Genomic DNA, 57,671 nt, shown 5'->3' on the forward strand with positions numbered 1-57,671 from the left:
GTTACATTCCGAACCCGGAAGCTAAGCCTTACAGCGCCGATGGTACTGCAGGGGGGACCCTGTGGGAGAGTAGGACGCCGCCGAACAATCATTCAAAGGGTTGGATCCTGAACTTCGGTTCAGGGTCCAACCCTTTTTTGTTGTGCGTCACTTGAAGTTCACGTTGCGCTACCACGATCGCCGACATGGGTACTGCTGCAATGCTCAGGGCCGCCGGCGTCGGAGTCGGTGACGAGGTCGTCGTCCCGGCCTTCGGGAACGTGGAAGTGGCCGAGGCCGTGGTCCTCGCCGGGGCGCTTCCGGTGTTCGCCGACATAGATCCGCTCACGTACTGCCTCGACTCGTCCGCTGTCGAGGTGGCCGTAACTCCGCGGACGGCGGCCATCGTTGTCGTACACCGCTTTGGCCGGCCGGCTGACATGGTGCGGCTGCTGGGAGTGGGGGAGCGGCATGGGCTGCTCGTGCTCCAGGAGGGGGAGTCCGAGGCGCCGTACGACGAGACCGCTCAGCGCAGGCAGCGGGCTGCCTATCTCGATACGAAGTTGAGGGGCGTGCGTACGCCTGACGGTGGGGACGGGCACACCTATCAGCAGTACGTCGTGCGGGTGCCGGGTAATGGGCGGCCGGACCGGGACGCCTTCGCTCGGGCCGTGCGGGCCAGGGGTGTTGAGTGCCGGGTGCCGGTGAAGACGCCTGTGCATCGGCTGCCCGAGTACCGTCGGTGCGTGTCCCTGCCGGAGACCGAGCGGGCCGCGGACGAGACGCTGGCACTGCCGGTGGATGCCGTGTTGGCCAAGCGGGACATGCAGCGGATCGTGGGTGCGTGCAATGCCCTCGGCGGGTTGCTGCAGCCCGCCTTCTGAGGCCTGTGAGGGTGGTTGGGAGTACGGGTCTGTTCGGGGTATGATCTATTCCGTTGCCGCCGGGGGAACCCCCGAAATGGTGACTGGCCCCTATAGCTCAGTCGGTAGAGCGTCTCCATGGTAAGGAGAAGGTCAACGGTTCGATTCCGTTTGGGGGCTCCATAAGAAAAGGCCCCCGTCCTTTTGGGCGGGGGCCTTTTCTTATGCCCTCTTCGATTCGGTCAGTCCTTGTGGAGGCCGGGAACTCGCATCGCGAGGATGGCCATGTCGTCGGACGGGGCGTCCTGGGCGAAGCGTTCGACCGCGCGCATGATGCGGGCGGCGACCGCGCCTGCGGTGAGGCCCGTGCAGGTCGTGAGGACGTCGGCGAGGCCGTCGTCGCCCAGCATGCGGGTGCCCTCGCGGCGTTCCGTGACGCCGTCGGTGACGCAGAGGAGAACGTCGCCCGGGTCGAGCGTGACCGACTGCTCGTAGAGCTCCAGGTCCTCCATGACGCCGAGGAGCGGCTGGGGTTCGGCCGCCGGTTCGACCGTGCCGTCCTGGCGCAGGCGGAGCGGGAGGGGGTGGCCGGCGCAGACCACCTTCAGCTGGGCGCTGCCGTCCGCCTGGGGCCACAACTCGCCGTACAGGAGCGTGAGGAAGCGGCTGCGGGCTCCCTCGTCGAGGATGGCGGAGTTCAGGCGCTCCAGAACGGCGGGTCCGCTGAGGCCTTCGCGTGCCAGGAGCCTGAGGGCGTGGCGGGCCAGGCCCGTGACCGCGGCCGCGTTCGGGCCCGTGCCGCAGACATCGCCGATGGCGAAGCCGTACGCGCCGTCGCGGATCGGGAAGACGTCGTAGAAGTCGCCGCCGACCTCGTTGCCCTCGCCGGCCGCGCGGTAGATGACCTCGACCTCGACGCCGTCGATCTCGGGGAGCTCCGGCGGCAGGAGGCTGCGCTGCAGGGACTGGCTGATGGCCGTGCGCTCGGAGTAGAGGCGGGCGTTGTCGAGGGCGAGGGCGGCCCGGCGGGACAAGTCCTCGGCCAGTTCCAGGATTTCCTGGCGGAAGTGTTCGTCGGTGGGCTTGCCGAGGGTGAGCATGCCGATGACTCGGTTGCGGGCCACCAGAGGGAGCACCACGGTTTCGCCGCCGACGGCGGAGGCCGTGGCGAGGGTGGGGCCGATGCCCGAGGTGACCTGCTGCGGCGGGCCGCCGCTCATGCCGAGGCTGCGCATGGAGCTGCGCAGGGCCGCCTGGTGGGCAGCCGCGCCGGGGGCCGACCAGACGCGGGCGCCGGGGGTGGGGACCGGGTCGGGCGGGGAGATCTTCGACAGCAGGGACTTGATGCCGTCGATCAGTTCCTCGTCCTCGTGCAGGACGTACGACAGATACGGCTCGGAGGCCTGGTCGGCGATCGTGTAGACGGCGCACCAGGTGGCCAGCGTCGGGACCGTCATCTGGGCCATCAGGGCCAGCGTCTGGTCGCGGTCCAGGGTGCCGGCGAGGAGGTCGGAGGCCTCGACGAGGAAGCTCAGAGAGCCTCGGCGCAGGCGTTCGAGTTCACCGAGGCGGGCGGACTCGACCGCCAACGCGATGCGGTCGGCCGCGAACTGGAGGCGAAGCGCCTCCTCGTTCGAGTATCTGCCGGGGGACTCGGCGGCGACGCCGAGTGAGCCGGTGAGGCGGCCCTCCACCTTCAGGGGGACCGTGACGACCGAGCGCATGCCGGTGCCGCTCAGCAGCGGTACGGCGCCCGGTACGGCCGTGAGGTCGTCGTGGACGGCCGGCATGCGGGCCGAGCTGTAGCGGCCGGGGCCGGCTTCGACGGGGACGCGGGCGAAGCGCTGGCGGGCGGAGGGCAGGCCGGTGGAGGCGCGCACCTCCAACTCCGTCTCGTCGTCGGTCGCGAGGAGGAGGAAGGCGGAGTCGCCGTCGAGCATGTCGCGGGCGCGTTCGACCGTGCGCTGGAGGAGTCCGTCGAGGTCGTCCGGGGCCGGGGAGCCGATGAACACCTCGAAGGGGTCGGTGCCCTGGCCGTCGGAGGCGGATCCGGTGTCGGAGGCGGGAACGCGCAACGGCGTCTGCAGCACGGCCCGTTCGTGGTCGCGGACCAGGAGGCAGACCGTGGAGGGCTCGCCGCCCGTGTCGCGGACGCGGAGGTGGGAGGCGTACACCGAGCTGACGCGGCCATTGGCGGCACGGATGCCGTAACTGCCCTCCCAGCGGGAGAGTTGGAGGGCCTCCGCGATGCCGGTGCCGGTGCCCGGGGTGTGCGGCCAGGCGGCGAGGTCGGTCAGCGGTTTGCCGATGACCTGCTCGGCGGCGTAGCCGAAGAGTTCCTCGGCGTCCTCGTTCCACGAGGTGAGGGCGCCCGTGCGGTCGATCTGGACGACGGCGACGCGGACGCGGCCGTCGGCGAGCGGGAGGAGGTCGACGGGGAGGGCCGGTCCAGCCGCTCGCGCGCCCACCGGGCGTTCGGGGAGGTCGAGGTGGAACCAGACCTGCTTGTGCGTGGGTGTGTACTCCACGCCCCAGCGGCCGGACAGTGCCGCGCACAGCTGGAGGCCGCGGCCGCCCTCGCTGTCGGGGCTGCCCATGTTGACGGCCTGACCCTGGAGCGGGATCTCGCGCTCCGGATAGCGGTCGGCGACCTCGATCCGTACGCCGTCGTCGCTTCGCAGACACAGCACGTCCGCGGAGGTACCCGCGTGCACCACGGCGTTGGTCACCAGTTCGCTGGTCAGGACCACCGCGTCGTCGACGATGTCGGCGAAGCCCCAGCCCTGGAGGGTGTCGCGGACGAAGGAGCGGGCGCTCGCGACCGATCGCCCGACGGGCTCGAAGCAGGCGGCCGCGCGCGCGGTGATCACAGAACTCCTCGACCGGTTGTCGACGTGCAGGTCTCCCTGGCCGGCAAGCTCGTGCCGCTGATGCGGCAGGTCACTGGTCGGCCTGGGGTCCGGGGGCTGTTCCCCAGGGATCAGTCCGGTGGTCATGTGTGCGGCCGCCCCTCCGATGCCCGCTCGTACTCGTGCCACCGCCCAGGCCGGACGGACCGGCGTGGCTGGACAGCCGCATGCAAGGTTACTTACCTTCCCCGTCCGAGCGGATGCCGGTCTGCAGTGTTTCCGTCCGGAGGGTGTGCGGACGATGTGCGAAGCTGCCGAACTGTTATGGCCTGGTTCGGCCGGGGTGAAACACTGGGCAAGCTTCTGGTGAAGGTACCGGCAGGCTGAGTGTGGTTTGCACATGGTGGGCAGCAGCCCGGGTGCGACCTGGCAGAGCGGGCATGGATACGCAGCAGTAACCGGCAAGCCCGGCAGTAATACCTGAGCACAGCAGTAACGGTCGACCCCTGCGGGAGGGACACAGTGGAGTCTGGCGCAGCGACGCGGAGCACTAAAACGCGCGCGAAAGGCGGACAGTCCCCGACCAACCAGCGCAAACCGCGCAACGGGACCACCGCGGTGGACACAGCCGCACTGAACAGACTGCTGACGGCTCTCGTGTCGATGCGCGAGGGAAACTTCCGCAAGCGGCTCACGGTGTCCGGCGACGGCGTGATGTCGGAGATCGCGGCCGTCTTCAATGAGGTGGCCGACCGTAATCTCCATTTGACGGGTGAATTGTCTCGCGTCCGGCGCATGGTGGGGCGTGAGGGAAAGCTCACGGAACGGCTGGAAACAGGTGCCTCCGAGGGCTCCTGGGCGGCAGCCATCGACGCTTCGAACGCGCTGGTCGACGATCTCGTACGGCCTGTCTCCGAGGTCAGCCGGGTGCTGTCCGCGGTGGCGGAGGGTGATCTGTCGCCGCGTATGGAGTTGCGGACGCAGGCGCCGGACGGGACCGGGCATCCGCTGCGCGGGGAGTTCCTCAAGGTCGGGCGGACTGTCAACAACCTGGTCGACCAGCTGTCGACGTTCACCGACGAGGTCACGCGGGTGGCCAGCGAGGTGGGTACCGAGGGCAAGCTGGGCGGCCAGGCCCGGGTGCGCGGTATGTCGGGTTCATGGAAGGACCTGACCGAGTCCGTCAACACGATGGCGTACCGGCTGACGGCCCAGGTCCGGGACATCGCGCTGGTGACGACGGCGGTCGCCAAGGGTGACCTGTCGCGGAAGGTCACGGTTCATGTCGAAGGCGAGATGCTGGAGCTGAAGAACACCGTCAACACGATGGTGGATCAGCTGTCGTCGTTCTCCTCCGAGGTGACGCGCGTCGCACGCGAGGTGGGTGTCGAGGGTGAGCTGGGGGGTCAGGCGCAGGTGCCCGGCGTGGCCGGGGTGTGGAAGGACCTCACCGATTCGGTGAACCTGATGGCCGGCAACCTGACGGCCCAGGTCCGCGGCATCTCCCAGGTGACGACCGCGGTCGCCAGCGGTGACCTGTCGCAGAAGGTGACGGTCTCGGCGCGCGGCGAGGTCGCGCAGCTGGCCGACACGATCAACCAGATGACCGAGACACTGCGGATCTTCGCGGACGAGGTCACGCGCGTGGCCAACGAGGTCGGAGCCGAGGGACAGCTCGGCGGGCAGGCGAACGTGCCAGGTGCGGCGGGGACGTGGAAGGACCTCACCGACTCGGTGAACACGGTCTTCCGGAACCTCACCACGCAGGTGCGGGACATCGCGGCCGTGACGACGGCCGTGGCCAACGGTGACCTCTCGCAGAAGGTCACCGTGGACGTGGCCGGCGAGATGCTGGAGCTGAAGAACACCGTCAACGGGATGGTGGACCAGCTGTCGGCGTTCGGTGCCGAGGTCACGCGTGTGGCGCGTGAGGTCGGGGTCGAGGGTGAGCTGGGCGGTCAGGCGCAGGTGCCCGGGGCCGCCGGTACGTGGAAGGACCTGACCGACTCGGTCAACACCGCGTTCCGGAATCTCACCGGACAGGTGAGGAACATCGCCCAGGTGACGACGGCCGTGGCCAACGGTGACCTGTCCCAGAAGGTCACCGTGGACGTCTCCGGCGAGATGCTCCAGCTGAAGAACACCGTGAACACGATGGTCGACCAGCTGTCGGCCTTCGCCGACCAGGTGACGCGGATGGCCCGCGACGTGGGCACCGAGGGACGGCTGGGCGGTCAGGCCGTGGTGCCGGGCGTGTCCGGCACCTGGAAGGAGCTCACCGACTCCGTCAACTTCATGGGCGGCAACCTCACTTCGCAGGTACGGCAGATCGCCCAGGTGACGACGGCGGTGGCGCGGGGTGACCTGTCCCAGAAGATCGACGTCGACGCGCGCGGCGAGATCCTGGAGCTGAAGAACACCATCAACACGATGGTCGACCAGCTGTCGGCCTTCGCCGACCAGGTCACGCGCGTCGCCCGCGAGGTGGGTACGGAGGGCCGGCTCGGCGGTCAGGCACAGGTGCCCGGCGTCGCCGGTGTGTGGCGGGACCTGACCGATTCCGTGAACGGCATGGCGGGCAACCTCACCGCCCAGGTGCGCAACATCGCGCAGGTCGCCACCGCGGTCGCCCGCGGTGACCTCTCCCAGAAGATCACCGTGGACGCGCGCGGCGAGATCCTGGAGCTCAAGAACACCCTGAACACGATGGTGGACCAGCTGTCGTCGTTCGCCGAGGAGGTCACTCGGGTGGCCCGTGAGGTGGGTACGGAGGGCATTCTCGGCGGTCAGGCGGAGGTGCAGGGTGTCTCCGGGACCTGGAAGGACCTCACGCAGTCCGTGAACTTCATGGCGAACAACCTGACCATCCAGGTGCGCCAGATCGCCGAGGTCACGACCGCGGTCGCCAAGGGTGACCTGTCGAAGAAGATCACTGTGGACGCGAAGGGCGAGATCCTCGAGCTCGTCAGTACCGTGAACACGATGGTGGACCAGCTGTCGTCCTTCGCCGAGCAGGTGACCCGGGTGGCCCGTGAGGTGGGCACCGAGGGCATCCTGGGCGGCCAGGCCCATGTGCCCGGCGTCGTGGGCATCTGGAAGGACCTGAGCGACAACGTCAACCTGATGGCCAACAACCTGACCGTGCAGGTGCGCAACATCTCCCAGGTCGCGTCGGCGGTCGCCAACGGTGACCTGACGCGGACGGTGACCATCGAGGCGCGCGGCGAGGTCGCGCAGCTCGCGGACACCTTCAACACCATGGTGAAGACGCTGAGTTCGTTCGCCGACCAGGTCACCAAGGTGGCCCGTGAGGTGGGCACGGACGGCATCCTGGGCGGTCAGGCGCGGGTGCCGGGTGTGGCGGGTACCTGGAAGGACCTCACCGAGTCGGTGAACCAGATGGCGTCCAACCTGACCGGTCAGGTGCGGAACATCGCCATGGTGACCACGGCCATCGCCAAGGGCGACCTGACCAAGAAGATCGACATCGACGCGCGCGGAGAGATCCTCGAGCTCAAGACGACGATCAACACGATGGTGGACCAGCTGTCGTCCTTCGCCGAGGAGGTCACCCGGGTCGCCCGCGAGGTGGGCACGGAGGGCCAGCTGGGTGGTCAGGCACGCGTGCGTGACGTCGACGGGACCTGGCGCGACCTCACCGAGTCGGTGAACGAGATGGCCGGGAACCTGACCCGGCAGGTGCGCGCCATCGCGCGCGTGGCGACCGCGGTGACCCGCGGTGACCTGAACCTGAAGATCGACGTGGACGCGTCCGGGGAGATCCAGGAGCTCCAGGACTACATCAACAAGATGATCGCCAACCTGCGCGACACCACGATCGCCAACAAGGAGCAGGACTGGCTCAAGGGCAACCTGGCCCGTATCTCCGCGCTGATGCAGGGGCGCCGGGACCTGGCCGACGTGGCCTCGCTGATCATGAGCGAGCTGACGCCGGTGGTGACCGCGCAGCACGGCGCGTTCTTCGTCGCCATGCCGCTCCTCGACGGCAAGGACCTCAGTGCCGAGGCGGAGGACCAGTACGAGCTGCGGATGCTCGGGTCGTACGGCTACTCGATGGGCTCCATGCCGACGTCGTTCAGGCCCGGTGAGGCGCTGATCGGGACGGCCGCCGAGGAGAAGCGCACGATCCTTGTGGAGAACGCGCCCAGCGGGTATCTGAAGATCTCCTCCGGTCTCGGAGAGGCGCCGCCCGCGCAAGTGATCGTCCTCCCGGTGCTGTTCGAGGGCAAGGTGCTCGGTGTCATCGAGCTGGCCTCCTTCACTCCCTTTACGCACATCCAGAAGGACTTCCTCAACCAGATCGCCGAGATGATCGCCACCAGCGTCAACACCATCTCCGTCAACACCAAGACGGAGGTGCTGCTGAAGCAGTCGCAGGAGCTGACCGAGCAACTGCGCGAGCGGTCGGCCGAGTTGGAGAACCGGCAGAAGGCCCTCCAGGCGTCCAACGCCGAACTCGAGGAGAAGGCGGAGCTGCTGGCCCAGCAGAACCGCGACATCGAGGTGAAGAACACCGAGATCGAGGAGGCGCGGCAGGTCCTGGAGGAGCGTGCCGAGCAGCTCGCCGTGTCGATGCGCTACAAGAGCGAGTTCCTCGCCAACATGTCGCACGAACTGCGTACGCCGCTCAACTCGCTGCTGATCCTGGCCAAGCTGCTCGCCGACAACGCGGAGGGGAACCTCTCGCCGAAGCAGGTCGAGTTCGCCGAGACGATCCACGGGGCCGGCTCCGACCTGCTCCAGCTGATCAACGACATCCTCGACCTGTCGAAGGTCGAGGCGGGGAAGATGGACGTCTCCCCGACGCGCATTGCGCTCGTCCAGCTCGTCGACTACGTGGAGGCCACCTTCCGGCCGTTGACCGCGGAGAAGGGGCTGGACCTGTCCGTACGGGTGTCGCCGGAGCTGCCGGCCACCCTGCACACCGACGAACAGCGGCTCCTTCAGGTGCTGCGCAACCTGCTGTCCAACGCGGTGAAGTTCACCGACTCGGGAGCCGTCGAGCTGGTCATCCGGCCCGCGGGCCGGGATGTGCCGGTGGCGATCCGGGAGCAGCTCCTGGAGGCGGGCTCGCTGCGTGACGTGGATGCCAACCTGATCGCGTTCTCCGTGACGGACACGGGGATCGGGATCGCGGCCAGCAAGATGCGGGTGATCTTCGAGGCGTTCAAGCAGGCGGACGGTACGACGAGTCGCAAGTACGGCGGTACGGGGCTCGGGCTGTCGATCTCGAGGGAGATCGCCCAGTTGCTGGGCGGTGAGATCCACGCGCAGAGCGAACCCGGGCGTGGATCGACGTTCACGCTGTATTTGCCGCTGCACCCGAGCGAACTGCCGCCGCAGGGCTATCAGCAGCTCGCGCCCCCAGCCCTGGAGGCCGGTGACCTGGTGACGTCCTCGGGGCGGCACGAGCCGGCCGAGCTGTCCGATGCGGAGGCCGAGACGCCGGCCGAGGTGAGGTCGTACCAGGAGACGCAGAACGGTGCCGCGGCGCTCTTCAGGCGCCGCAGGCGGCCCGTGCCGGAGATCGAGCAGCGTCTCGCGCAGCAGGAGCAGTGGCCCGTGGCGGCCGAGCCGCAGACGGCCCCGAAGTCGCGTCGCGGCATCCGGTTCGGCGGGGAGAAGGTGCTCATCGTCGACGACGACATCCGCAACGTCTTCGCGCTGACCAGCGTCCTCGAACAGCACGGGCTGTCCGTGCTGTACGCCGAGAACGGCCGCGAGGGCATCGAGGTCCTGGAGCAGCACGAAGACGTGGCGGTCGTCCTGATGGACATCATGATGCCCGAGATGGACGGCTATGCGACGACGACGGCGATCCGCAGGATGCCGCAGTTCGCCGGGCTGCCGATCATCGCGCTGACCGCGAAGGCGATGAAGGGCGACCGGGAGAAGGCGATCGAGTCGGGCGCCTCCGACTACGTCACCAAGCCGGTCGACCCCGATCACCTGCTGACGGTGATGGACCAGTGGATGCGTGGCGAGTGACGGGATCCGTCGGGCTTTGCGTGGGCTTCGTGTGGATGTGGCGGGAAGCTTCGGTGAGGACGCGCAGTCGTTGACTCTGGGTGGCGGCAGCCGTGTAGAAGTACGGGATTCGGGGAACCTTCTGGTCTCCCGCCGCGTTTCTGCTACGTGCACAGTGACATCACGGTGACAGGGTGTGGCGACGGGCGGGGTGCGGCTACGATGACCGGCACAAGGACGGGCGGCGCAAGGGAGTCGTCCCCTGGGGCGGCGCCGGTCGGCGTCACCCCAAGTCCTGCGGACAGGGGAGGCCCCACGCCGGGGCGAGGAGGGCGGGCCATGGTGCAGAAGGCCAAGATCCTCCTGGTCGATGACCGGCCGGAGAATCTGCTCGCGCTGGAGGCCATCCTCTCCGCGCTCGATCAGACACTGGTGCGGGCATCGTCCGGGGAGGAAGCGCTCAAGGCGCTGCTGACGGACGACTTCGCGGTCATTCTGCTGGACGTCCAGATGCCGGGCATGGACGGATTCGAAACGGCCGCGCACATCAAGCGCCGAGAACGGACCCGGGACATCCCGATCATCTTCCTCACCGCGATCAACCACGGACCGCACCACACCTTCCGTGGGTACGCGGCGGGCGCGGTCGACTACATCTCCAAGCCGTTCGACCCCTGGGTGCTGCGCGCCAAGGTCTCCGTCTTCGTCGAGCTGTACATGAAGAACTGCCAGCTGAGGGAGCAGGCGGCGCTGCTGCGGCTCCAGTTGGAGGGCGGCGGCAAGGCGTCGGCCGGGGACGCGAAGGAGCCTGCGGGGCTGCTCGCCGAGCTGTCGGCGCGGCTGGCGGCGGTGGAGGAGCAGGCCGAGGCACTGTCGAAGCAGCTGGACGACGAGTCCGCGGACGCGGCCGCTGTGGCCACCGCGGCTCATCTCGAACGCAAACTCACGGGTTTGCGGCGGGCGCTGGACGCGCTGGAGCCGGGCACGGGGAGTTCGCCCTCGGTGCCGTCGCAGAACTGACCCCTGCCGCAGGCGCCGTTGCGCGTGAGCCTGCGTCAGTTCAGCGCCCTCTGCAGGGCGACACGAACGGGTGAAGCATCGGGCACACGTGTCCACTGCCGTCTCCACCGGTAACCTCACACCTATGGCCTCACGTCCCTCCGCAGCCAAGAAGCCCGCCAAGAAGGCGGCCGCTCCGGCGAAGGCTCCGGTGAAGAAGGCCGCTGCGAAAAAGGCCCCTGCCAAAAAGGCGCCCGCCAAGAAGGCCGCGGCGAAGAGAGCCGCGCCGCCGAAGCCGGCGCCCAGCCCGACCGGGGGCATCTACCGGCTCGTGCGCGCCCTGTGGCTAGGCGTCGCGCACGCCGTCGGCGCGGTGTTCCGCGGAATAGGGCAGGGCGCGAAGAACCTCGACCCGGCCCACCGCAAGGACGGCGTCGGGCTGCTGCTGCTCGGCCTCGGACTGATCGTCGCCGCCGGTACCTGGTCGAACCTGCGCGGTCCGGTCGGCGACCTCGTCGAGATGCTGGTGACCGGCGCCTTCGGCCGGCTGGACCTGCTCGTGCCGATACTGCTCGCGGTCATCGCCGTACGGTTCATCCGGCACCCCGAGCAGCCCGAGGCCAACGGCCGCATCGTGATCGGTCTGTCCGCGCTCGCCATCGGCGTGCTCGGCCAGGTCCACATCGCCTGCGGCTCGCCCGCCCGCGGTGACGGCATGCAGGCGATAAGGGACGCCGGCGGCCTCATCGGCTGGGGAGCGGCGACCCCGCTGACGCACACCATGGGCGACGTCCTCGCCGTACCGCTGCTCGTGCTGCTGACGGTCTTCGGGCTGCTGGTCGTCACGGCCACCCCGGTCAACGCCATCCCGCAGCGGCTGCGGCTGCTCGGGGTGCGGCTGGGAATCGTGCACGACCCCGCCGAGGACGAGTTCGGCGAGGACGACGAGCGCTACGACGACCAGTGGCGCGAGGCGCTGCCCGCGCGGCCCCGCAAGCGCGGCCCGGCCCCCGCGGCGTACGACCCCGACGGAGCGGAGCAGGAGGCCCTTACGCGGCGTCGTGGCCGCCCCCGGCGCTCCGCGGTGCCGCAGCCCGACCTGGACCGTCCCCTGGACGCGGTGGATGTCGCCGCGGCGGCCGCTGCCGCCCTCGACGGCGCCGTGATGCACGGCATGCCGCCCTCGCCGATCGTCGCCGACCTCACCCACGGTGTGAGCGTCGGGGAGCGCGAGGAGACGACACCGACACCGACGCCGGCTCCCGTGCCGGCTCCGGCCGCGCGGCCCAGGCAGAAGAAGCTCGACACAGGGGTCGCGGACCTCACCAAGGCGGCGCCCGAAGTACCCCGGGACCTGCCGGCACGCGCGGAGCAGCTCCAGCTGTCCGGCGACGTCACCTATGCGCTGCCCTCGCTCGACCTCCTCACGCGCGGCGGGCCCGGCAAGACCCGCAGCGCCGCGAACGACGCGGTCGTAGCCTCGCTCACGACCGTCTTCTCCGAGTTCAAGGTCGACGCCGCCGTCACCGGCTTCACGCGCGGGCCGACTGTCACGCGGTACGAGGTCGAGCTCGGGCCCGCCGTCAAGGTCGAGCGGATCACCGCGCTGACCAAGAACATCGCGTACGCCGTCGCCAGTCCGGACGTACGGATCATCAGCCCGATCCCCGGCAAGTCGGCGGTCGGCATCGAGATCCCGAACACCGACCGGGAGATGGTCAACCTCGGTGACGTCCTCCGGCTCGCGGCGGCGGCCGAGGACGACCACCCGATGCTGGTGGCGCTCGGCAAGGACGTCGAGGGCGGCTATGTGATGGCCAACCTCGCGAAGATGCCGCACGTGCTGGTCGCCGGAGCCACCGGTTCCGGTAAGTCGTCGTGCATCAACTGTCTGATCACGTCGGTCATGGTCCGGGCGACCCCCGAGGACGTCCGCATGGTCCTCGTCGACCCCAAGCGCGTCGAGCTCACCGCGTACGAGGGGATCCCGCACCTGATCACGCCCATCATCACCAACCCGAAGCGGGCCGCCGAGGCGCTCCAGTGGGTGGTACGGGAGATGGACCTGCGGTACGACGACCTGGCGGCGTACGGCTACCGGCACATCGACGACTTCAACGAAGCCGTGCGCAACGGCAAGGCGAAGTCGCCGGAGGGCAGTGAGCGGGAGCTCCAGCCGTATCCGTACCTGCTGGTGATCGTGGACGAACTCGCCGACCTGATGATGGTCGCTCCGCGCGACGTCGAGGACTCGATCGTGCGGATCACGCAGCTCGCGCGCGCGGCCGGCATCCATCTGGTGCTCGCCACGCAGCGTCCGTCGGTCGACGTCGTCACCGGTCTGATCAAGGCGAACGTGCCTTCGAGGCTCGCGTTCGCCACCTCCTCGCTCGCCGACTCGCGGGTCATCCTCGACCAGCCCGGCGCCGAGAAGCTCATCGGCAAGGGTGACGGGCTGTTCCTGCCGATGGGGGCGAACAAGCCCACCCGTATGCAGGGCGCCTTCGTGACCGAGGACGAGGTCTCGGCGGTCGTCCAGCACTGCAAGGACCAGATGGCGCCGGTCTTCCGTGACGACGTCACCGTGGGCACCAAGCAGAAGAAGGAGATCGACGAGGAGATCGGCGACGACCTCGACCTGCTGTGCCAGGCGGCCGAGCTGGTCGTCTCCACGCAGTTCGGGTCGACCTCGATGCTGCAGCGGAAGCTGCGGGTCGGCTTCGCGAAGGCGGGGCGGCTCATGGACCTCATGGAGTCCCGGGGGATCGTCGGGCCGAGCGAAGGCTCGAAGGCTCGTGACGTTCTTGTGAAGGCTGACGAGCTGGACGGAGTGCTCGCGGTGATCCGCGGGGAGGCTTAAAGGGAGTCCCAAGGCCCCTGGTCGATCGTGACTCACTCGTAAGGGATCATTGAGCAACCGTTTCCCTTCGGCGTACGTCAAGTTGAGGGAAGCGAAAAGCTGCTGCCTCGCCATCGGCGTGTCGGGCCATTCCGATGGCGTACAAAGTGCCACCGCCCGGTTGCCCCACCCTTTCTTACCCCCCCTAGACTGAACCTCCAGCACAGGCGGCTAAAACGCTCGAAAGGCGCCCCCGTGTCCCTCGGCAACTCCCCTGAAGACGAGCGTCCGTTCGAAGACGACCGTGAGGAAGCCCGCCCCTCGATCGGTCGTGCCCTCCAGCAGGCGCGTATCGCGGCCGGACTGACCGTCGACGACGTCAGTTCCGCCACCCGGGTCCGTATCGCCATCGTGCACGCCATCGAGGCGGACGACTTCGCTTCCTGTGGCGGCGACGTCTACGCCCGCGGGCACATCCGGACCCTGGCCAAGGCCGTCCGTATCGACCCCGTCCCGCTGCTCGCCCAGTACGACGACGATCACGGCGGGCGTCCGGCGCCGACCCCGGCGGCTCCGCTGTTCGAGGCGGAACGCATCCGTCCCGAGCGGCGCGGGCCCAACTGGACCGCGGCCATGGTCGCCGCGATCGTCGCGGTGATCGGCTTCGTCGGGTTCACCGCGTTCAAGGGCGGTGGCGACGAGGGAGGCGCGACCGCGCAGGTCGCCGAGGGCTCCAAGCCGGCGACCGGCAAGACCGCCTCGCCCACGCCGAAGAACGACAAGCCCGAGGACACGAAGCCGGAGCCCTCGGACAGCGCCATCGCCGCCGCGCCCCAGGACAAGGTGACCGTCCAGGTCAGCGCCGCCGACGGAAAGAGCTGGATCTCCGCCAAGGACCACAACGGGCGGATCCTGTTCGACGGACTGCTCAAGCAGGGCGAGTCCAAGACCTTCCAGGACAGCCAGAAGGTCAACCTCGTCCTCGGTGACGCCGGGGCGATCCAGCTGTATGTGAACGGCAAGAAGATCGACGACAACTGGCAGCCGGGGGCCGTGGAGCGGCTCACGTATACGAAGGGTGACCCCCAGGTCGGTTAGGACCGAGCGGGTACGGACGGGGTTGGCCAAGATCGGCCAACCCCGTCGACGTGGGGTGTCAGTGGGACGAAGTAGTCTTGAGCCCATGCCTGAACGCCGTACCGTCGCACTCGTCACTCTTGGCTGCGCCCGTAACGAGGTGGACTCGGAGGAGCTCGCAGGCCGCTTGGAGGCGGACGGCTGGGCTCTCGTGGAGGACGCCTCGGACGCTGACGTCGCCGTCGTCAACACGTGCGGCTTCGTCGACGCCGCCAAGAAGGACTCCGTCGACGCCCTCCTGGAGGCCAACGACCTCAAGGGCCACGGCAGAACCCAGGCCGTCGTGGCGGTGGGCTGCATGGCCGAGCGGTACGGCAAGGACCTCGCCGAGGCTCTGCCCGAGGCCGACGGTGTGCTCGGCTTCGACGACTACGCCGACATCTCCGACCGGCTGCAGACCATCCTGAACGGCGGAATCCACGCCTCCCACACCCCGCGCGACCGGCGCAAGCTGCTGCCGATCAGCCCCGCCGAGCGGCAGTCGGTCTCCGACGTCGCCCTGCCCGGGCACGGAGCCGCGTCCGACCTGCCGGAGGGCCTCGCCCCGGCCTCCGGCCCCCGTGCGCCCCTGCGCCGCCGCCTCGACGGCTCTCCGGTCGCCTCGGTGAAGCTCGCCTCCGGCTGCGACCGGCGCTGCTCCTTCTGCGCCATCCCGTCCTTCCGCGGCTCCTTCATCTCACGCCGCCCCAGCGACGTGCTGAACGAGACGCGGTGGCTGGGCGAGCAGGGCGTCAAGGAGATCATGCTGGTCTCCGAGAACAACACCTCGTACGGCAAGGACCTGGGCGACATCCGCCTCCTGGAGTCCCTGCTGCCCGAACTCGCCGAGGTCGACGGCATCGAGCGGGTGCGCGTCAGCTACCTCCAGCCGGCCGAGATGCGGCCCGGACTGATCGACGTGCTGACCTCCACGCCCAAGGTCGTGCCCTACTTCGACCTGTCCTTCCAGCACTCCGCGCCCGACGTGCTGCGCGCGATGCGCCGCTTCGGCGACACCGACCGCTTCCTGGAGCTGCTCGACACCATCCGGAGCAAGGCACCCCAGGCGGGTGTGCGCTCCAACTTCATCGTGGGCTTCCCGGGTGAGAGCGAGGCCGACCTGGCCGAGCTGGAGCGCTTCCTGAGCGGCGCGAGGCTGGACGCCATCGGCGTCTTCGGGTATTCCGACGAGGAGGGCACCGAAGCGGCGACGTACGAGAACAAGCTCGACGTCGACGTCGTCGCCGAGCGGCTTGCCCGGGTCTCCCGGCTGGCGGAGGAACTCGTCTCGCAGCGGGCTGAGGAGCGGGTGGGCGAGACCGTCCAGGTACTCGTGGAGTCGGTGGACCCCGTCGAGGGTGTGTACGGCCGTGGAGAGCACCAGGCGCCCGAGACCGACGGCCAAGTGCTGCTCACGAGCGGCGAGGGTCTGAGCGTCGGTCGTATGGTCGAGGCGAAGGTGGTCGGCACGGAAGGTGTCGACCTGGTGGCCGAGCCGCTGCAGGGCTCGCTCGCGTGTAGTGAGGAGGCGGGCAGATGACCGGAGTCCCGGCGTCCGCTGCGGGTGGCTCCGCCGCCGCGAAGGGCACGGCCGCGGGCACGGCGGCTTCAGGTGCCGCATCTGCGTCCGCATCCGTGTCCGGTGCCGTCGCCGGTGTTTCGGCCGCCACTGCGGCTTCTGCCGCCTCGTCGGGCTCGCCTGGCTCGTCGGGCTCGTCCGCCTCGGACGCCGATCCCGGTTCCAAGACCGCGCGTGGCGGGAAGCTGGCGGCCGCCGCCGTCAACCAGGCCAGTGTCTGGAACATCGCCAATCTGCTGACCATGCTCAGGCTGCTCCTCGTGCCCGGCTTCGTGGCGCTGATGCTCGCCGACGGCGGTTATGACCCGGCGTGGCGCTCGTTCGCCTGGGCGGCGTTCGCGGTCGCCATGATCACCGACCTGTTCGACGGGCATCTGGCCCGCACGTACGACCTGGTCACCGACTTCGGAAAGATCGCCGACCCCATCGCCGACAAGGCGATCATGGGGGCGGCGCTGATCTGCCTGTCCGCACTCGGCGACCTGCCGTGGTGGGTGACGGGTGTCATCCTCGGCCGGGAACTCGGGATCACACTGCTGCGTTTTCTGGTCATCCGGTACGGCGTCATTCCCGCGAGCCGCGGCGGCAAGGTGAAGACCCTCACACAGGGCGTGGCGGTGGGGATGTACGTCCTGGCGCTGACGGGATGGCTGGCCACCCTGAGGTTCTGGGTGATGGCGGCGGCCGTCGTGCTGACCGTGGTGACCGGGCTGGACTATGTGAGACAGGCCATTGTGCTGCGCCGGCAGGGAATCGCCGAGCGCAAGGCGGCGTTGGAGGAGACGGAAGCGTGAGTTCCCCGGCCGCGGACGTGGCCGTAGAAGTGGTACGACTACTCACGGTGAAGGGTGAGACGCTCGCCGTCGCCGAGTCGCTCACCGGCGGACTGGTAGCGGCGGAAATCACAGCGGTTCCGGGGGCCTCCAAGGCCTTCCGCGGGTCGGTGACCGCCTACGCCACCGACCTGAAGCATGAACTGCTGGGCGTCGACGCCGCCTTGCTGGCGGCGCGAGGCGCGGTGGATCCGCAGGTCGCGGGTCTGATGGCGGCTGGAGTGCGCAAGGCGCTCGGCGCCGACTGGGGCATCGCGACCACCGGAGTCGCCGGTCCGGAGCCGCAGGACGGCCAACCCGTCGGGACGGTTTTCGTGGCCGTCGACGGCCCGTCGGCGGTGTCTTCCGACGGCATTGATGGCGGGAAAGTGGCCGCACTGCGGTTGAACGGCGACCGTGCGGAAATTCGTATGGAGAGTGTACGGAGCGTACTCGCACTGCTCCTGGAGGGGCTTGCGAGCCAACAGACCGGGAATGAACGGGCACAGGATACGGAACGGAACGGGGGGTTTTGATGTTTGCAGCCCTGAGTGAACACGACATCGCTCCCCGCACGGCCGCGGCGCAAGGCGGTACGGTGGGGCGTGAAGGATGCGGCTACGCGGTCCGAGGAGGGAGCCACCGATGATTCTGCTCCGTCGCCTGCTGGGTGACGTGCTGCGTCGGCAGCGCCAGCGCCAGGGCCGTACTCTGCGCGAAGTCTCCTCGTCCGCCCGAGTCTCACTCGGCTATCTCTCCGAGGTGGAGCGGGGGCAGAAGGAGGCTTCCTCCGAGCTGCTCTCCGCCATCTGCGACGCGTTGGACGTACGGATGTCCGAGCTCATGCGGGAAGTGAGCGACGAGCTCGCCCTCGCCGAGCTGGCCCAGTCTGCTGCGGCCACCCCCAGCGAACCTGTGCCGACGCCGGTTCGCCCGATGCTGGGTTCCGTCTCGGTGGCCGGTGTGCCACCGGAACGGGTGACGATCAAGGCGCCCGCCGAAGCGGTGGACGTGGTCGCCGCGTGACACTCACGCGAGCGTGCCCGAGCTGACGTGCGCTGAGCGCGTACGACGTGCGATCGCGCTGAGGAGACGTGCGATCGCGCTGAGGAAGTGTGTGAGGCCCCGGCCGGGGCTTTTCCGGGGAGACCCGGAGGAGAGCGGTCGGGGTTTTTCGCGTGTGCGGATGCCCGGGGCTGTGCGGGGCTGTGCGGGGGCGGGCCGCGGAGACACGGTGGGGACCTGGTCCGGTCCTGGGGCCGTTCGGGTCCGGGGCCTCTTGTGGTGCAGGGGTTCGCTGCCGCGGGTCCGTTTGCCGGTGGGGTCCCCGGCGGTCATGGTGGAGCTGGGTTGTGCCTGGCCGGGATCGAGTGACGGGCGGTGCTCCCGTGTGCCGCCGGTGCGCCCTCCCCGTGGGTGAGACGGCGGCCTGGCGTCGGGACTGGTCGGGCTGGAGGTGACGTCCATGGCGGGGCCGATAGTGCGCTGGGGGGCGGGTCTCGGGCTCGGGGCGCTGTGGTGGTGGGCCGTGCTGCGGCTCGCGCTGGCGCCGGACGCGGGGGTGCTGGAGGGGGCGGTCGCGGCCGGGGGGTGGGGGCTGAGTCTGCTGCCGGTGCACTGTGTGCCCAAGGACCGGGCGACAGGAGCCGTGGCTTCGGGGCGGTGGGCGGTGGCCTGGCGGGTGGGGCGGTCTACCACGGCATTGCCACACCGCCGTTCGGGCGCAGGATCTGGCCCGTTGTGAAGGACGAGGCGTCGGAGGCCAGGTAGAGCACTGCCTGGGCGACGTCCTCCGGTTCGCCCACCCGGCCCAGTGGTGACATCCGGGCCATGAGCGACTCGGTGCGCGTCTGCGCTGCGGTGTCGCGCCGGTCGGTCATGGGAGTGCGGATCCAGCCCGGCGCGACCGCGTTGACCCGGATGCCGTGCCGGCCGACCTCGGTCGCGAGTGTCTTCGTCAGCTGGACGACGGCCGCCTTGGCCGCGCCGTAGCAGAGCAGGCCGGGACCGCCGGTGTCCACGGCGCCAGAAGCCATCGTGACGATGCTGCCCCTGGTGCGCCGGGCGAGCATCAGGCGAGCCGCCTCCTGGCACGCGTACAGGACACCCTTGAAGTTGACGTTCAGCACCCGGTCGAGGTCCTCGTCGCGGGTCTCCAGGACCGGGCTGCTGTGCATGATGCCGGCGACGGCGGCCATCACGTCCAGCTGCTCGCAGGAGGCGACGGCCTCGTGGAGCTGTTCGCGGTCGGTGACGTCGAGGTGGTGGATGTGGGGCGTGCCGCCGGTGCCCTTGATGGCTCTCGCGGTCTCGTCGAGGCCGGGTGCGTCCAGGTCCGCGCAGTGCACGGTGGCGCCGGCCGCCGCGAGCAGCAGGGCCGAGGCTCGGCCTATGCCACTGGCGGCGCCGGTGACGAATGCGGTGCGGCCGGTGAGGTCGTACGCCTTGAGGGGCATGCAGGGGACGGTACGAGGGTTTCTGACAGGTCGTCAATTGGTCGTACGGCGCTGGGTTCTGCGGTACGTGGTGGTGGTCGGGGCGGGTCCTGGCTGGCAGGTCGGGCACCAGTACGTGGGGCGCTCGCGGGAGCCGTCGCCCTGGTCGGCCACCCGGACGGGGGTGTGGCAGCGGAGGCAGGGGCGTGGTGCGCGGCCGTACACGAACAGGTCCTGGCCTCTGCGGCCCGTCGTGGTGCGGATAGGGCGGTCGCGGTTGGCTTCGAGGAGCTTCTTGGCCAACGCCGGCAGTTGTGTGGCGCGGGCGGCGGGGAGGGCGCCGACGGGCAGCCAGGGGGTGACGCCGAGGAGGAAGCAGACCTCGCTCTTGTAGACGTTGCCGATGCCGGCGAGGTTGCGCTGGTCGAGCAGGGCCTCGCCCAGGGGGCGGGCGGGGTCGGCGAGCAGGTTGGCCAGGGCCTGGTCCGGGTTCCAGTCAGCGCCCAGGAGGTCGGGGCCGAGGTGGCCGACGGCGCGGTGCTCGTCGCGGGTGCGCAGGAGTTCGAGTACGGGGAGGCGGTAGCCGACGGCTGTTCGGTCCAAGGTGCCCAGGATCGCGCGGATCTGGTGCGTCGGGCCGCCGGTCCAGCGCTGGCCGTGGGTGTACACCTTCCAGGAGCCGTCCATACGCAGGTGCGAGTGGAGGGTGAGGCCACCCTCGATGCGCGTCAGGAGGTGTTTGCCGCGCGGGGCGACCTCCAGGACGGTGCGGCCCGTGAGGTCGACCGTGGCGAACTTGGGCACGCGGAGGTCGCTGCGGGTGAGCACCTTGCCGGCGAGGGCGCCGTGCAGCCGTTTCGCGGCTTGCCAGACCGTGTCTCCTTCGGGCATGGGTCAAGGGTGGCATGGGGTGGGGTCGGGGGGAGGGGACCTGGTGCGGGGGTGGGCTGTGTGGTGCGGGGGTGAGCGGCGTGGTGCGGGGGTGGGCTGTGACGGCAGCTTGCCGGGTTCATGCACGAAGTCGCAGGCCGCGTGGGGTGGCGATGAAGCCCGTCCCTTCCAAGAGGGTGCCGATGGGGGATGTCAGGGCCGAGGCGCCGTTCACCCGCTCGACGGTGACGGTGCCCAGGGAACCTGCCTTGGCCGCGGTGGCGAGGGCCTGGGCCGCCTCCTGGAGACGCGGATCCTCGGTGGCCGTGCCGGCCGGGTCGGAGGGCCAGGCCAGCAGGGTCTTGCCGCCCCGCTCCATATAGAGCGTCAGCTCACCGTCCACGAGGACTACCAGGGAGCCCGCCTTTCGGCCCGGCTTGTGGCCGGCGTCGGTCGGGGGATCGGGCCAGGGGAGAGCTGCGCCGTACGCGTTCGCGGGGTCGGCGGCGGCCAGGACGACGGCTCGGGAGTCGGGGGTGCGGCGGGTTGAGGAGGGGGAGGCATAGGGGCCGTAGGCCGGGCCGGCCGGGCCGACCGGTGGGGGGAAGTCGCGGGGGGAAATCCACTCGCTCCGCGCGGTGGGAGCGGGGGCGGGCGGCCAGTCGTCGGTGAAACCGGTGTCGAAGGTGGCCGGATCCTGGTCCGTGTGCCCGTCGGCCGGGCTTGGCCCTTCGGCCGGGTGGGGGGCGGGCGACGCGAAGGGATCGGATGCCAGGCTGGTGGGGGAGTCGAAGGGGGTTGGTGTGTAGGGGGCGGTCGGCGTGAAGGGAGGGTGTGGGCCGAAGCCGTCTTGGGAGCCGTCGGGCTGGGCCGGGGGTGGCAGGGTTTCGCCCCGGTCGCGGGCGTTGGCCACCGCGCGCAGGCGGTCGACCGCGCCGTCCATCGCGAACTGTGCGGCGCCGAGTCCTTCCACCACATAGCCACGTCGTGCCTGGCCGCTGTCCTCGAAGGCGGACAGGATCCGGTAGACCGCGGAGAAACCGCCCTCGACGCCTTCCGCGGAGACGGCTCCGCGGGTCACCACGCCGTGCCGGTCGAGAAGGACACGAGCCAGGGCGTGGGCGCGCACGGTGAGATCGGCCTCGCGGTCCGGGAGCAGCGACCAGCGGCCGGCGACGGTCGGCGGGCCGGTGCGGGACGCGGGGCGGGCGGCGGCCGTGAGGGAGCCGTACCGCCCGCGCGGGACGGTCCGCTTGGCGCGGTGGGCCGTGGAGCCGGCGGTGCGGCCCGAGCCCAGCAGGGAGCGCATGGGGGTGAGAGTGTCGTTCGTGAGCCGCCCGGACCAGGCCAGGTCCCATACGACGTCGGCCAGTTGGGGATCGGTGGCCTCGGGGTGGGTGGTGGCGCGGACCTGGTCGGCGATCTGCCGGAAGAACAGGCCGTAGCCTCCGGAGAGGGCGTCCAGGACGGACTGGTGCAGCGCCGTCAGTTCCAGGGGGTGGGCCGGCGGGAGGAGCAGGGGGGCCGCGTCCGCCACGTACAGCGAGACCCAGCCGTCCTTGCCCGGGAGGGCTCCCGCGCCGGCCCAGACGATCTCTCCGGCGGCGGTGAGCTCGTCGAGCATCGCGGGGGTGTAGTTCGCGACGCGGGACGGCAGGACGAGCTTCTCCAGGGCGGACGCGGGAACGGATGCGCCCTGCAGCTGCTCGACGGCGCGCACCAGTCCGTCGATGCCACGCAGGCCGTGCCCCTTGCCGATGTGCTGCCACTGGGGGAGGAACTGGGCGAGCGCCGGCGGTGGCACCGGTTCCAGCTCGTGGCGCAGGGCGGCGAGGGAGCGGCGGCGGAGGCGGCGCAGGACAGTGGCGTCGCACCATTCCTGGCCGATCCCCGCCGGGTGGAACTCGCCCTGGACCACCCTGCCCGTCGCCGTGAGCCGCTGCAGAGCGCCCTCGGTGACCGCCACGCCCAGGCCGAAGCGGGCCGCCGCGGTGGCCGAGGTGAACGGGCCGTGGGTGCGGGCATAGCGCGCGAGGAGGTCGCCCAGCGGGTCCTTGACGGGCTCCATGAAGGCTTCCGGGACGCCTACCGGCAGTGCCGTGCCCAGCGCGTCACGCAGGCGGCCCGCGTCCTCGATCGCCGCCCAGTGGTCGGCCCCGGCGACGCGTACCCGGATCGCGCGGCGGGCGCCGGCCAGCTCCCGGGCCCACTGCGGGTCGGCACCCCGCGCGGTCAGTTCGGCCTCCTTGAGCGGGCCGAGCAGCCGCAGCAGATCGGCGACGCCTTCGGCATCCTTGACGCGGCGGTCCTCGGTGAGCCACTGGAGTTCTTGCTCCAGCTCGGTCAGCACCTCGGCGTCGAGCAGTTCGCGCAGTTCCGCCTGGCCGAGGAGTTCGGCCAGCAGGCGTGAGTCCAGGGAGAGGGCGGCGGCGCGGCGCTCGGCGAGCGGCGAGTCCCCCTCGTACAGAAACTGGGCGACGTACCCGAAGAGGAGGGAGCGGGCGAAGGGGGAGGGCTCGGGGGTGGTGACCTCGACGAGTCGCACCTTGCGGGACTCCAGGTCTCCCATCAGCTCGACCAGGCCGGGGACGTCGAAAACGTCCTGAAGGCACTCGCGGACCGCCTCCAGGACGATCGGGAACGACCCGAACTCGCTCGCCACCTGGAGCAGTTGGGAGGCACGCTGGCGCTGTTGCCACAGCGGGGTGCGCTTGCCCGGGTTGCGGCGCGGCAGCAGCAGGGCGCGGGCGGCGCACTCGCGGAAGCGGGCCGCGAAGAGGGCCGAGCTGCCCACCTGGTCCGTGACGAGCTGGTCGACCTCGCCCTTGTCGAAGACGACGTCCGCCGCCCCGACGGGCGCCTGCTCGGCGTCGTACTCCGTGCCCGCCCTCATGGGCTCCTGATCGAGCAGGTCCAAGCTCAGCAGGTCGGCGTCGGGCAACCGCAGGACGATGCCGTCGTCGGCGTGCATGACCTGGGCGTCCATGCCGTACCGCTCGGAGAGCTTTGCGCCCAGCGCGAGCGCCCACGGGGCGTGCACCTGGGCGCCGAAGGGGGAGTGCACGACGACCCGCCAGTCGCCGAGCTCGTCACGGAAGCGCTCCACGACGATCGTGCGGTCGTCGGGGACGTGGCCGCACGCCTCGCGCTGCTCTTCCAGGTAGGACAACACGTTCTCAGCGGCCCAGGCGTCCAGTCCCGCGGCGAGCAGGCGGAGGCGGGCATCCTCCTTGGGCAGCGAGCCGACCTCGCGCAGGAACGCCCCCACCGCGCGGCCCAGTTCGAGCGGGCGGCCCAGCTGGTCGCCCTTCCAGAAGGGAAGCCGGCCCGGCACGCCGGGCGCGGGGGAGACCAGGACGCGGTCCCGGGTGATGTCCTCGATGCGCCAGGAACTGGTGCCGAGCGTGAAGACGTCGCCGACCCGCGACTCGTAGACCATCTCCTCGTCGAGCTCGCCGACCCGGCCGCCGCCCTTCTTGGGGTCGGAACCGGCGAGGAAGACCCCGAAGAGGCCGCGGTCGGGGATCGTGCCGCCCGAGGTGACGGCGAGGCGCTGGGCGCCAGGGCGGCCGGTGATCGTGCCGGCGACGCGGTCCCAGACCACGCGCGGGCGCAGCTCCGCGAAGGCGTCGGACGGGTAGCGGCCGGCGAGCATGTCGAGGACGGCCGTGAACGCCGATTCGGGGAGTGCGGCGAAGGGGGCGGCCCGGCGGACGATCGCGAGCAGGTCGTCGAGCTGCCAGGTGTCCATCGCGGTCATGGCGACGACCTGCTGGGCCAGGACGTCCAGCGGGTTGGCGGGGACCCTCAGGGACTCGATGGAGCCGGTGCGCATGCGCTCGGTGACGACTGCTGCCTGGACCAGGTCGCCGCGGTACTTCGGGAAGACCACGCCGGTGGAGACCGCGCCCACCTGGTGGCCGGCGCGCCCGACCCGCTGCAGGCCGGAGGCCACCGAGGGCGGGGACTCCACCTGGATGACGAGGTCCACGGCGCCCATGTCGATGCCGAGTTCGAGGCTGGAGGTCGCCACTACCGCGGGGAGGCGGCCGGCCTTGAGGTCCTCCTCGACAAGGGCACGCTGTTCCTTGGAGACCGAGCCGTGGTGGGCGCGGGCGATCACGGGTGGGGCGCCCTGGGCCGCTCCGGAGCCTCCCATGAGTTCGGCGGGGGCGTGGTGCTCGTCCAGGGGTTCGCCGGTGGCTCGCTCGTAGGCGATCTCGTTGAGCCTGTTGCACAGCCGTTCAGCCAGGCGGCGGGAGTTGGCGAACACGATCGTCGAGCGGTGGGCCTGGACGAGGTCGGCGATGCGCTCCTCGACGTGCGGCCAGATCGAGGGACGCTCCGCGCCCTCGGAGCCGTCGGCCACCGGAGAGCCGCCCAGTTCGCCCAGGTCCTCGACCGGGACGACGACCGAGAGGTCGAACTCCTTGCCGGACTTCGGCTGGACGATCTCCACCTTGCGGCGGGGGGAGAGGTAGCGGGCGACCTCGTCGACCGGGCGGACCGTGGCCGAGAGGCCGATGCGACGGGCCGGCCTGGGGAGCAGTTCGTCCAGGCGCTCCAGGGAGAGGGCGAGGTGGGCTCCGCGCTTGGTGCCGGCGACCGCGTGGACTTCGTCCAGGATCACCGTCTCGATGCCTGTCAGTGCGTCGCGCGTGGCCGACGTCAGCATCAGGAACAGGGACTCCGGGGTGGTGATCAGGATGTCCGGAGGGCGGGTGGACAAGGCGCGGCGCTCGGCGGGGGGTGTGTCGCCGGAGCGGATGCCGACCTTGACCTCCGGTTCGGGCAGGCCGAGGCGGACGGACTCCTGGCGGATGCCGGTCAGAGGGCTGCGGAGGTTGCGCTCCACGTCTACCGCGAGGGCCTTCAGCGGGGACACGTACAGGACTCGGCAGCGCTTCCTGGGGTCGGCGGGTGGGGGTGTGGAGGCGAGCTGGTCCAGTGCGGCGAGGAAGGCGGCCAAGGTCTTGCCGGAACCGGTGGGGGCGACGACCAGCACGTCCGAGCCCTCTGCGATGGCCTGCCACGCGCCTGCCTGGGCGGCGGTGGGCGCGTCGAAGGCGCCCGTGAACCAGCTGCGGGTCGCGGGGGAGAAGGCTTTGAGGGCCTGGTGTGCGGAGCTGACCATGTGTCCATCCTGCACCCGGGGACTGACAATGCTGCTGACCTGGGGGGATGGTGCGTTGGGCTTCGCGAGCCTCATGTCTGCGGGGGGCTGGGGGGCTGGGTGGGGGTGCGCGTTGCGCCTTGTGGTGGGTGGGTCGGGGCCGTGTCGGGGGGTGTCCGTCATCGGAACGGCGCGGAATCGGTTGCCTGCCGAGGTGCCGGCGTTGACGCGCCAACCGCTGCGGGCGGACACCCCCCGACACGGCCCCTTGCCGCCGTACGCGCCTGGCGGTGCGGGTGTCCGAGCCGCCTGCCGGGGTGGTGGTCGGCGTGTCGGAAGATGGGGACATGGGCTCTACGACCACCCGCGCAACCTTTTCGTCGCGGGCTTCATCGGCTCCCCCTCCGCCAGACACTGTGGCCTCACGGACACCGGCGGCGGGTTCGGGTGAGAGGGCACGGCACTGGCAGTATGCCGAGCTGCCCGGGGTCGATCTGCTGCGGGCCCGGTACATCCGAAAGACGTTCGTGCGGCATACGCACGAGCACTTCGTCATCGCGGCCATCGCCGACGGGGTCGAGGTCTTTCATCATCGGGGTGCCGACCAGTACGCGGGGGCGGGGGCGCTGGCCCTGATCAATCCGGATACGGCCCACACGGGACGCGCCGGCATTCCCGACGGGTGGCGGTACGGGGCCGTTTATCCGTCGTCGGAGGTGGTGGCGGAGATCGCTGCCGAGACCACCTTGATCCGGGGGACGCCGGGATTCGTCCGGCCGGTGCTGGACGACCCGTATGCCGCGGGGCTGGTGCATCAGGTGCTGCGGGCCGCGGAGGAGGGGAACGCGCTGGCCGCCGACACGTTGCTGCGGGTTGCCGTGACGCGGCTGCTCCGGTTGAACGGCGGGACGCTGCCGCAGCGGGACGTACGGACAGCCGGTGCCCGGGTCGCGGAACGCGCGCGTGCCGTGCTGGAGGAGCGGATGGTCGAGCCGCCGACGCTGGAAATGCTGGCCGGTGAGCTGGGGACCAGCCCGTTCGCGTTGCTGCGGGCGTTTCGCGATGCGTACGGGATGCCGCCGCATGCCTGGCTGACCGATGCGCGGGTGCGCCGGGCGAGGCGGCTGCTGGATGCCGGTACGACTCCGGCCGAGGTGGCCGTCGCGGTGGGGTTCACGGATCAGCCGCACCTGAATCGGCACTTCACGCGGATCGTGGGCGTGCCTCCTGGCGCGTACCGGCGTGAGCGCAAGAACGTACAAGACGAGCGGGGGCGGCTGCTTCTACCGTCCGACGGATGGCAGAGCAGATAGATCTCATGGACATGCGTGAGGGAGCGAAGCCCGACTCGGCCGTGGTGAGGGACGCCCTGGGGGTCGGGGTCGCCGTCGGGCTGTCCGGATTCGCCTTCGGGGTGACCTCCGCAGGGAGCGGGCTCACGGTGTTGCAGAGCTGTGCGCTCAGCCTGCTGGTCTTCACGGGGGCGTCGCAGTTCGCGTTGGTCGGGGCCCTTGCGGCGGGCGGCAACCCGCTGACGGCGGCCGCGGGAGCGTTCTTCCTCGGGACGCGCAACGCGTTCTACGGCTTGCGGCTGTCGCAGTTGCTGGCCCTCCCGCGCGTGGTGCGTCCGTTCGCCGCGCAGTGGGTCATCGACGAGACGGCGGCCGTGGCGATGGCGCAGCCCACGCGACGCGGTGTGCGGATCGGGTTCGCCGTGACAGGGCTCAGCCTGTACGTGCTGTGGAACCTCACCACCCTGCTGGGCGCGCTGGGCGCCGAGGCCATCGGGGACACCGACGCCTGGGGGCTGGACGCGGCCGGGCCCGCGGTCTTCCTGGCATTGCTGGCACCCATGGTGAAGACCGCCGTCGAGCGGGCGGTCGCCGCGCTCGCGGTCCTGCTGGGACTCGGGCTGCTGCCTGTGCTGCCCGCCGGTGTCCCCGTTCTGGTGGCCGCGCTCGCGGCGCCGGCCGTGTTGTGGGCGGAGGGCCGTCGTAGGGGCGCCGGCCCTGACGGCGTACGGCGTGATGGCCTGGAGGGAGACCGTTGAACATCTGGATCGCGATCGGTGTGACCGCCCTCGGGTGCTACGCCGTCAAGCTGGCCGGGCTTCTCGTGCCCGCCGGTGCCCTCGAGCGGCCTCTCGTCAGGCGTCTGGCCGCCCTCTTGCCCGTGGCACTCCTGGCTGCGCTCACGGCCCAGCAGACCTTCGCCGACGGGCAGGTTCTGGTACTGGACGCGCGGGCCGCCGGACTCGCCGCGGCTGCCGTGGCGCTGGTTCTGCGCGCCCCCTTCCTGCTCGTCGTCGCGGCCGCTGTACTGGTGACCGCCGGGGTGCGGGCGATGGGCGGGTGATCTGTCGCGGACTCGGTGTCCGCGGGGCTCCAACGCGCGCGTGCGTCATGCCGCCGGGACCGGTCCTTCCGGTGGGGGCATGCGGAGGACAGCTGGTGTTTCAGCCCAGGAGACGGCCGTAGGCCCGCAGGGTGCACAGCGCATCGAGCGTCACCCTGGGACGGGCTTCCAGGGCTGTGCCCGGAGCCCACTGGCGCCGGCGGATCGGCCAGCCGCCGTCCTCCTGCTGTTCGTCCGCGAGGAAGTCCAGCGAGCGGGCCATTTCGTCGTCCGTGAACCACGCGCGCGCCAGAGAGGTCGGTGTCTTCGCGTAGTCGTGCGGGAAGTGGTGCTCCCCGGAGGCGTAGCCCGGCGCGACCGGGGACGCGTCGAGTCGCTCGGGGTCCAGTACCGCGAGGCGGTGTTCGCGTACCAGACGGCCGAGGCGGTCGGCGACCGCCTCCGCGCGCGGGCGGTCGGGGACGGCATCCAGGAAGGCGACGGCGGCCTGGATCTCGTACGGGTGGGACTGCTCCAGGGACTGGACCGCCTGCCAGCAGAAGTCCGTGGCCCGGAAGAGCCACGCATGCCACACCTCGTTGCGGTGCAGGAGGCCCACCACTGGTCCGGTGGCGAGGAGTTCGCTCGGCGGGTCGTCCAGGAGCGGGAGGAAAGGGGCCGCCGGGTAGCCGCGCTGGCTGGGATGGATCGCCGGCAGCGCGCCGTCCGGCGTGGTCACGGAGGTCAGATAGCGGCACACGCGCTCCACGCGCTGTCCGCCGCAGCGCCCGATGGCGTCCAGGACCCGCAGGGCGCGCCCGGTGTGCAGCGGCTGGCTGACCGGGCCTCGCAGATCGGGTTCCAGCGCGTGGCCGTACCCGCCGTCCTCGTTGCGGTACGCGTCCAGCGCCGTCTCCACCGGGTCGGCGCTTCCCTTCAGGAAGTGGTACGCGAAGAGGCGCTGCTCCAGCACACGTGCGGTGAGCCAGACGAAGTGCTCGGCGCGTGCGAGTGGGGAGTGCGCCGGGGGCGTCGGGGGGGGTGGGGAAGCTCCTGTTTCGGCCATGCGTCAGACCGTAAGGTGGAAAGCGGTCTCGGCACGCGGTCCCGGCTCAGGCCCACCCTCAGGGGCGGGATACTGAAGTCATGCGGTTGACGGTTTTCTGGGAGCGGATGACGGATCACTTCGGTCCGGGCTACGCCGACACGTTCGCGCGCGATCACGTGATGGCGGAGCTCGGCGGGCGCACGGTGAACGAGGCGTTGGACGCCGGCTGGGACGCCAAGGACGTGTGGCGGGTGGTCTGCACCGTCATGAACGTTCCGTGGGAGAAGCACTGATCCGTCACGAAGATCGCAGGACGGTAACCGATTGTCAGTCACGTGGGCGAGACTTGCACCGTGGCACCAACTGACGAGACCGACCAGGTCACCGAGCAGGCATCCCCGTTCGGCACGACGCCGCCCAACCGGCCCCCGGCCGCAGGCGCCGCCGGGCCGAACGCCCGTATGCCGCGCTGGCTTCCCCGCGCCATGGTGCTCGCGCTCGCCCTCATCGCCGTGTTCCAGCTGGGCAGTTGGGCCTTCCATCAGCTCACCAGCCTGCTGATCAACATTCTCATCGCGTTCTTCCTGGCCCTGGCCATCGAGCCCGCGGTGAGCTGGATGGCCTCGCGCGGGCTGCGCCGGGGACTGGCGACCGCCCTCGTCTTCCTCGGCGTGATGATCGTGGCAGCCGGTTTCGTCACGCTGCTCGGCTCCATGCTGGCGGGCCAGATCATCAAGATCGTCGAGGACTTCCCGGAATACCTCGACTCCGTCATCAACTGGATCAACACGCATTTCAACACCGAGCTGAAGCGCGTGGACGTCCAGGAGGGCCTGCTCCGGTCCGACTGGCTGCGCAACTACGTGCAGAACAGCGCCACCGGTGTCCTGGACGTGTCCGCCCAGGTCCTCGGCGGGCTGTTCCAGCTGTTGACGATCTTGCTGTTCTCTTTCTACTTCGCCGCCGACGGGCCCCGGCTGCGCCGCGCGCTCTGCTCCGTCCTGCCTCCCGCCAAGCAGGCCGAGGTCCTGCGCGCGTGGGAGATCGCCGTGAACAAGACCGGCGGTTACATCTACTCGCGCGGGCTGATGGCCCTCATCTCCGGCGTCGCCCACTACATCCTGCTCGAGGCGCTGAACGTGCCGTACGCGCCCGTGCTCGCCGTGTGGGTGGGGGCGGTCTCGCAGTTCATCCCCACGATCGGTACGTATCTCGCGGGCGCCCTGCCCATGCTGATCGCCTTCACGGTCAACCCCTGGTACGCGCTGTGGGTGCTGCTCTTCGTCGTGGTGTACCAGCAGTTCGAGAACTACGTGCTGCAGCCCAAGCTGACCTCGAAGACCGTCGACATCCACCCCGCGGTCGCCTTCGGTTCCGTCATCGCAGGCACCGCCCTCCTCGGCGCGGTCGGCGCACTGATCGCCATCCCCGCGATCGCCACTCTGCAGGCCTTCCTCGGGGCGTATGTGAAGCGGTACGCCGTCACGGACGATCCCCGGGTCCATGGGCACCGCAGGCGTGGAGCGGGGGACAGCCCCTTCAGGCGCCTGCGTGCGCTGTGGACGCGGCGACCGGGGACGGAGGACTCCGGCGACCGTTCCTCGTGATCGTGATCGCGGGACCAGGGCGGCGTGCGGGCCGAGGCTGACCTGATGTGGGCCCACCGGCCATCGGCGGCTTCTCCGCCCGGTGCCGGGGGAGCGGCGCCAGTGCGGTCCCGCCCGGCTGGGTCACGACGACATCCGAAGCCACTGCTCACCGGCGGTTGGTGGCCCTGGACGGCAGAGACCCGAGACGTAGCCTCGGAAGTGCCGCGTGGTGCGCTTGACACCAAAATCGAACATCCATTCTTATGAAGGCTCCGGCCGATACTCTCGGCGGGGCTTTCGACCCGGTTTCGGTGGAGAAGTGCCCGAGTTATCCACAGGCCGGACGGGCGTCGAGGCGCATTGTCAGTGGCAGGCGTTAGCGTCTTTGACGTGAAGCGATCGACTCAAGCAAACCGGGTGGAACCCATGGCAGGAACCGACCGCGAGAAGGCGCTCGACGCCGCACTCGCACAGATTGAACGGCAGTTCGGCAAGGGCGCAGTAATGCGCCTGGGCGAGCGACCGAACGAGCCCATCGAGGTCATCCCCACAGGGTCGACCGCACTCGACGTCGCCCTCGGCGTCGGTGGCCTGCCGCGCGGCCGTGTCGTGGAGGTGTACGGGCCGGAGTCCTCCGGTAAGACGACCCTGACCCTGCACGCCGTGGCCAACGCGCAGAAGGCCGGCGGCCAGGTCGCGTTCGTGGACGCGGAGCACGCCCTCGACCCCGAGTACGCGAAGAAGCTCGGCGTGGACATCGACAACCTGATCCTGTCCCAGCCCGACAACGGCGAGCAGGCCCTGGAAATCGTGGACATGCTGGTCCGCTCCGGCGCTCTCGACCTGATCGTGATCGACTCCGTCGCCGCACTCGTCCCGCGCGCGGAGATCGAGGGCGAGATGGGTGACAGTCACGTCGGTCTCCAGGCCCGTCTGATGAGCCAGGCCCTGCGGAAGATCACCAGTGCGCTCAACCAGTCCAAGACCACCGCGATCTTCATCAACCAGCTCCGCGAGAAGATCGGTGTGATGTTCGGCTCGCCGGAGACCACGACCGGTGGCCGTGCGCTGAAGTTCTACGCCTCCGTGCGGCTCGACATCCGACGTATCGAGACACTGAAGGACGGCACCGACGCGGTCGGCAACCGCACCCGCGTCAAGGTCGTCAAGAACAAGTGCGCTCCGCCCTTCAAGCAGGCCGAGTTCGACATCCTCTACGGGCAGGGCATCAGCCGCGAGGGCGGCCTGATCGACATGGGCGTGGAGAACGGCTTCGTCCGCAAGGCAGGCGCCTGGTACACGTACGAGGGCGACCAGCTCGGCCAGGGCAAGGAGAACGCGCGCAACTTCCTGAAGGACAACCCCGACCTGGCCAACGAGATCGAGAAGAAGATCAAGGACAAGCTGGGCGTCGGCGTCCGGCCCGTGGAACCGGCCGCCGAGCCGGGCGCGGACGCGGTGGTCTCCGCCGCCACGGACGACGCCGGTAAGACGGTGCCCGCTCCGGCGGTGGCCAAGGCAGCCAAGACCAAGGCCGCGGCGGCCAAGAGCTGATCCGTGACACGGCGAACCGACTGGTCCGAGTACGCCGCCCATCCGGACGCCCCGCGTGAGCGGGGCCAGGGAGGCGAGGGGGGCTTCGCCGGAATGAGCGGCGACGCGGTCCATGACGCACAGGGGGACTATGCCCGCACGGCGTCGTACGGCACGAGGGGGTCGTACGACGACGAGCCGGGCGTCGGACAGTGGTCCGACGGGGTTCACGGGGACAGGGCGGACGGCGGCTCCTCGGCGTTCGGCGCGGATTCGCCGGTGGGTGGTTCGCGCCGGGGCGGCGGGGCACGGGGCGCTGGTGGCGCACGAGGGCGTCGTCGGCGCGGCCGCGCGGAGTCGCCAGGAGAGGACGGAGGCCTCCCCTTCTCGTCGAGGGACGCGAAGGACGAGCCTTTGACGGATCCGGTCGAGCAGGCACGGGCGATCTGTCTGAGCCTGCTCACCGGTACCCCGCGCACGCGGAAGCAGCTCGCGGACGCCCTGCGCAAGCGGGAGATTCCGGATGACGCCGCCGAGGAGGTGCTGTCGAGGTTCGAGGAGGTCGGGCTGATCAACGACAGCGCGTTCGCGGAGGCCTGGGTGGAGTCCCGGCACCACGGCCGCGGGCTGGCCCGACGGGCGCTCGCCCAGGAGCTGCGGACCAAGGGCGTCGACTCCACACTGATCGACGACGCCGTGGCACAGGTCGACTCCGAGCAGGAGGAGGCGACCGCGCGCGACCTTGTCGCCCGCAAGCTGCGCTCCACCCGCGGCCTCGACCGCGACAAGCGAGTGCGTCGCCTCGCCGGCATGCTCGCCCGCAAGGGCTATCCCCAGGGCATGGCCCTGCGGGTGGTCCGGCAGGCGCTGGAGGAGGAGGGCGAGGACACGGAGTTCCTCGGTGACGAGGGGTTCTGAGGGGCGGTGTGGTTTCACGCCCGGACACATGGATACGCGGGGGCGCCGCCCATCCGTACCCGCTCCAGTAACTCGTCGATACCGACCGGGCGGCCCGCCCGCCGTGTGACTGCCTACCTCACTGCCAGTCCTCCGGACGCTCCACGTGCTCCAGGCGCAGGATCGGTCCGCTGCGGCTGTAGCGGCGGATCTGCGGCAGGGGCGGATAGTAGGCGTGGACGGAGATCGCGTGGTGCTCGGTGGACTCGTTGAGGACCTCGTGGACGTGGTGGCGACCGAAGGCGCGCCCCTGTCCGACGGTCAGCCGGCGCTCCCGGTCCACGCCTTCGCTCAGTTCCAGTGTCTTCCAGCCGTCGGAGGGCAGCCGGGCGGCGAGCGAGTGCTCCTTGAGCTCACCGGACGCGGTCAGGAAGGCGCCGACCGACTCGGCGTGGTCGTGCCAGCCGGTGCCGCTGCCGGGCGGCCACCCGATCAGCCAGGCCTCACTGCCGCCCGGCCCTTCCAGCCGCACCCAGGTGCGGCCCTCCGGGTCGAGGGGGAGCGAGGAGATCAGCTCGGCGTCGGCGGCCGTACGCCGGACGAATGCGAGGAGATCCGCCTGTGTGGGCACGGCGGCGGCGGAACCGGAGGCGACAGCGGAACCGGAGGAGACAGCAGGGAAGACAGACACGGGCACCGTCCTGAAGAGCGTTCGCGTGAAGCGCGCGTCAACGCGGAAGCGGCGCGCGCCAAGGTGAAGAGGAATGCGAATTCAGCAGGACGGGCGACACATGCAGCCCGCGTAGCGGACGAGGTCCACATGGACCTTCCGCCACAGGTGCACACAGGTGTCAGTCACGATCCGGAGTAGACCATGCCGGTGCAGACCGGTCAACTCACTGTCACTATGTGGACGCACCGTGACAGTGAGCACCACTGGGTCACCGGGAGGCGGCGCCCGCCTTGGCTTCCGTGGCCGCCCGCGCGGGCCCGCCCAGCGCCGCCTCGGCCGCCGCGTACAGGTCGGCCGGCCGGACCCCGGTGAGAGCCGTGACGAGGTGCCCGTCGGGTCGTACGAGAAGGACGGTGTGCGGGGCCGCGCCGGGGTACTCCTCGGCGACCAGCAGCTCGGCGGTGTGCGGCAGTGCGCTCACCGCCGCCGCCAGCCGGGGCATGATCCCGGCGGTCACCCAGTGCTTGCGCTCCCACACGCCGGTGCCCGGCGCGATCAGCACGACGAGCAGCGCGCCGCGACCGAGGCGGTCCCGCAGCCGTACGAACGAGCCGTCCTCAGCCGTCACCCGCACGTCGGTGACCGGAGCACCGGGCTCCGTGGCGACGAGAGCCTCGCCTTCGAGGTGCAGGGGCGCGAGCGGTGAGTCGGCGTACGCCCCCGGCGCACCGAGCGCGCCGCGCCCCAAGTGACCGTCCGTGAGAAGCGCGTCGTGGCCGCGGGCCGAGCCGGGGACGTAGGCGCGCAGGTTCCCGGCCCCGCGCAGCAGCGGCAGGGCCTGGTCGGCGGCGCGCAGCCGGGCGGCGACGACCGCGCGCCGCTCCGCTTGGTAGCTGTCGAGCAGGGCCTCGTGCGGCCCGTGGTGCCAGGCAAGCGCCAGCTTCCAGGCGAGGTTGTCGGCGTCCTGGAGCCCTTCGTCGAGGCCCTGCGTGCCGAGCGCGCCGAGCAGGTGGGCGGCATCCCCGGCGAGGAAGACCCGACCGGAGCGCCAGCGGCGGGCCAGGCGGTGATGGACCGTGTGGACGCCGGTGTCCAGGAGTTCGTACGGCGGTGTCGGGCCGCCGGTCCAGCCCGCCAGGGTCTCCCGGACGCGGGCCACCAGGAGCTCGGGTGTGACCAGGTCCTTGCCCGGCGGCAGCAGCCAGTCGAGACGCCACACCCCGTCCGGCAGAGGGCGCCCGGTGACCTCCCCGACCGAGGGACCGGTCGTGCGCCACGGCGGCATCCTGTGGAGCAAGGCCTGGTCGGGCCAGGGAAGTTCCGTGCGCAGCGCCGCCACGGCGTGTCGTTCGACCGCCGTACGGCCCGGGAAGCGGATGTCCTGGAGCTTGCGCACCGTCGAGCGGGTGCCGTCGCAGCCGACCAGGTAGCTCCCCCGCCACCAGGTGCCCTTGGGGCCACGGGTGTGGGCCGTGACGCCCGAGGATTCCTGCTCGACGGCGTCGAGGCGACTGTCCACGGCGATCTTGACGAGGCGCTCGCCCGCGAGGGCGGCGCGCAGGGCGCCGGTCAGTACGTGCTGGGCGATGTGCAGGGGGGACGGACCGGCATCGTCCTCGGCGTCGCTGCCACCCCCGAACGTGACCTCGCGCATCACCTGCTTGCGCCGCATCGACCGCCATCCGGCCCAGTGGGCGCCGGCCTCGGCGAGCGGCACGCCGGTCAGCCGCTCCATGAGGGCGGCGGTGTCCTCGCGCAGGACGACGGTGCGCGCGAGGCGCGGTTCGTCCTTGCCCGGCCCCTCGTCGAGGACGACGGACGGCACTTCCTGACGGGCCAGAGCCAGGGCCAGCGTGAGCCCGACGGGCCCCGCGCCGACGATGATCACCGGGTCCACGGCGCGGCGCCCCCTGCCCGCAGCGGTGTCCCGAGAGACGTGGGTGAACAGGAAGTTTGAGCAGGGTGCACGATCACAGAACGTATGCAACCCATTGCCGGTGCTTGCGTCAAGTGACGGAGGGCAGTGGCGATCATGCCACTGCCCTCCGTGTCCTTCAGGTCACTTGACTGATCATCAGACGCCGCCGCCTCCGGCGCCGGTGCCGAAGGTGCCGCGCACCTCGGCGGCGTTGAGCTCCTCCACGTCCTCCTGGCCGAGGACCACGCCCGTGCCCTTCTTGCTGCGCCGCAGCCTGCGCTCCAGCCAGCCCGCGAAGGTGGTGAGGATGAAGTTGAGCACGATGTAGATGACCGCCACCACGATGAAGCTGGGGATGACGTTGGCGTAGACGGCCGCGAGTGTGCTGCGGGTGTTGAGCAGCTCGGTGAAGCCGATCATCACGCCGCCCAGCGCGGTGTCCTTCACGATGACCACGAGCTGGCTGACGATGGCGGGCAGCATCGCGGTGACGGCCTGCGGCAGCAGGACGTTGGTCATCGTCTGCCCCTTGCGCAGCCCGACCGCCATGGCGGCCTCCGACTGACCCCTCGGCAGGGACAGGATGCCGGCCCGCACGATCTCGGCGAGGACGGAGGCGTTGTAGAGCACGAGGCCGGTGACGACCGCGTACAGAGGGCGGTCCTCAGTGCTGACGCCCGTGTAGCGGGCGAAGAACTCGTTGGCGAACAGCATCAGCAGCAGCACCGGGATGGACCGGAAGAACTCGACCACCGCACCGGCCGGAACCCTCACCCACCGGTGGTCGGAGAGGCGGGCGATGCCGAAGACCGCGCCCAGCGGGAGGGCGATCACCATGGCGAGCGCCGCTGCCTTCATCGTGTCGGCGAGCCCGGGCAACAGGTACGTCGTCCAGGCCTCCGACTCGGTGAACGGCTTCCACAAGGCCCAGGTCAGCTGGTTCTTTTCGTCCATCGTCCGCCAGACCCACCACAGGAGCAGGACGAGCAGGACGAAGAAGACCACCGAGAACAGGATGTTGCGCCGCTTGGCGCGGGGCCCCGGAGTGTCGTACAGGACGGAGCTCATCGCTTCACCGCCAGTCGCTTGCTCAGCCAGCCAAGGATGAGGCCGGTCGGGAGGGTCAGTACCACGAACCCGAATGCGAAGACGGCGCCGATGAGCAGCGTCTGGGCCTCGTTCTCGATCATTTCCTTCATCAGGAAGGCGGCCTCGGCCACGCCGATCGCGGCGGCCACGGTGGTGTTCTTGGTCAACGCGATCAGCACGTTGGCCAGCGGGCCGATGACCGAGCGGAAGGCCTGAGGCAGGATGATCAGTGACAGGGTCTGGCTGAAGCTCAGACCGATGGCGCGTGCCGCCTCGGCCTGGCCGAGCGGCACCGTGTTGATGCCGGAGCGGATCGCCTCGCAGACGAACGCCGCGGTGTAGGCGACGAGACCGAGCACCGCCAGCCGGAAGCCCTGGACCTTGAAGTCGGAGGCACCCATCGTCATGCCGAAGATGTCGGCGAGACCGAGCGAAGTGAAGAGGATGATGACGGTCAGGGGGATGTTCCGGACGATGTTGACGTAGGCGGTGCCGAATCCGCGCATGAGCGGGACCGGGCTGACCCGCATCGCGGCCAGGAGGGTGCCCCAGACCAGGGAGCCGACGCCGGAGAGGGCGGTGAGCTTCACCGTCATCCAGAACGCGCCCCAAATGCTCGGGTCGTCATAGTCTGAAAGAAAGTCGAACACGATCTCCCGCGCTTCCGGGGTCGGTGGCGTACGTGGACAGCGCGGCGTGCCGTCGCCCTGATCGCAATCGGCGACGGCACGCCGGGGATCGTGCTACTTGACGATGTTGCCGATCTTCGGCGCCGGCTCGTTCTTGTAGTTGGCCGGACCGAAGTTCTCCGTGACCGCCTTCTCCCACGCGCCGTCGCTGACCATCTTCTCGAGAGCGGCGTTGATCTTGTCCACGGTCGCGGTGTCGCCCTTCTTCACACCGATGCCGTAGTTCTCGTTGCTGAGCTTGAGGCCGGCGAGCTTGAACTGGCCCTTGTACTGCTCCTGTGCGGCGAAGCCCGCGAGGATCGAGTCGTCCGTGGTCAGCGCGTCAACGGAGCCGGCCTGCAGGCCGGAGATGCACTCCGAGTAGCCGCCCAGCTGCTTCAGGTTGGCCTTCGGGGCGATCTCGTCCCTGACGTTCTGCGCCGAAGTGGAGCCGGTCACCGAGCACAGGTTCTTGCCGTTGAGGTCGGTGCCCTCGGTGATGTCCGAGTCGGCCTTGACCAGCAGGTCCTGGTGGGCCAGCAGGTACGGGCCGGCGAAGTCGACCTTCTTGGCGCGCTCGTCGTTGATCGAGTAGGTGGCCGCGATGAACTTCACGTCGCCGCGGGCGAGGGCGTTCTCGCGGTCGGCGCTCTTGGTCTCGACGAACTCGATCTGGTTGGGCTCGTAGCCGAGTTCCTTGGCCACGTACGTCGCCACGTCGACGTCGAAGCCGGAGAAGGAGCCGTCGGGCTCCTTCAGGCCCAGACCGGGCTGGTCGTACTTGATGCCGACCTTGATCTTGTCGCCGCCACCGGAACCCGAGCCGCTGTCGCTGTCGCCGTCGTCGCTGCCACAGGCGGTGGCGGTCAGGGCGAGGACGAGTGCGGTGGCCGCCGCGGCGGAGACCTTGCGGAGCTTCATGGTGAACATCCTTTGTGTGGTGAGGAGAGTGCCGTCGTTGCGGGTGGCGCGGGCCGTCGGTGGCGCGGTCGCGTCAGTGATCCGGATTCGTCAGTGGTGCAGGATCTTCGACAGGAAGTCCTTGGCGCGGTCGCTGCGCGGGTTGCTGAAGAACTGGTCCGGCACAGCTTCTTCGACGATCCGACCGTCCGCCATGAACACCACCCGGTTGGCGGCCGAACGGGCGAAGCCCATCTCGTGGGTGACGACGATCATGGTCATGCCGTCGCGGGCGAGCTGCTGCATGACCTCCAGCACCTCGTTGATCATCTCCGGGTCGAGCGCGGATGTGGGCTCGTCGAACAGCATGACCTTGGGGCCCATGGCCAGGGCACGCGCGATGGCGACACGCTGCTGCTGGCCACCGGACAGTTGTGCGGGGTACTTGTCCGCCTGGTTGGCGACACCCACTCGGTCGAGCAGCGAGCGGGCCTTCTCCTCGGCCGCCTTCTTGTCGGTCCTGCGGACCTTGATCTGGCCCAGCATCACGTTCTCGAGCACGGTCTTGTGTGCGAACAGGTTGAAGGACTGGAAGACCATTCCCACGTCTGCGCGCAGCCGGGCCAGCGCCTTGCCCTCCTGGGGCAGCGGCTTGCCGTCGATGGCGATGGTGCCGGAGTCGATCGTCTCCAGGCGGTTGATGGCGCGGCACAGGGTGGACTTCCCGGACCCGGAGGGTCCGATGACCACGACGACCTCGCCGCGGGCGATCGTCAGGTCGATGTCCTGGAGCACGTGCAACGCGCCGAAGTGCTTGTTGACGCTCTTCAGGACGACCAGTTCTCCGGTCGCGGCCGCATCTTCCTTGGCCACCGATACTTCGGTCATCGCTTTAGGGCTCCGTCCTCCTCGGTTTCGGAGGACAGTAGTGACCACTCGCGACCAGCGTCATTACATCTGAGGGGAATCTGAGCATCACGATCCGATAGCAATCGGACACATGTCGTAGCACTTGCGAGCTGGGCGCGTATCGGCCGGGTAACGGAAGCCGCGCGCAACCGGAACCCTCTTGACGCCGTCCTCATCCATCAGCGTGACTGCCATGTGCACGCGCGCGCGTGCCCACGTTTTTGTACACATCCCGATCGTACGTCCGATGAACCGAAGGGGGCCCGGATGAGACTGCTCCTCGTCGAGGACGACAACCATGTGGCGGCCGCCCTGTCCGCGGTCCTGGCGAGACACGGTTTCGACGTCACCCACGCCCGCAGTGGCGAGGAGGCCCTGCAGGCCCTTGTCCCGGAAGTCGACGGCTTCGGAGTGGTCCTCCTCGACCTGGGCCTGCCCGACCAGGACGGCTACGAGGTCTGCGGCAAGATCCGCAAGCGCACGAGCACCCCGGTGATCATGGTGACCGCGCGCTCGGACGTCCGCTCCCGCATCCACGGCCTCAACCTCGGCGCCGACGACTACGTGGTGAAGCCGTACGACACCGGGGAGCTGCTGGCCCGCATCCACGCCGTCGCCCGGCGCACCGCCCACGACGACGCCCCCGGGGCGAGCGAGACCGGCCTGCGCCTCGGCCCGGTGCACATCGAACTGCCCACCCGCCAGGTCAGCGTGGACGGTTCGGTCGTCCAGCTGACCCGCAAGGAGTTCGACCTCCTGGCCCTGCTGGCCCAGCGCCCCGGTGTGGTGTTCCGCCGGGAGCAGATCATCAGCGAGGTGTGGCGCACCAGCTGGGAGGGGACCGGCCGCACCCTGGAGGTACACGTGGCGTCCCTGCGCGCCAAGCTGCGGATGCCGGCACTCATCGAGACCGTACGCGGCGTGGGCTACCGGCTCGTCGCCCCGGGCGCGTAGCGGGGCCGGGTGCGCACACGCCTGCTCCCGCTGCTCATCGTCCTGATGGCGGCCGTTCTGCTCGCCCTCGGTGTCCCGCTCGCCATCAGTGTGGCCGCGGCCCAGCAGCAGAACGTGATCGTGGACCGGATCGACGACACGGCACGCTTCGCGGCCCTCGCCCAGTACGTCACCGACCCGCCCGGGGAGACGAACGAGCGCAAGGACACGCTGGGTATCGAACTCGCCAGCTACCACGACGTCTATGGCATCCGGGCGGGCGTCTTCTACCGCAACGCCACCCCCATGGCCAAGGCGCCCTCCACCTTCGTCCTCCCGAGGGAGGGTGAGGTCCGCCAGGCGTTCGGCGAGGCGCTGCTCAGCCGGCGCAGCCACGATCCGAAGCAGGTGTGGCCCTGGCAGCGCCACCGTCTGGTCGTCGCCTCGCCGGTCATCCGGGACGGCGACGTCGTCGCCGTCGTCGTCACCGACTCACCCACCGGGCAGATGCGTTCGCGGATCCTGCACGGCTGGCTGGTCATCGGAGCGGGGGAGATCGCCGCCATGCTGCTGGCCGTGGGCGCCGCGCTACGGCTGACGGGCTGGGTCCTGCGACCCGTGCGCGTCTTGGACGCCACCACCCACGCGATCACGAGCGGGGCCATGAAGTCCCGCGTCGCGGTCGCCGGCGGACCGCCGGAACTCAGGCGCCTGGCCCGGTCGTTCAACGAGATGGCGGACAACGTCGAGGACGTCCTGGAACAGCAGCGCGCCTTCGTCGCCGACGCCTCGCACCAGCTGCGCAACCCCCTCGCGGCGCTGCTGCTGCGCATCGAGCTGCTCGCCTTCGAACTGCCGGAGGGCAATCAGGAGATCGCCTCGGTCCAGGCCGAGGGCAAGCGTCTGGCACAGGTCCTGGACGACCTGCTCGACCTGGCACTGGCCGAGCACACCGAGGCGGACCTCAGGGTCACCGACATCGGCGCCCTCACCTCCGAGCGCGTCGCGGCCTGGACGCCGACCGCCGAGGCCAAGGGCGTACGGCTGGTGGGCACCTGCCCGCCCACCACAGCCTGGGCCGACCCGGTCACCCTCTCCAGCGCCCTGGACGCGGTGATCGACAACGCGGTGAAGTTCACGCCGAAGGACGAGACCGTCGAGGTCACGGTCGCCTCCGACGGCAGCACCTCCACCGTCGTGGTCACTGACAACGGCCCCGGCCTCACGGACGACGAACTCGCGCGCGTAGGCGACCGCTTCTGGCGCAGCGGCCGCCACCAGAACGTCAAGGGCTCCGGCCTCGGTCTCTCCATCTCCCGCGCTCTTCTCGCCGCGGGCGGCGGCTCGATCACGTACGACCACCACGAGCCGCACGGGCTGACGGTGACGGTGCGAGTGCCCCGGTCCGGTCCCACTGCGTGAGGTTCGGTACGCCGGGCTACGACGGGCGACCCAGGCGCACCGCGTGTTGTGAGGGTGCGCGCCGGGTCGCGCGGTGAGGCTTCCTGCGACAGCCGACGAGACGTTCGTACGACGCGTGCGCGCCATCTCCTACGACGCGCGCGTGGTGTCGTCTACGGCGTCTACGGCTTGACCGAGCTGTAATACCGCTGCGCACCCTCGTGCAGGTCCAATGGGTCCGTGTAGATCGCCGTGCGTACGTCGACCAACTGGGCGGAGTGGACGCGGTCGCCGATGTCGTCCCTGCTCTTGAGCACGGCCCGGGTCAACCACTCGGTGAGCCTCGGGTCCACGTCCTTGCGGGTGATCAGCAGGTTGGACACCGCGATCGTCGCCACCGTGGAGCCCTTCTGGACCGAGGGATAGGCCGACTCCGGCATGTTGGTGGCGCGGTAGTAGCGGGACGCGCCGCCCTGTTGGTGCAGCTTGGCGACGAGGTCGGTGCCGATCGGCACGAACCGGAAGGCGTAGGTGGCGGACAGCTTCCTCAGACCCTGCGTCGGCAAACCGCCCGACCAGAAGAACGCGTCGATCTCGCCCCGCTTGAGCCGGGCCGGGCCGATGTCGATTCCGTCGGGCAGCGGGGTGATGTCCTTCTTCGCGTCGATGCCCGCCGCCTTGAGTACCCGGTTGGCGATCAGCCGCACACCCGAGTGGGGCGGCCCTATGGCGACCCGCTTGCCCTCCAGGTCCGCGACCGTCCGGACGTCCGAGTCGCTCGGGACGACGAGCTGTACGTAGTCGTCGTACAGGCGGGCGACACCGCGCAGCCCGTCGGCGTCGGGGCCGGTGTACGCCTCCACGGCGTCGGCCGCCGCGATGGTGAAGTCGGCCTGGCCGGTCGCCACGCGCGCGACGTTCTCCTGTGAGCCGTCACTGGTCATCAGCCGCACCTTGAGATTCGGCATGTCCTTGTCGAGCTCGTTGCGCAGTCGCCACCCGTACTCCTGGTAGACGCCGGCCTTCGTCCCCGTACTGAACCTGATCGTCCCGCTCGGAGGTGCCTCGCCCAGCGGCAGCAGCCACCACAGCAGCAGCCCGAGCGCGACGACTCCGGCGGTCGCGCCCTGCAGGGCCCGGCGCCTGCCGATACGGGGGAGCACTCTGGACATGCGGGCGATCCTGCCAGCCGGGACGCCGTGCTGACCAGGGGCGGCGTCACAGGGGGCGGGGCGGGAGGGGTGCGGGCCGGGACCTGGAGGGACGGTGGCCGGTGCAGCCGTATGCGCCGACGCGTTGTCAGTGGCGGTGGCTGGAGTCGCCGGATGAGCTCCTCGCCCGCCGACCTGGTCCGTGCGTTCCACCTCGCCGCCCGCAGTACACCCACCGAGGCCTCGCCCGACCTGGCCGCCCATCGCGGTGAGCTGCTCGCCGAGGAGGCCGCGGAGGTCGCCGAGGTCCCCGTCACCGGCCCGCTGGACCGGCTCGCGCACGAGCTCGCCGATGTCGTCTACGCCGCCTACGGCACGGCACCGCACGGCACGGCACGGCCCGGCCCTCGTCCACGGCATCGACCTCGACGCGGTGATCACCGAGATCCACCGGTCCCACATGACCAAGGGGCCCTGACCGCCGTGTCGCCCGCCGCGCCGACGGCAAGATCCTCAAGGGCGGCCACTACGAGGCTCCGGACGTGTCGTGCGTGCTGCGCCGGCAGGGATGGGTGCAGGGCGACGGCGCGGCGGGGCGTGCCGGTGCCGGCGGATCGGCTGCCGCCGACCGACACCGCCCTGCCCCGCCTCTGCCGTCCGTGCCGCCAGGGCGGCGGCATGCGGCGGCGAGGCCCGTCGCTCAGTCGCCGCCCACCGACGCCCCTGCCTCGGCCGCTGCCCGCGCCGAGGCCTCCCGGGTCTCCCGGCGGTCCTCGGCGCGGCGGGTCCACCAGGACGCCACCGGCTCCGTGTAACGCGCGGTGAGGGGGCCGAGGACGACCAGGATCAGGACGTACGCCGTCGCCAGGGGGCCGAGGGACGGTTCGATGCCGGCGCTCACGGCGAGCCCCGCGATGACGATCGAGAACTCGCCGCGTGCCACCAGCGCCCCGCCGGTACGCCAGCGTCCCTTGACGGAGATCCCGGCGCGCCGGGCCGCCCAGTACCCGGTGGCGATCTTCGTCCCGGCGGTGAGGACCGCCAGCGCCAGGGCCGGCAGCAGCACGGGCGGGATGCTGGCCGGGTCGGTGTGCAGGCCGAAGAACACGAAGAAGACGGCGGCGAACAGGTCCCGCAACGGGCTCAGCAGGGTGTGTGCGCCCTCGGCGACCTCCCCGGACAGCGCGATGCCGACCAGGAACGCGCCGACCGCGGCGGACACCTGGAGTTGCTGGGCGACGCCCGCCACCAGGATCGTCAGGCCGAGCACGACCAGCAGCAGCTTCTCCGGGTCGTCGCTGGAGACGAAGCGGGAGATCAGCCGGCCGTAACGCACCGCCAAGAACAGCACGAGACCCGCCGCGCCCAGCGCGATCGCCAGGGTCACGCTCCCGGCCAGCAGCCCGGCGCCGGCCACCAGCGCGGTGACGATGGGCAGGTACACCGCCATCGCCAGGTCCTCCAGGACGAGGATGCTGAGGATCACCGGCGTCTCGCGGTTGCCCACCCGGCCCAGGTCGCCGAGCACCTTCGCGATCACGCCGGACGACGAGATCCAGGTGACTCCGGCCAGCACGACGGCGGCCACCGGCCCCCAGCCCAGCAGCAGCGCCGCCGCCGCGCCCGGCAGGGCGTTGAGCGCGCAGTCGACGAGACCGGACGGGTAGTGGGACTTGAGGTTGGTGATCAGGTCGCCGGCCGAGTACTCCAGGCCGAGCATCAACAGCAGCAGGATGACGCCGATCTCGGCGCCGGTCGCGATGAACTCCTCGCTGGCCCCGAGCGGCAGCAGCCCTCCCTCGCCGAAGGCCAGACCGGCGAGCAGGTACAGCGGGATGGGGGAGAGCCGGAAGCGGGCTGCGAACCGGCCGAGCAGGCCAAGGGCGAGGATGATGGAACCGAACTCGATCAGCAGTACCGCGGAGTGCACCGGATCACTCCCGCCCGAGTATCGCCGCGGCGGCGTCGACGCCCTCACGGGTACCGACCACGATGAGGGTGTCCCCGCCGACGAGCCGGAAGTCCGGCGTCGGCGACGGAATGGCCTCCGCCCTCCGCAGCACGGCCACGACGGACGCGCCCGTCTCGGTCCGCATCCGGGTCTCGCCCAGCACCCGCCCGTTCCACCGGGAGCCCGCGGCGACCTCGACGCGCTCGGCGACCAGCCCCAGGTCCGTGGTGTAGAGCAGGCTCGCACTGTGATGGGACGGCATCAGCGCGTCGATCAGCGCGCCCGCCTCGGGACCGGTCAGCCGTAGCGACTGGGCGCAGGAGTCGGGATCGTCGGCCTGGTACACGCTCACCGTGCGGGCGCCATCGCGGTGTGCCACCACGGACAGATGGCGGTCTTCCCGGGTCATGAGATCGTACTGGACCCCGATCCCCGGTAGCGGCGTCGCCCTCAGGCGTGGAACAGACACGTCTTTCCCCTTAACACGTCGTGATGCGGTGTACGCGGTTGCCAAGTCCGCATGCTGCCACTGCCCCGTACGGTGACGACATGGGTGTCGTCACGGATATACGAGGCCGAAGGCGCGCGGCGAGGCTGGCTGCGGCGGTGCCGTATGCGGGTACCCACGGGCCGCGGACAAGGACGGGAAGGGGCGAGAAAGGAACGGTGTCGCTGTTCTGGCGGATCTTCTCGCTCAACGCCGTCGGCCTGATCGCGGCCGCCGCACTGCTGCTCGGTCCGGTCACCGTGTCCACCCCCGTATTGCCGGGCGAGGCACTGGCCGTCGTGGCGGGCCTCGCCGTACTGCTCGCCGCCAACGCGCTCGTGCTGCGCATCGGCCTCGCCCCGCTCGAGCGGCTGGGCCGGGCCATGGCGACGGCCGACCTGTTGCGCCCCGGGGCCCGCGCCCTCGTCGCCGGTCCCGCGGAGACGGCCGCGCTGATCACGACGTACAACACGATGCTCGACCGGCTGGAAAACGAACGCGCCACGGGCGCCGCCCGCGCGCTCTCCGCCCAGGAACGCGAACGCCACCGCGTCGCCCGCGAACTCCACGACGAGGTCGGCCAGACCCTGACCGCGGTCCTCCTCCAGCTCAGGCGCGTCGCCGACCGGGTGCCCGACGACCTGCGCGAGGAGGTCAGCCAGGCCCAGGAGGCCACCCGCGCCGGCCTCGACGAGATCCGCCGCATCGCCCGCAGGCTGCGCCCCGGCGTCCTGGACGAGCTCGGGCTGCCGAGCGCCCTGCGCTCCCTGGCGGCCGAGTTCACCACGCACGGACTGACCGTGCGCCACCACGTCCCCGGCGATCTGCCCCGGCTGACGGAGGAGTCCGAACTCGTGGTCTACCGCGTCGCCCAGGAGGGTCTGACCAACACCGTGCGGCACGCCGCCGCCGACCGCGCGGACGTCCGGCTGCGGCCGGTCCCGGACGGCGTCGAACTCCTCGTACGCGACAACGGCAAGGGCCTGGGTGGCGCCCCGGAGGGCGCGGGCATCAGCGGCATGCGCGAACGTGCCCTCCTCATAGGCGCCGCTCTCCTGGTGGAACCCGCCCCGGGCCGCGGCACCGACATACGGCTGCGCATTCCGGCCGCGACCGGGAGGAACCGCTGATGGCGCCCCGCCCGCCGCTGGAGACCCCGATCCGCGTCCTGCTCGCCGACGACCACACGCTCGTACGAAGAGGCGTTCGCCTCATCCTCGAGAATGAGCCGGACCTCACCGTCGTGGCCGAGGCCGGCGACGGGGCGGAGGCGGTCGACCTGGCACGCGCGCGTGACGTCGATCTGGCCGTCCTCGACGTCGCGATGCCCCGGATGACGGGGCTCCAGGCGGCCCGCGAACTCTCCCGCCGTCTGCCGGACCTGCGCATCCTCATCCTCACGATGTACGACAACGAGCAGTACTTCTTCGAGGCCCTCAAGGCCGGCGCCGGGGGTTTCGTCCTGAAGTCCGTCGCCGACCGCGACCTGGTCCAGGCGTGCCGGGCGGCCGTACGGGACGAGCCGTTCATCTATCCGGGGGCGGAGCGGGCCCTTGTCCGCTCGTACCTCGACCGCCTCCACCGGGGCGACGGTCTGCCCGAGCGGGCCATCACCGAGCGCGAGGAGGAGATCCTCAAGCTCGTCGCCGAGGGCCATACCTCGAAGGAGATCGGCGAACTGCTCTTCATCAGCACCAAGACAGTCGAACGCCACCGCGCGAACCTTCTGCAGAAGCTGGGCATGCGCGACCGTCTGGAACTGACCCGTTACGCGATCCGGGCGGGCCTCATCGACCCGTGAGGCGACCGAACCGGTCCACGGCGTGCCCGCTCTGCCGCTGCCACCGCCAACTGCGGCAGCCCGTCGGTACGGAACAAGGGACCGAGAAGCGACCGACGTCGCCGCCACCTCCCGTAGCCGGCGCGTGACAGGGCGTATTCCAGGTGCGGGAACGGCGCATCACCGGAGCCTGCCGGCAGACCGTCGGCGGCAGGAGGCCCTTCGGGCACCGCCTACCCTTGTCGCATGAGCAGCAGCGACCGGAGCCTGGCAGTGGGCGTGAAGACATACGAGGTGCGCACCTACGGGTGCCAGATGAACGTTCACGATTCCGAGCGATTGTCCGGGCTGCTCGAGGACGCCGGGTACGTGCGCGCACCCGAGGGGTCGGACGGGGACGCGGACGTCGTCGTCTTCAACACCTGCGCGGTGCGCGAGAACGCCGACAACCGGCTCTACGGCAACCTCGGCCGCCTCGCCCCGAGGAAGGCGAGCCGCCCCGGGATGCAGATCGCGGTCGGCGGGTGCCTCGCCCAGAAGGACCGCGACACCATCGTCAAGAAGGCGCCCTGGGTGGACGTCGTCTTCGGCACGCACAACATCGGCAAGCTGCCGGTCCTCCTGGAGCGCGCCCGCGTCCAGGAAGAGGCACAGGTCGAGATCGCCGAGTCACTCGAAGCCTTCCCCTCCACTCTGCCGACGCGGCGCGAGAGCGCGTACGCGGCCTGGGTCTCCATCTCCGTCGGCTGCAACAACACCTGCACCTTCTGCATCGTCCCCGCCCTGCGAGGCAAGGAGAAGGACCGCAGGACCGGCGACATCCTGGCCGAGATCGAGGCCCTGGTCGCCGAGGGCGTCTCCGAGATCACGCTGCTCGGCCAGAACGTCAACGCGTACGGCTCCGACATCGGCGACCGCGAGGCCTTCAGTAAGCTCCTGCGGGCCTGCGGCGCCATCGAGGGCCTGGAGCGCGTCCGCTTCACCTCCCCGCACCCGCGCGACTTCACCGACGACGTGATCGCGGCCATGGCCGAGACGCCGAACGTGATGCCGCAGCTGCACATGCCCCTGCAGTCCGGCTCGGACACGGTCCTCAAGGCGATGCGCCGCTCCTACCGCCAGGAGCGCTACCTCGGGATCATCGAGAAGGTCCGCACCGCCATCCCGCACGCGGCGATCACCACCGACATCATCGTGGGCTTCCCCGGCGAGACCGAGGAGGACTTCGAGGAGACGCTGCACGCCGTCCGAGAGGCCCGGTTCGCACAGGCCTTCACCTTCCAGTACTCCAAGCGCCCCGGCACCCCGGCCGCGACCATGGAGAACCAGATCCCCAAGGAGGTCGTCCAGGCGCGCTACGAGCGTCTTGTCGCCCTCCAGGAGGAGATCTCCTGGGAGGAGAACAAGAAGCAGGTCGGCCGCACGCTCGACCTCATGGTCGCCGAGGGTGAGGGCCGCAAGGACGGTGCCACCCACCGCCTCTCCGGCCGCGCCCCCGACAACCGCCTGGTCCACTTCACCAAGCCGGAGCAGCAGGTCCGCCCCGGTGACGTGGTGACCGTCGAGATCACGTACGCCGCCCCGCACCACCTCCTCGCCGAGGGTCCCACCCTCGCCGTGCGCCCCACGCGCGCGGGCGACGCCTGGGAGAAGCGCAACGCCGAGAAGGCTGCCGCTCCGGCCGGCGTCATGCTCGGCCTTCCGAAGATCGGCGCCCCCGAGCCGCTCCCGGCCACGACGGGCAGCGGCTGCGGCTGCGACTGACGCCGCGCGGGGGAGCCTGCGGCGTGACCGGGCAGCGGGTACGGGTTGCTTGCTGAGGCGGGCCGCGCAGCGACGTCCGCGGCTGACGGCCCACCGCTGCCGCCCACACGCGTGCGTCGCGGAGGGGCGTGTGGACACGCGGGGAGATCGGGGGGCGTACGGCCGTTCCGCCGGTCCTCGGCTCCCTCGCGCCGCCCGCCAGGGTTACCCTGCCGATCATGCTTGTCGCCGCCGCAGTCTGCCCCTGCCCGCCCCTGCTCGTGCCCGAGGTCGCCGCGGGTGCCGCACCCGAACTGGACGTCGCGCGTGCCGCGTGCACGGACGCGCTCGGTGTTCTCGCCGCGGCCCGGCCCGACCGGCTCGTGGTCGTCGGGCCGGCCGGCCAGAGCGGGCGCGGGAGGCATCCGGAGGGCACCCGGGGCTCGTTCCGCGGGTTCGGTGTGGACCTCGACGTACGCCTGGGCGCGGACCGGGACACAGGAGCCGATCGCATGCTCCCGCCCTCGCTGTCGGTGGCCGCGTGGCTGCTGGAGCGGGCCGGGTGGGCGGATGCCCCGATCGAGGGACTCGGTGTGGGGGAACCGCTCGCGGCCGAGCGGTGTATCGAGGTCGGAGGGGAAATCGCGGGCCGTGCCGAGCGGGTGGCTCTGCTGGTCATGGGAGACGCCAGCGCGTGCCGCACGCTCAAGGCACCCGGCTATCTCGACGACCGGGCGGCACCCTTCGACGCGGAGGTCACGCGTGCACTGGGCGCGGCTGACCCGGAGGCTCTCAAGGCGCTGGACGCAGACCTGGCGTACGAGCTGAAGGCATCGGGCCGGGCCCCCTGGCAGGTGCTGGCCGGCGCGGCGCAGGACACGGACCTCGGCGGCACCCTGCTGTACGAGGGTGCGCCGTACGGGGTGGGATACGTGGTCGCGGCCTGGTCGTAGCCGCCCTCGCCGTACCGCGGAGGCGGACGGCGACGACGGAAGAGGCGCAACCACGGAAACGGCGCAACGAGGGCTCCGACGGAAACGACGGAAACGACGGACGGCCGGGAGCGTCGTGCTCCGCGGCCGTCCGTCGGTGCGCCGTGTCGTTCAGGAAGCCGGAGGCGGGGAGGACGGAGGCGGGGAGGCCGGGGGCGTACCGATGTCGCCGCCCGGGTCCGTGCCGTCCTTGTGCGCGATCCGGTCCATGGCTCCCTTGGCCTTGCCCGTCCCCGACTGGATCTTGTCGCTGTACTTGCCCTTGGTCTTCTCGTCGACGACCTTGGCGGCTTTGTCGAGGCCATGCTCAATCTTGTCCCCGTGCTGCTGGGCGAGGCCGGAGACCTTGTCCTTGGCGGGGCTGAGTTTGGCCTTCACATTGTCCAGGAGACCCATGGTCCACCTTCCCTCGCGGGGCGGTTACGTGCGAGCGCCTTCGCCGGCCTCGCTGTCGGCAGCCTCTTCCGCGGACTGCTGCTTGGGGATCTCGACGCCCTCGCCGGAGCCGGAGGTGTCCTCGGCGGCCGGTACAGCCGTCTCCTCCACAGCGTCTTCGACCTTGGCCTCGGCCTTCGTCTCAGTCTTCGAGTCGGACGTCGTACCGGCCTCGGTCTCAGCCTCGGCCTCGACCGACCCCTTCGCCTCTGCCGCCTTCTCAGTCGAAGGCTCGGCCGTCGGCTGATCGGCCTGCGGCTCGGCGGTTGACGCCTCCTCCGTGGTCTTTGACCTCCGGAGAAGCCGTGCGAAAACGCCCATATCCACTCCATACATTACTCATGCGGGCGAAATCCCGCGTCGTCCGGTGCGTCCGTTTGCGCCGCCCGGGCCGCCGCCTCTGCGATCAGGCGGCGGAAAACCTCGCAACTGGCAACGACCCCGCGCGCGTACCGTCACGTAACTCGTTCGAGGCGTGGCCGTGAGGTTTGCGAGACTGGGGCGGTGAGCAGCGCACCCCCCGCCCCCCGAGTCATCGCCGTCGTCGGACCGACCGCGGCCGGTAAGTCCGATCTGGGCGTCTTTCTGGCCCAGCGTCTCGGCGGCGAGGTCGTCAACGCCGACTCCATGCAGCTCTACCGAGGGATGGACATCGGCACCGCCAAGCTGACGCCCGAGGAACGCGAGGGCGTCCCGCACCACCTCCTGGACATCTGGGACGTCACGGTCACCGCCTCCGTCGCCGAGTACCAGAGACTGGCCCGCGCCAGGATCGACACCCTGCTCGCCGAGGGCCGCTGGCCGATCCTGGTCGGCGGATCCGGCCTGTACATCCGCGGGGCCGTCGACAACCTGGAGTTCCCCGGCACCGACCCCGAAGTCCGGGCCAGGCTGGAGGAGGAGCTCACCCTGCGCGGCTCGGGGGCGCTGCACGCGCGCCTGGCCGCCGCCGACCCCGAGGCCGGGCACGCGATCCTCCCCAGCAACGGCCGCCGTATCGTCCGGGCCCTCGAGGTGATCGAGATCACCGGCAAGCCCTTCACCGCCAACCTCCCTGGCCACGACTCGGTCTACGACACCCTGCAGATCGGCGTCGACGTGGCGCGGCCCGAACTCGACGAGCGCATCGCGCGCCGGGTCGACCGGATGTGGGACGCCGGGCTGGTGGACGAGGTACGCGCACTGGAGGCGCAGGGGTTGCGTGAGGGGCGTACGGCCTCGCGCGCGCTCGGCTACCAGCAGGTGCTCGCGGCGCTCACCGGAGAGTGCACCGACGCAGAGGCGCGGGCCGAGACCGTACGTGCCACCAAGCGCTTCGCGCGCCGTCAGGATTCGTGGTTCAGGCGCGACCCGCGTGTGCATTGGTTGAGTGGGGCTGCGGCGGATGTCACAAGACTTCCGCAGCTCGCACTGGCATTGGTCGAACGACCGGTTACAGCCTGATCACGTCATGGCATCGGGACGCTCCGGCCGTCATCGCGGCCTTCGGCACCGTGCCATCATCGAGCTTCGATCGACCAAGTGGAGTCCGAGTTGGGAGGGCGCGTGGCGATGGAGGCCGGCCCTCGCGACACCGCACAAGGTACCGAGCCCCTCACCGCCGACAGCGGTGAAGCGGAGCAGGACGGCGACCGTCTGAGCCCCGACGGGCCCGACGAGACGCCGGACGGCGTGACCGCCGACGGCCCGGAGCCCGAGGAGATGTTCGCGGGCGGCCCCGAGGTCGAGGTCGAGCTGCGCCCGCAGCGCCGGATGCGCATCTGGCAGCTCGCTCCCATCGTGAGCCTGGCCGCGGTCGGCTCCCTGATGTTCGCGTTCCCGCTGGCCTTCGACTTCGGCGACAGCGGAGCCGTGATCGCCATGCTGGGCCTGCTGATCTGCTCCTGCGCGGCCGGCTGGGGCATGATGGCCGCTCGTCGCGTTGGTTACACGTGGCCAGGGCTGCCGCAGCGGGGCTCTGGGCGCCGTCCGGACTGGCGGGTCGTGATCGCGTACGCCGTGATGGTCGCCGCGGTGGTCGTGCTGGCCGTGTGGCGCGTGGCCCGGCTGCGCTGAGCGGCGCCGGGCCGGTCGGCTGCGCCGGCTCTCCAACGCGCGCGGGCGTTGTCGTACCCACCCCGTACGATCGAGGAATGAGCACGCGGATCGCCTTCCTCAAGGGGCACGGCACCGAGAACGACTTCGTGATCGTCCCGGACCCCGAGAACACCATCGACCTGCCCCCGGCCGCCGTCGCCGCACTGTGCGACCGCCGCGCCGGCATCGGCGGTGACGGCCTGCTGCACGTGGTGCGGTCCGAGGCGCACCCCGAGGCCAAGGACATGGCGGCCGAGGCGGAGTGGTTCATGGACTACCGCAACGGCGACGGCTCGGTCGCGGAGATGTGCGGCAACGGCGTGCGCGTGTTCGCGCACTACCTCCAGCGCGCCGGACACGCCGACGAGGGCGACCTCGCGATCGCCACGCGCGCGGGCGTGAAGACGGTGCACCTCTCCAAGGACGGTGACATCACCGTCGGCATGGGCAAGGCGCTGCTCCCGGAAGGGGACGTCACGGTGAGTGTCGGCGAGCGCAGCTGGCCCGCACAGAACGTGAACATGGGCAACCCGCACGCCGTCGCCTTCGTGGACGACCTCGCGCACGCGGGCGACCTGTACTCCCCGCCGCCCTTCAGCCCTGCCGCCGCCTATCCCGACGGGGTGAACGTCGAGTTCGTGGTCGACCGCGGCCCCCGGCACGTCGCCCTGCGCGTGCACGAGCGCGGCTCCGGCGAGACCCGCTCGTGCGGCACGGGCGCGTGCGCCGTCGCCGTGGCCGCCGCCCGCCGGGACGGCGCCGACCCGACCGCCACCGGAACCCCGGTGACGTACACCGTCGACGTGCCCGGCGGCACCCTGGTGATCACCGAGCGACCCGACGGCGAGATTGAGATGACCGGCCCCGCGGTGATCGTCGCCGAGGGAGAAATCGACGCGGAGTGGCTGGAACGCTCCGTTCGCTGACCGGGCGCAGGTCACAGCATGCGAACCGTAAACCTGTAAACCGTCGCTCGAATGGGTGATCCTTTTCACGCTCGACGAGAGGCGGTCGGGCGCACGTGATGGGCTCGGTAGCATCAAGCACCGGCCCGGACGGGGGACTGATGCCACCCCCCGAGCTGTGTCCGCCCTGGGGCACCCCGTCCGCCGGTCCACGCAGCCGGAGGTGCCCATGAGTGCGGAGGCCACGAATCCCGCGAGCCCAGGCCCGGTCACAGCAGGCCCGGTCCTGCCGACAGTGCCCCGCAGGAAGGCCCGCCCCCGGATCGACCTGCGCCGCCTCGGCCGGGCCGCGCTGCTCGGCCCCGCAGCCCGTGACCGGCTGCCCGACGCCATCGGCCACGTGGCCGAGGCCCACCGCGCCCACTACCCCGACGCCGACCTCGAACCGCTGCGCCGCGCCTACGTCCTGGCCGAGTCCTCGCATCGCGGTCAGATGCGCAAGAGCGGTGAGCCGTACATCACACACCCGCTCGCCGTGACCCTGATCCTCGCCGAACTGGGCGCCGAGACGACGACCCTGACGGCGTCTCTGCTCCACGACACCGTCGAGGACACGGATGTGACGCTCAATCAGGTCCGTGAGCAGTTCGGCGAGGAGGTGCGCTTCCTCGTCGACGGCGTCACCAAACTGGAGAAGGTCGACTACGGGGCCGCCGCCGAGCCCGAGACCTTCCGCAAGATGCTCGTCGCCACCGGCAACGACGTCCGTGTGATGTCGATCAAACTCGCCGACCGGCTGCACAACATGCGCACCCTCGGCGTGATGCGTCCCGAGAAACAGGTCCGCATCGCCAAGGTCACCCGGGACGTCCTCATCCCCCTCGCGGAACGGCTCGGCGTCCAAGCGCTCAAGACCGAACTGGAGGACATGGTCTTCGCGATCCTCCACCCCGAGGAGTACGAGCACACCCGGGAGCTGATCGTCGACAACGCCTCCCGCGCGGACGACCCGCTCGCCGAGATGGCCGACGAGATGCGCACGGTCCTGCGGGACGCCGACATCCAGGCCGAAGTCCTCATCCGGCCCCGGCATTTCGTCTCCGTGCACCGCGTCGCCCGCAAACGCGGCCGGCTGCGCGGCGCCGACTTCGGCCGTCTGCTGGTGCTGGTGAACGAGGACGCCGACTGTTACGCCGTACTGGGTGAACTGCACACCTGCATGACGCCTGTCGTCTCGGAGTTCAAGGACTTCATCGCCGTCCCCAAGTTCAACCTCTACCAGTCGCTGCACACCGCCGTGGCCCGCGAGGACGGCCAGGTCACCGAAGTCCTCATCCGCACCCACCAGATGCACAAGGTCGCGGAGGCCGGCGTCGTCGCGCTGGGCAATCCCTACGCTCCTCCTTCGGAGGAGCAGAGCGTTTCGAGCGACGGTGAGCGCGCCGACCCGACCCGCCCGGGCTGGCTCTCCCGCCTCCTCGACTGGCAGGAGGCCGCGTCCGACTCCGACACGTTCTGGTCCACCCTGCGCGAGGACCTCGCCCAGGACCGTGAGATCACCGTGTTCCGGCCCGACGGCGGCAGGCTGGGTCTGCCCGCGGGGGCGACCTGTGTGGACGCCGCGTACGCGCAGTACGGCGAGGACGCGCACGCGTGCATCGGCGCCCGCGTCAACGGCCGCCTGGCGACCCTGAGCACGGTCCTGAAGGACGGCGACACCGTCCAGCTCCTCATGGGCCAGGACCCCGCCTCCGAGCCATCCAGGGAGTGGCTGGAGCACGCCCACACGCCCACCGCCCGGATCGCCATCCAGCGGTGGCTCACGACGCATCCGGCGTCCGCCGAGGCGCAGAAGGCGGGGCCGGTCCCGACCCTCCAGGCCGGCGAGGCATCGCTCCGGCCGCCCGCCGCCGGGAACACGGTGACCGCTACCGAAGGACACGCCGCCCCGACTGCCGACCGTCCCGCCACCGCGAACGCCGTCGTCGACCAGCCCGGGGCGAGCGTACGAATGGCCGGTTGCTGCACGCCCGTACCGCCCGACGAGGTGATCGGCTTCGCCGTTCGTGGGGGAGCGGTGACCGTCCACCGCGTGGAGTGCGCCGCGGTGGCGCGTATGAAGAGCGCGGGGCGTGCGGAGGTCGGTGTGCGCTGGGGAGACACCAGCGGATGCCGGGTCACCCTGTTCGCCGAATCGTTCGGCCGCCCGCATCTGCTGGCCGACCTCACCGAGGCGATGGCCTCGGAGGGGGCCGAGATCGTCTCCGCGACCGTCGAGCCCCCCAGCCAGCAACGCGTACGGCACACCTACACCGTCCAACTCCCCGACGCGGCACACCTGCCCGCCCTGATGCGGGCGATGCGGGATGTGCCGGGGGTGTACGACGTGAGCCGGGCGCAGACGCCGGGGGCCTGAGGGGAGCCTGTGACGCCGGCACGCGCGCGTGGCGCGCTCTCGCGTGCCGGCGGCACCCTCGTCCCGCCGACCTACCCGTTCGAGTGGGCCGGTCGCGCGCCGCCGCCGCACCGCGCGCGCCCGCTGATAGCCGTGGTGCATGCTGCTCACCCCCCGCACCCCGGCTCCCCGAGCCCGCATCACGCCCTCCCGGCGCCGAAAGGCCGGCGCCCTTCTCGCCTCCGCCGTCTCCGTCTGCCTCCTCGCCGCGAGTGCCCCGGTTGCCCCGCTGGGCGTCGGCGACCGCCTCTTCCCGTACCTGGGCAACCCGGGGTACGACGTGGCGGCGTACGACCTCTCCTTCACCTATCCGGGCACCAACAGCAAGCCGCTCCAGGCGGTCACCACGATCGACGCCTGGACGACGGCCTCGATGGACCGCGTCAACCTCGACTTCGCGCACGGCAAGGTCGACTCGGTCGAGGTCGACGGCGAGCCCGCGGCGTTCACGAGCGCCGGCGAGGACCTGGTGGTCACGCCCGAGGATCCGCTGCCCGAGGGCAGTTGGATGCGGGTCACCGTGCGGCACACCAGCGACCCCGTGTCCGCCGAGGACCGGGAGGGCGGCTGGGTACGGACCGCGGACGGCCTCGCCATGGCCAACCAGGCCGACGTCGCCCACCTGGTGTTCCCCTGCAACGACCACCCCTCCGACAAGGCGATGTTCACCATCAGGGTCACCGCACCCAAGGGCTACACGGCCGTCGCCAACGGTCTGCCGACCGGCGTGGACCGGGCGGGCCCGGCGACGACCTGGACGTACCGGACCCAGCACCCCATGGCCACCGAGCTCGCCCAGGTGTCCATCGGCCGCTCCACCGTGCTGCGCCGCAGCGGCCCGCACGGACTGCCCGTACGAGACGTCGTGCCCACCAGGGACCGCGAGCGGCTGGAGCCGTGGCTGAAGAAGACCCCCGACCAGATCGCCTGGATGGAGGGCAAGGTCGGGCCGTACCCCTTCGAGACGTACGGCCTGCTCATGGCCGACGCCGACACCGGTTTCGAACTGGAGACGCAGACCCTTTCCCTCTTCGAGAAAAACCTGTTCACCGAGCCCGGCTACCCGGAGTGGTACGTCGAGTCGATCATGGTGCACGAGCTCGCCCACCAGTGGTTCGGCGACAGCGTGAGCCCCCGTACCTGGTCCGACCTGTGGCTGAACGAGGGGCACGCCACCTGGTACGAAGCCCTGTACGCGGAGGAGAAGGCGGATCGCCCCATGGAGGCGCGGATGAAGGCGGCGTACGGCGCCTCCGACCGCTGGCGCGCAGCCGGCGGACCGCCCGCCGCCCCCAAGGTCCCCGACCCCGGCCAAAAGATCAGCATCTTCCGGCCGAACGTCTACGACGGCGCCGCACTGGCCCTGTACGCCCTGCGCCAGGAGATCGGCCACCCCGCCTTCGAACGCCTGGAAAGGGCCTGGGTGACCCGCCACCGGGACGGCGTCGCCTCGACCGCGGACTTCGTCGGGCTCGCCGAGGAGGTCTCCGGCCGCGAGCTGGGCGGCTTCTTCGAGGGCTGGCTCTACGGCGAGAAGACCCCGCCGATGCCCGGCCACCCGGACTGGAAGTCGGCCGGGCCTCAGCAGGCTCCCGCGAAATAAGACGGTGACGAGACGGGCCGTGCCGTGCGACCATCCTCAGGTCGGCGCGGCACGGGACACGGGAATCTCCCGGGGTACTCGTGCGTTGTGAGCAGTGATGGCCGGCTCAGAAGTTCGGCTTCGGCTCTGTCGCCGCTTTGTCGGAATCCTCATCGACGTAAGGACCCAATGACCTCCTCTTCATCTTCTTCCCAGGACACTGAGCGCGTCGCGCATGCCTACCCCGAAGGTCTTCGGGCCGATGCCCTGATGGAAGAGGACGTCGCCTGGAGCCACGAGATCGACGGAGACCGGGACGGCGACCAGTTCGACCGCTCCGAGCGCGCGGCCCTGCGCCGCGTCGCGGGCCTCTCCACCGAGCTCGAGGACGTCACCGAGGTCGAGTACCGCCAGCTCCGCCTGGAGCGGGTCGTACTCGTGGGCGTCTGGACCTCGGGGACCGCGCAGGACGCGGACAACTCCCTCGCGGAGCTCGCCGCTCTCGCTGAGACCGCGGGCGCGCTCGTGCTCGACGGCGTGATCCAGCGCCGCGACAAGCCTGACGCTGCCACCTACATCGGTTCCGGCAAGGCCGAGGAGCTGCGCGACATCGTGCTCGAGACGGGCGCGGACACCGTCGTCTGCGACGGTGAGCTCAGCCCGGGCCAGCTCATCCATCTCGAAGACGTCGTCAAGGTCAAGGTCATCGACCGTACGGCCCTGATCCTCGACATCTTCGCCCAGCACGCCAAGTCCCGAGAGGGCAAGGCGCAGGTAGCG

45 protein-coding genes, 1 tRNA gene, 1 rRNA gene and 2 pseudogenes (1 of these 49 running past the window's edge) are annotated in these 57,671 nt (G+C 70.5%); 32 read left to right on the forward strand and 17 right to left on the reverse strand.

Features of this window, described 5'->3' with window-relative positions; genetic code table 11:
- The 3 genes from rrf to ACZ5XS_RS28010 all read left to right on the forward strand — a co-directional run.
- A 5S ribosomal RNA gene (gene rrf / locus ACZ5XS_RS28000) occupies window positions 1-86 on the forward strand; the annotation flags it as partial.
- A 114-nt stretch (window positions 87-200) separates the two neighbouring features.
- Window positions 201-863, forward strand: coding sequence for a DegT/DnrJ/EryC1/StrS family aminotransferase (locus ACZ5XS_RS28005; protein WP_468656030.1), 663 nt, complete (start codon window positions 201-203; stop codon window positions 861-863).
- Window positions 864-949: 86 nt separating this feature from the next.
- Window positions 950-1,025, forward strand: a tRNA-Thr gene (locus tag ACZ5XS_RS28010).
- A 59-nt stretch (window positions 1,026-1,084) separates the two neighbouring features.
- Here ACZ5XS_RS28010 and ACZ5XS_RS28015 read toward each other — a convergent pair.
- Window positions 1,085-3,838: a SpoIIE family protein phosphatase gene (locus ACZ5XS_RS28015; protein ID WP_468655836.1), complete on the reverse strand. Its 2,754-nt coding sequence runs from the start codon at window positions 3,836-3,838 to the stop codon at window positions 1,085-1,087.
- A gap of 375 nt (window positions 3,839-4,213) precedes the next feature.
- Here ACZ5XS_RS28015 and ACZ5XS_RS28020 point away from each other — a divergent pair, with 375 nt between their 5' ends.
- The 9 genes from ACZ5XS_RS28020 (at window position 4,214) to ACZ5XS_RS28060 (ending at window position 18,768) form a co-directional block, all read left to right on the forward strand.
- Entirely contained in the window at window positions 4,214-9,700 is a 5,487-nt protein-coding gene (locus ACZ5XS_RS28020; RefSeq protein WP_468655838.1) for a HAMP domain-containing protein, read from the forward strand.
- A 318-nt stretch (window positions 9,701-10,018) separates the two neighbouring features.
- Entirely contained in the window at window positions 10,019-10,699 is a 681-nt protein-coding gene (locus tag ACZ5XS_RS28025) for a response regulator (RefSeq protein WP_468655840.1), read from the forward strand.
- 124 nt (window positions 10,700-10,823) lie between these two features.
- Window positions 10,824-13,538 (forward strand): DNA translocase FtsK, encoded by a 2,715-nt coding sequence (locus ACZ5XS_RS28030; protein ID WP_468655842.1) that lies wholly within the window; start codon window positions 10,824-10,826, stop codon window positions 13,536-13,538.
- A 234-nt stretch (window positions 13,539-13,772) separates the two neighbouring features.
- Window positions 13,773-14,615 (forward strand): helix-turn-helix domain-containing protein, encoded by an 843-nt coding sequence (locus tag ACZ5XS_RS28035; protein ID WP_468655844.1) that lies wholly within the window; start codon window positions 13,773-13,775, stop codon window positions 14,613-14,615.
- 85 nt (window positions 14,616-14,700) lie between these two features.
- Entirely contained in the window at window positions 14,701-16,173 is a 1,473-nt protein-coding gene (gene rimO, locus ACZ5XS_RS28040; protein ID WP_468655846.1) for a 30S ribosomal protein S12 methylthiotransferase RimO, read from the forward strand.
- Window positions 16,170-17,006 carry a CDP-diacylglycerol--glycerol-3-phosphate 3-phosphatidyltransferase gene (gene pgsA, locus ACZ5XS_RS28045; protein WP_468655848.1) on the forward strand — a complete coding sequence of 279 codons (837 nt, stop codon included), beginning with the start codon at window positions 16,170-16,172 and terminating at the stop codon, window positions 17,004-17,006. Before rimO ends, pgsA begins: the two co-directional genes overlap by 4 nt.
- Window positions 17,003-17,560 (forward strand): CinA family protein, encoded by a 558-nt coding sequence (locus tag ACZ5XS_RS28050; RefSeq protein WP_468655850.1) that lies wholly within the window; start codon window positions 17,003-17,005, stop codon window positions 17,558-17,560. The genes pgsA and ACZ5XS_RS28050 overlap by 4 nt, the downstream gene beginning before the upstream one ends.
- Before the next feature lie 109 nt (window positions 17,561-17,669).
- Window positions 17,670-18,050 (forward strand): helix-turn-helix domain-containing protein, encoded by a 381-nt coding sequence (locus ACZ5XS_RS28055; protein WP_030044087.1) that lies wholly within the window; start codon window positions 17,670-17,672, stop codon window positions 18,048-18,050.
- Between the two features lie 439 nt (window positions 18,051-18,489).
- Complete coding sequence (locus ACZ5XS_RS28060) at window positions 18,490-18,768, forward strand: hypothetical protein (protein WP_468655852.1); 279 nt, start codon at window positions 18,490-18,492, stop codon at window positions 18,766-18,768.
- Here ACZ5XS_RS28060 and ACZ5XS_RS28065 read toward each other — a convergent pair.
- The 3 genes from ACZ5XS_RS28065 to ACZ5XS_RS28075 form a co-directional block, all read right to left on the reverse strand.
- Entirely contained in the window at window positions 18,716-19,480 is a 765-nt protein-coding gene (locus tag ACZ5XS_RS28065; protein ID WP_468655854.1) for an SDR family NAD(P)-dependent oxidoreductase, read from the reverse strand. The two genes, ACZ5XS_RS28060 and ACZ5XS_RS28065, sit on opposite strands and share 53 nt — an antisense overlap.
- 33 nt (window positions 19,481-19,513) lie before the next feature.
- Complete coding sequence (locus tag ACZ5XS_RS28070; RefSeq protein ID WP_468655856.1) at window positions 19,514-20,350, reverse strand: Fpg/Nei family DNA glycosylase; 837 nt, start codon at window positions 20,348-20,350, stop codon at window positions 19,514-19,516.
- Between the two features lie 118 nt (window positions 20,351-20,468).
- Window positions 20,469-25,463: an ATP-dependent helicase gene (locus ACZ5XS_RS28075; protein ID WP_468655858.1), complete on the reverse strand. Its 4,995-nt coding sequence runs from the start codon at window positions 25,461-25,463 to the stop codon at window positions 20,469-20,471.
- Window positions 25,464-25,858: 395 nt separating this feature from the next.
- Between ACZ5XS_RS28075 and ACZ5XS_RS28080 the strand changes: the two are divergent.
- The 3 genes and pseudogenes from ACZ5XS_RS28080 to ACZ5XS_RS28090 all read left to right on the forward strand — a co-directional run.
- Window positions 25,859-26,752: pseudogene (locus ACZ5XS_RS28080) on the forward strand (AraC family transcriptional regulator); the annotation flags it as partial.
- On the forward strand, window positions 26,740-27,492 hold the full coding sequence (locus tag ACZ5XS_RS28085; protein WP_468655860.1) for an AzlC family ABC transporter permease: 753 nt from the start codon (window positions 26,740-26,742) through the stop codon (window positions 27,490-27,492). The pseudogene ACZ5XS_RS28080 and the gene ACZ5XS_RS28085, both read left to right, overlap by 13 nt.
- Window positions 27,489-27,797, forward strand: a complete 309-nt coding sequence (locus tag ACZ5XS_RS28090) for an AzlD domain-containing protein (RefSeq protein ID WP_468655862.1) — start codon at window positions 27,489-27,491, stop codon at window positions 27,795-27,797. The genes ACZ5XS_RS28085 and ACZ5XS_RS28090 overlap by 4 nt, the downstream gene beginning before the upstream one ends.
- 100 nt (window positions 27,798-27,897) lie before the next feature.
- On the opposite strand, the gene ACZ5XS_RS28095 is transcribed toward ACZ5XS_RS28090, so the two are convergent.
- A complete protein-coding gene (locus tag ACZ5XS_RS28095) occupies window positions 27,898-28,842 on the reverse strand; it encodes a hypothetical protein (protein WP_468655864.1) in 945 nt (314 codons plus the stop codon).
- A gap of 80 nt (window positions 28,843-28,922) precedes the next feature.
- Between ACZ5XS_RS28095 and ACZ5XS_RS28100 the strand changes: the two genes are divergently transcribed.
- The 4 genes from ACZ5XS_RS28100 (at window position 28,923) to recX (ending at window position 32,864) form a co-directional block, all read left to right on the forward strand.
- Window positions 28,923-29,117 (forward strand): DUF3046 domain-containing protein, encoded by a 195-nt coding sequence (locus ACZ5XS_RS28100; protein ID WP_217237332.1) that lies wholly within the window; start codon window positions 28,923-28,925, stop codon window positions 29,115-29,117.
- Window positions 29,118-29,177: 60 nt separating this feature from the next.
- A complete protein-coding gene (locus ACZ5XS_RS28105) occupies window positions 29,178-30,431 on the forward strand; it encodes an AI-2E family transporter (RefSeq protein WP_468655866.1) in 1,254 nt (417 codons plus the stop codon).
- Window positions 30,432-30,839: 408 nt separating this feature from the next.
- Window positions 30,840-31,967 carry a recombinase RecA gene (gene recA, locus ACZ5XS_RS28110; RefSeq protein ID WP_468655868.1) on the forward strand — a complete coding sequence of 376 codons (1,128 nt, stop codon included), beginning with the start codon at window positions 30,840-30,842 and terminating at the stop codon, window positions 31,965-31,967.
- Between the two features lie 3 nt (window positions 31,968-31,970).
- Window positions 31,971-32,864: a recombination regulator RecX gene (gene recX, locus ACZ5XS_RS28115; protein WP_468655870.1), complete on the forward strand. Its 894-nt coding sequence runs from the start codon at window positions 31,971-31,973 to the stop codon at window positions 32,862-32,864.
- Between the two features lie 118 nt (window positions 32,865-32,982).
- On the opposite strand, the gene ACZ5XS_RS28120 is transcribed toward recX, so the two are convergent.
- From ACZ5XS_RS28120 to ACZ5XS_RS28150, 7 genes are all read right to left on the reverse strand, one after another.
- Window positions 32,983-33,534 (reverse strand): cupin domain-containing protein, encoded by a 552-nt coding sequence (locus ACZ5XS_RS28120; protein WP_468655872.1) that lies wholly within the window; start codon window positions 33,532-33,534, stop codon window positions 32,983-32,985.
- Window positions 33,535-33,615: 81 nt separating this feature from the next.
- The gene (locus ACZ5XS_RS28125; protein WP_468655874.1) at window positions 33,616-33,780 is read right to left on the reverse strand and encodes a putative leader peptide; all 165 of its coding nucleotides are present in this window, start codon (window positions 33,778-33,780) and stop codon (window positions 33,616-33,618) included.
- 4 nt (window positions 33,781-33,784) lie between these two features.
- On the reverse strand, window positions 33,785-35,413 hold the full coding sequence (locus tag ACZ5XS_RS28130; protein ID WP_468655876.1) for an FAD-dependent monooxygenase: 1,629 nt from the start codon (window positions 35,411-35,413) through the stop codon (window positions 33,785-33,787).
- Between the two features lie 177 nt (window positions 35,414-35,590).
- A complete protein-coding gene (locus ACZ5XS_RS28135; protein ID WP_468655878.1) occupies window positions 35,591-36,502 on the reverse strand; it encodes an amino acid ABC transporter permease in 912 nt (303 codons plus the stop codon).
- Window positions 36,499-37,173, reverse strand: coding sequence for an amino acid ABC transporter permease (locus ACZ5XS_RS28140; RefSeq protein ID WP_030038910.1), 675 nt, complete (start codon window positions 37,171-37,173; stop codon window positions 36,499-36,501). The genes ACZ5XS_RS28135 and ACZ5XS_RS28140 overlap by 4 nt, the downstream gene beginning before the upstream one ends.
- 93 nt (window positions 37,174-37,266) lie before the next feature.
- Entirely contained in the window at window positions 37,267-38,112 is an 846-nt protein-coding gene (locus ACZ5XS_RS28145) for a glutamate ABC transporter substrate-binding protein (protein ID WP_468655880.1), read from the reverse strand.
- 90 nt (window positions 38,113-38,202) lie between these two features.
- On the reverse strand, window positions 38,203-38,979 hold the full coding sequence (locus ACZ5XS_RS28150; protein WP_468655882.1) for an amino acid ABC transporter ATP-binding protein: 777 nt from the start codon (window positions 38,977-38,979) through the stop codon (window positions 38,203-38,205).
- 288 nt (window positions 38,980-39,267) lie between these two features.
- On the opposite strand from ACZ5XS_RS28150, the gene ACZ5XS_RS28155 reads away from it, so the two are divergent.
- Together ACZ5XS_RS28155 and ACZ5XS_RS28160 are read left to right on the forward strand one after the other, a co-directional pair.
- Window positions 39,268-39,954, forward strand: a complete 687-nt coding sequence (locus ACZ5XS_RS28155) for a response regulator transcription factor (protein ID WP_217237341.1) — start codon at window positions 39,268-39,270, stop codon at window positions 39,952-39,954.
- A gap of 9 nt (window positions 39,955-39,963) precedes the next feature.
- Complete coding sequence (locus ACZ5XS_RS28160; protein WP_468655885.1) at window positions 39,964-41,355, forward strand: sensor histidine kinase; 1,392 nt, start codon at window positions 39,964-39,966, stop codon at window positions 41,353-41,355.
- A gap of 161 nt (window positions 41,356-41,516) precedes the next feature.
- Here the strand turns inward: ACZ5XS_RS28160 and ACZ5XS_RS28165 are convergent, their stop codons facing one another.
- Window positions 41,517-42,506 carry a TAXI family TRAP transporter solute-binding subunit gene (locus ACZ5XS_RS28165; protein WP_468655887.1) on the reverse strand — a complete coding sequence of 330 codons (990 nt, stop codon included), beginning with the start codon at window positions 42,504-42,506 and terminating at the stop codon, window positions 41,517-41,519.
- A 153-nt stretch (window positions 42,507-42,659) separates the two neighbouring features.
- On the opposite strand from ACZ5XS_RS28165, the pseudogene ACZ5XS_RS28170 reads away from it, so the two are divergent.
- Window positions 42,660-43,057, forward strand: a pseudogene (locus ACZ5XS_RS28170) (pyrophosphohydrolase domain-containing protein); the annotation flags it as partial.
- Between the two features lie 128 nt (window positions 43,058-43,185).
- On the opposite strand, the gene ACZ5XS_RS28175 reads toward ACZ5XS_RS28170, so the two are convergent.
- Together ACZ5XS_RS28175 and ACZ5XS_RS28180 are read right to left on the reverse strand one after the other, a co-directional pair.
- The gene (locus ACZ5XS_RS28175; RefSeq protein ID WP_468655889.1) at window positions 43,186-44,415 is read right to left on the reverse strand and encodes a cation:proton antiporter; all 1,230 of its coding nucleotides are present in this window, start codon (window positions 44,413-44,415) and stop codon (window positions 43,186-43,188) included.
- A gap of 4 nt (window positions 44,416-44,419) precedes the next feature.
- Complete coding sequence (locus tag ACZ5XS_RS28180; RefSeq protein ID WP_468655891.1) at window positions 44,420-44,905, reverse strand: cation:proton antiporter regulatory subunit; 486 nt, start codon at window positions 44,903-44,905, stop codon at window positions 44,420-44,422.
- Window positions 44,906-45,102: 197 nt separating this feature from the next.
- Here ACZ5XS_RS28180 and ACZ5XS_RS28185 point away from each other — a divergent pair, with 197 nt between their 5' ends.
- From ACZ5XS_RS28185 to ACZ5XS_RS28200, 4 genes are all read left to right on the forward strand, one after another.
- On the forward strand, window positions 45,103-46,053 hold the full coding sequence (locus tag ACZ5XS_RS28185; protein ID WP_468655893.1) for a sensor histidine kinase: 951 nt from the start codon (window positions 45,103-45,105) through the stop codon (window positions 46,051-46,053).
- On the forward strand, window positions 46,053-46,724 hold the full coding sequence (locus ACZ5XS_RS28190; RefSeq protein ID WP_468655895.1) for a response regulator: 672 nt from the start codon (window positions 46,053-46,055) through the stop codon (window positions 46,722-46,724). Before ACZ5XS_RS28185 ends, ACZ5XS_RS28190 begins: the two co-directional genes overlap by 1 nt.
- Before the next feature lie 225 nt (window positions 46,725-46,949).
- Window positions 46,950-48,467, forward strand: a complete 1,518-nt coding sequence (gene miaB / locus ACZ5XS_RS28195) for a tRNA (N6-isopentenyl adenosine(37)-C2)-methylthiotransferase MiaB (RefSeq protein ID WP_468655897.1) — start codon at window positions 46,950-46,952, stop codon at window positions 48,465-48,467.
- 218 nt (window positions 48,468-48,685) lie between these two features.
- A complete protein-coding gene (locus ACZ5XS_RS28200) occupies window positions 48,686-49,399 on the forward strand; it encodes a class III extradiol dioxygenase subunit B-like domain-containing protein (RefSeq protein WP_468655899.1) in 714 nt (237 codons plus the stop codon).
- A 150-nt stretch (window positions 49,400-49,549) separates the two neighbouring features.
- On the opposite strand, the gene ACZ5XS_RS28205 is transcribed toward ACZ5XS_RS28200, so the two are convergent.
- The gene (locus ACZ5XS_RS28205) at window positions 49,550-49,834 is read right to left on the reverse strand and encodes an antitoxin (protein ID WP_468655901.1); all 285 of its coding nucleotides are present in this window, start codon (window positions 49,832-49,834) and stop codon (window positions 49,550-49,552) included.
- Window positions 49,835-49,858: 24 nt separating this feature from the next.
- The gene (locus ACZ5XS_RS28210) at window positions 49,859-50,194 is read right to left on the reverse strand and encodes a hypothetical protein (protein WP_468655903.1); all 336 of its coding nucleotides are present in this window, start codon (window positions 50,192-50,194) and stop codon (window positions 49,859-49,861) included.
- 183 nt (window positions 50,195-50,377) lie between these two features.
- Between ACZ5XS_RS28210 and miaA the strand changes: the two genes are divergently transcribed.
- From miaA to hflX, 6 genes are all read left to right on the forward strand, one after another.
- Window positions 50,378-51,316 carry a tRNA (adenosine(37)-N6)-dimethylallyltransferase MiaA gene (gene miaA / locus ACZ5XS_RS28215; RefSeq protein ID WP_468655905.1) on the forward strand — a complete coding sequence of 313 codons (939 nt, stop codon included), beginning with the start codon at window positions 50,378-50,380 and terminating at the stop codon, window positions 51,314-51,316.
- 108 nt (window positions 51,317-51,424) lie between these two features.
- Entirely contained in the window at window positions 51,425-51,928 is a 504-nt protein-coding gene (locus ACZ5XS_RS28220) for a hypothetical protein (RefSeq protein ID WP_468656032.1), read from the forward strand.
- Between the two features lie 77 nt (window positions 51,929-52,005).
- Window positions 52,006-52,875: a diaminopimelate epimerase gene (dapF, locus tag ACZ5XS_RS28225; protein ID WP_468655907.1), complete on the forward strand. Its 870-nt coding sequence runs from the start codon at window positions 52,006-52,008 to the stop codon at window positions 52,873-52,875.
- Between the two features lie 208 nt (window positions 52,876-53,083).
- Window positions 53,084-55,270, forward strand: coding sequence for a RelA/SpoT family protein (locus ACZ5XS_RS28230; protein ID WP_468655909.1), 2,187 nt, complete (start codon window positions 53,084-53,086; stop codon window positions 55,268-55,270).
- Between the two features lie 139 nt (window positions 55,271-55,409).
- A complete protein-coding gene (locus tag ACZ5XS_RS28235) occupies window positions 55,410-56,912 on the forward strand; it encodes a M1 family metallopeptidase (protein ID WP_468655911.1) in 1,503 nt (500 codons plus the stop codon).
- Window positions 56,913-57,080: 168 nt separating this feature from the next.
- Window positions 57,081-57,671, forward strand: partial view of a GTPase HflX gene (gene hflX / locus ACZ5XS_RS28240; protein WP_468655913.1) — the 5' end (the start) only. The gene runs 903 nt beyond the window's last position; only the first 591 of its 1,494 coding nucleotides appear in the window; its start codon is at window positions 57,081-57,083; the stop codon falls past the right edge of the window.

The sequence above is a fragment of the Streptomyces sp. NPDC033131 genome (assembly GCF_055578365.1).

Excerpts from the sequence above, each read along its gene's own strand:
- ACZ5XS_RS28230 (WP_468655909.1), top strand. The coding sequence starts at position 53,084 with ATGAGTGCGGAGGCCACGAATCCCGCGAGCCCAGGCCCGGTCACAGCA.
- ACZ5XS_RS28165 (WP_468655887.1), bottom strand. The coding sequence starts at position 42,506 with ATGTCCAGAGTGCTCCCCCGTATCGGCAGGCGCCGGGCCCTGCAGGGC.
- dapF (WP_468655907.1), top strand. The coding sequence starts at position 52,006 with ATGAGCACGCGGATCGCCTTCCTCAAGGGGCACGGCACCGAGAACGAC.
- ACZ5XS_RS28100 (WP_217237332.1), top strand. The coding sequence starts at position 28,923 with ATGCGGTTGACGGTTTTCTGGGAGCGGATGACGGATCACTTCGGTCCG.
- ACZ5XS_RS28075 (WP_468655858.1), bottom strand. The coding sequence starts at position 25,463 with ATGGTCAGCTCCGCACACCAGGCCCTCAAAGCCTTCTCCCCCGCGACC.
- ACZ5XS_RS28150 (WP_468655882.1), bottom strand. The coding sequence starts at position 38,979 with ATGACCGAAGTATCGGTGGCCAAGGAAGATGCGGCCGCGACCGGAGAA.
- ACZ5XS_RS28065 (WP_468655854.1), bottom strand. The coding sequence starts at position 19,480 with ATGCCCCTCAAGGCGTACGACCTCACCGGCCGCACCGCATTCGTCACC.
- ACZ5XS_RS28200 (WP_468655899.1), top strand. The coding sequence starts at position 48,686 with ATGCTTGTCGCCGCCGCAGTCTGCCCCTGCCCGCCCCTGCTCGTGCCC.
- ACZ5XS_RS28060 (WP_468655852.1), top strand. The coding sequence starts at position 18,490 with ATGGCGGGGCCGATAGTGCGCTGGGGGGCGGGTCTCGGGCTCGGGGCG.
- ACZ5XS_RS28220 (WP_468656032.1), top strand. The coding sequence starts at position 51,425 with ATGGAGGCCGGCCCTCGCGACACCGCACAAGGTACCGAGCCCCTCACC.
- ACZ5XS_RS28155 (WP_217237341.1), top strand. The coding sequence starts at position 39,268 with ATGAGACTGCTCCTCGTCGAGGACGACAACCATGTGGCGGCCGCCCTG.
- rimO (WP_468655846.1), top strand. The coding sequence starts at position 14,701 with ATGCCTGAACGCCGTACCGTCGCACTCGTCACTCTTGGCTGCGCCCGT.
- ACZ5XS_RS28030 (WP_468655842.1), top strand. The coding sequence starts at position 10,824 with ATGGCCTCACGTCCCTCCGCAGCCAAGAAGCCCGCCAAGAAGGCGGCC.
- ACZ5XS_RS28135 (WP_468655878.1), bottom strand. The coding sequence starts at position 36,502 with ATGAGCTCCGTCCTGTACGACACTCCGGGGCCCCGCGCCAAGCGGCGC.
- ACZ5XS_RS28025 (WP_468655840.1), top strand. The coding sequence starts at position 10,019 with ATGGTGCAGAAGGCCAAGATCCTCCTGGTCGATGACCGGCCGGAGAAT.
- ACZ5XS_RS28235 (WP_468655911.1), top strand. The coding sequence starts at position 55,410 with ATGCTGCTCACCCCCCGCACCCCGGCTCCCCGAGCCCGCATCACGCCC.
- miaB (WP_468655897.1), top strand. The coding sequence starts at position 46,950 with ATGAGCAGCAGCGACCGGAGCCTGGCAGTGGGCGTGAAGACATACGAG.
- ACZ5XS_RS28205 (WP_468655901.1), bottom strand. The coding sequence starts at position 49,834 with ATGGGTCTCCTGGACAATGTGAAGGCCAAACTCAGCCCCGCCAAGGAC.
- ACZ5XS_RS28145 (WP_468655880.1), bottom strand. The coding sequence starts at position 38,112 with ATGAAGCTCCGCAAGGTCTCCGCCGCGGCGGCCACCGCACTCGTCCTC.
- ACZ5XS_RS28005 (WP_468656030.1), top strand. The coding sequence starts at position 201 with ATGCTCAGGGCCGCCGGCGTCGGAGTCGGTGACGAGGTCGTCGTCCCG.
- ACZ5XS_RS28095 (WP_468655864.1), bottom strand. The coding sequence starts at position 28,842 with ATGGCCGAAACAGGAGCTTCCCCACCCCCCCCGACGCCCCCGGCGCAC.
- ACZ5XS_RS28055 (WP_030044087.1), top strand. The coding sequence starts at position 17,670 with ATGATTCTGCTCCGTCGCCTGCTGGGTGACGTGCTGCGTCGGCAGCGC.
- recA (WP_468655868.1), top strand. The coding sequence starts at position 30,840 with ATGGCAGGAACCGACCGCGAGAAGGCGCTCGACGCCGCACTCGCACAG.
- ACZ5XS_RS28070 (WP_468655856.1), bottom strand. The coding sequence starts at position 20,350 with ATGCCCGAAGGAGACACGGTCTGGCAAGCCGCGAAACGGCTGCACGGC.
- pgsA (WP_468655848.1), top strand. The coding sequence starts at position 16,170 with ATGACCGGAGTCCCGGCGTCCGCTGCGGGTGGCTCCGCCGCCGCGAAG.
- ACZ5XS_RS28085 (WP_468655860.1), top strand. The coding sequence starts at position 26,740 with ATGGCAGAGCAGATAGATCTCATGGACATGCGTGAGGGAGCGAAGCCC.
- ACZ5XS_RS28015 (WP_468655836.1), bottom strand. The coding sequence starts at position 3,838 with ATGACCACCGGACTGATCCCTGGGGAACAGCCCCCGGACCCCAGGCCG.
- ACZ5XS_RS28210 (WP_468655903.1), bottom strand. The coding sequence starts at position 50,194 with ATGGGCGTTTTCGCACGGCTTCTCCGGAGGTCAAAGACCACGGAGGAG.
- ACZ5XS_RS28190 (WP_468655895.1), top strand. The coding sequence starts at position 46,053 with ATGGCGCCCCGCCCGCCGCTGGAGACCCCGATCCGCGTCCTGCTCGCC.